This is a genomic window from Arthrobacter sp. 001422645 (genome assembly GCF_059816125.1).
Map to the genome: position 1 here is coordinate 114,594 of NZ_JCBANT010000001.1, position 57,234 is coordinate 171,827.

General features: G+C 68.7%; 49 protein-coding genes and 1 tRNA gene (2 of these 50 running past the window's edge). 19 read left to right on the forward strand and 31 right to left on the reverse strand.

Annotation, left to right across the window (positions count from 1 at the left end):
• Positions 1–149: the 3' portion of a hypothetical protein gene (locus AC6EUH_RS00510; protein WP_499737510.1), read on the forward strand. The gene continues 277 nt to the left of window position 1, outside the view; only the last 149 of its 426 coding nucleotides appear in the window; its start codon lies off the left edge, out of view; the stop codon is at positions 147–149.
• Between the two features lie 59 nt (positions 150–208).
• Here AC6EUH_RS00510 and AC6EUH_RS00515 read toward each other — a convergent pair whose 3' ends face one another.
• Entirely contained in the window at positions 209–919 is a 711-nt protein-coding gene (locus AC6EUH_RS00515) for a hypothetical protein (protein WP_499737511.1), read from the reverse strand.
• Positions 920–1,054: 135 nt separating this feature from the next.
• Positions 1,055–1,957 carry a diacylglycerol/lipid kinase family protein gene (locus tag AC6EUH_RS00520; protein WP_499737512.1) on the reverse strand — a complete coding sequence of 301 codons (903 nt, stop codon included), beginning with the start codon at positions 1,955–1,957 and terminating at the stop codon, positions 1,055–1,057.
• Positions 1,958–2,082: 125 nt separating this feature from the next.
• Between AC6EUH_RS00520 and AC6EUH_RS00525 the strand changes: the two genes are divergently transcribed.
• From AC6EUH_RS00525 to AC6EUH_RS00540, 4 genes are all read left to right on the forward strand, one after another.
• On the forward strand, positions 2,083–3,054 hold the full coding sequence (locus tag AC6EUH_RS00525; protein WP_056425784.1) for a J domain-containing protein: 972 nt from the start codon (positions 2,083–2,085) through the stop codon (positions 3,052–3,054).
• A 21-nt stretch (positions 3,055–3,075) separates the two neighbouring features.
• Complete coding sequence (locus AC6EUH_RS00530; RefSeq protein WP_056425780.1) at positions 3,076–3,543, forward strand: tRNA (cytidine(34)-2'-O)-methyltransferase; 468 nt, start codon at positions 3,076–3,078, stop codon at positions 3,541–3,543.
• 230 nt (positions 3,544–3,773) lie between these two features.
• The gene (gene sigK, locus AC6EUH_RS00535) at positions 3,774–4,379 is read left to right on the forward strand and encodes an ECF RNA polymerase sigma factor SigK (protein ID WP_056425775.1); all 606 of its coding nucleotides are present in this window, start codon (positions 3,774–3,776) and stop codon (positions 4,377–4,379) included.
• Between the two features lie 10 nt (positions 4,380–4,389).
• Positions 4,390–5,271, forward strand: a complete 882-nt coding sequence (locus tag AC6EUH_RS00540; RefSeq protein WP_499737513.1) for an anti-sigma factor — start codon at positions 4,390–4,392, stop codon at positions 5,269–5,271.
• Positions 5,272–5,359: 88 nt separating this feature from the next.
• Here the strand turns inward: AC6EUH_RS00540 and AC6EUH_RS00545 are convergent, their stop codons facing one another.
• From AC6EUH_RS00545 to AC6EUH_RS00565, 5 genes are all read right to left on the reverse strand, one after another.
• Positions 5,360–5,884: a gluconokinase gene (locus AC6EUH_RS00545; RefSeq protein WP_056425772.1), complete on the reverse strand. Its 525-nt coding sequence runs from the start codon at positions 5,882–5,884 to the stop codon at positions 5,360–5,362.
• Positions 5,885–5,957: 73 nt separating this feature from the next.
• A complete protein-coding gene (locus AC6EUH_RS00550; RefSeq protein WP_499737514.1) occupies positions 5,958–6,737 on the reverse strand; it encodes a PIG-L deacetylase family protein in 780 nt (259 codons plus the stop codon).
• A 4-nt stretch (positions 6,738–6,741) separates the two neighbouring features.
• A complete protein-coding gene (locus tag AC6EUH_RS00555) occupies positions 6,742–7,695 on the reverse strand; it encodes an electron transfer flavoprotein subunit alpha/FixB family protein (RefSeq protein ID WP_499737515.1) in 954 nt (317 codons plus the stop codon).
• Between the two features lie 14 nt (positions 7,696–7,709).
• Positions 7,710–8,522 (reverse strand): electron transfer flavoprotein subunit beta/FixA family protein, encoded by an 813-nt coding sequence (locus AC6EUH_RS00560; protein ID WP_499737516.1) that lies wholly within the window; start codon positions 8,520–8,522, stop codon positions 7,710–7,712.
• A 322-nt stretch (positions 8,523–8,844) separates the two neighbouring features.
• Complete coding sequence (locus AC6EUH_RS00565; protein ID WP_499737517.1) at positions 8,845–10,551, reverse strand: S1C family serine protease; 1,707 nt, start codon at positions 10,549–10,551, stop codon at positions 8,845–8,847.
• A gap of 308 nt (positions 10,552–10,859) precedes the next feature.
• Between AC6EUH_RS00565 and AC6EUH_RS00570 the strand changes: the two genes are divergently transcribed.
• The 3 genes from AC6EUH_RS00570 to AC6EUH_RS00580 all read left to right on the forward strand — a co-directional run bounded on the left by AC6EUH_RS00570 (position 10,860) and on the right by AC6EUH_RS00580 (position 15,306).
• Complete coding sequence (locus tag AC6EUH_RS00570) at positions 10,860–12,815, forward strand: TPM domain-containing protein (protein ID WP_499737518.1); 1,956 nt, start codon at positions 10,860–10,862, stop codon at positions 12,813–12,815.
• 141 nt (positions 12,816–12,956) lie between these two features.
• Positions 12,957–13,742, forward strand: coding sequence for a PspA/IM30 family protein (locus AC6EUH_RS00575; protein ID WP_056425754.1), 786 nt, complete (start codon positions 12,957–12,959; stop codon positions 13,740–13,742).
• A gap of 124 nt (positions 13,743–13,866) precedes the next feature.
• Entirely contained in the window at positions 13,867–15,306 is a 1,440-nt protein-coding gene (locus tag AC6EUH_RS00580; RefSeq protein ID WP_499737519.1) for a cryptochrome/photolyase family protein, read from the forward strand.
• 123 nt (positions 15,307–15,429) lie between these two features.
• Here AC6EUH_RS00580 and AC6EUH_RS00585 read toward each other — a convergent pair.
• From AC6EUH_RS00585 to AC6EUH_RS00595, 3 genes are all read right to left on the reverse strand, one after another.
• A tRNA-Met gene (locus AC6EUH_RS00585) sits at positions 15,430–15,503 on the reverse strand.
• 199 nt (positions 15,504–15,702) lie between these two features.
• The gene (locus AC6EUH_RS00590) at positions 15,703–18,699 is read right to left on the reverse strand and encodes a UPF0182 family membrane protein (protein ID WP_499737520.1); all 2,997 of its coding nucleotides are present in this window, start codon (positions 18,697–18,699) and stop codon (positions 15,703–15,705) included.
• Between the two features lie 171 nt (positions 18,700–18,870).
• Positions 18,871–20,019 (reverse strand): YlbL family protein, encoded by a 1,149-nt coding sequence (locus tag AC6EUH_RS00595; RefSeq protein ID WP_499737521.1) that lies wholly within the window; start codon positions 20,017–20,019, stop codon positions 18,871–18,873.
• Between the two features lie 236 nt (positions 20,020–20,255).
• Here AC6EUH_RS00595 and AC6EUH_RS00600 point away from each other — a divergent pair, with 236 nt between their 5' ends.
• The gene (locus tag AC6EUH_RS00600; protein ID WP_499737522.1) at positions 20,256–21,743 is read left to right on the forward strand and encodes a zinc-dependent metalloprotease; all 1,488 of its coding nucleotides are present in this window, start codon (positions 20,256–20,258) and stop codon (positions 21,741–21,743) included.
• A gap of 31 nt (positions 21,744–21,774) precedes the next feature.
• Here AC6EUH_RS00600 and AC6EUH_RS00605 read toward each other — a convergent pair whose 3' ends face one another.
• The 3 genes from AC6EUH_RS00605 to nudC all read right to left on the reverse strand — a co-directional run bounded on the left by AC6EUH_RS00605 (position 21,775) and on the right by nudC (position 25,775).
• Positions 21,775–22,416 (reverse strand): M48 metallopeptidase family protein, encoded by a 642-nt coding sequence (locus AC6EUH_RS00605; protein ID WP_499737523.1) that lies wholly within the window; start codon positions 22,414–22,416, stop codon positions 21,775–21,777.
• A complete protein-coding gene (locus AC6EUH_RS00610) occupies positions 22,416–24,557 on the reverse strand; it encodes an ATP-dependent DNA helicase UvrD2 (RefSeq protein ID WP_326951830.1) in 2,142 nt (713 codons plus the stop codon). The genes AC6EUH_RS00605 and AC6EUH_RS00610 overlap by 1 nt, the downstream gene beginning before the upstream one ends.
• 150 nt (positions 24,558–24,707) lie before the next feature.
• Positions 24,708–25,775, reverse strand: coding sequence for an NAD(+) diphosphatase (gene nudC / locus AC6EUH_RS00615; protein WP_056425737.1), 1,068 nt, complete (start codon positions 25,773–25,775; stop codon positions 24,708–24,710).
• A gap of 190 nt (positions 25,776–25,965) precedes the next feature.
• Between nudC and AC6EUH_RS00620 the strand changes: the two genes are divergently transcribed.
• Entirely contained in the window at positions 25,966–27,441 is a 1,476-nt protein-coding gene (locus AC6EUH_RS00620; RefSeq protein WP_499737524.1) for a macrolide 2'-phosphotransferase, read from the forward strand.
• Here the strand turns inward: AC6EUH_RS00620 and AC6EUH_RS00625 are convergent.
• From AC6EUH_RS00625 to AC6EUH_RS00635, 3 genes are all read right to left on the reverse strand, one after another.
• On the reverse strand, positions 27,438–30,956 hold the full coding sequence (locus tag AC6EUH_RS00625; protein WP_499737525.1) for an ATP-dependent helicase: 3,519 nt from the start codon (positions 30,954–30,956) through the stop codon (positions 27,438–27,440). The two genes, AC6EUH_RS00620 and AC6EUH_RS00625, sit on opposite strands and share 4 nt — an antisense overlap.
• Positions 30,953–34,288, reverse strand: coding sequence for an ATP-dependent helicase (locus tag AC6EUH_RS00630; RefSeq protein WP_499737791.1), 3,336 nt, complete (start codon positions 34,286–34,288; stop codon positions 30,953–30,955). Before AC6EUH_RS00630 ends, AC6EUH_RS00625 begins: the two co-directional genes overlap by 4 nt.
• Before the next feature lie 152 nt (positions 34,289–34,440).
• Positions 34,441–34,857, reverse strand: a complete 417-nt coding sequence (locus AC6EUH_RS00635; protein WP_056425729.1) for an MGMT family protein — start codon at positions 34,855–34,857, stop codon at positions 34,441–34,443.
• A 128-nt stretch (positions 34,858–34,985) separates the two neighbouring features.
• Here AC6EUH_RS00635 and AC6EUH_RS00640 point away from each other — a divergent pair, with 128 nt between their 5' ends.
• The 4 genes from AC6EUH_RS00640 to AC6EUH_RS00655 all read left to right on the forward strand — a co-directional run bounded on the left by AC6EUH_RS00640 (position 34,986) and on the right by AC6EUH_RS00655 (position 38,718).
• On the forward strand, positions 34,986–35,696 hold the full coding sequence (locus AC6EUH_RS00640) for a 3'-5' exonuclease (protein ID WP_056425725.1): 711 nt from the start codon (positions 34,986–34,988) through the stop codon (positions 35,694–35,696).
• 270 nt (positions 35,697–35,966) lie between these two features.
• On the forward strand, positions 35,967–37,043 hold the full coding sequence (locus AC6EUH_RS00645; RefSeq protein ID WP_499737526.1) for a methionine ABC transporter ATP-binding protein: 1,077 nt from the start codon (positions 35,967–35,969) through the stop codon (positions 37,041–37,043).
• Entirely contained in the window at positions 37,040–37,711 is a 672-nt protein-coding gene (locus AC6EUH_RS00650) for a methionine ABC transporter permease (RefSeq protein WP_056425718.1), read from the forward strand. Before AC6EUH_RS00645 ends, AC6EUH_RS00650 begins: the two co-directional genes overlap by 4 nt.
• Before the next feature lie 164 nt (positions 37,712–37,875).
• Entirely contained in the window at positions 37,876–38,718 is an 843-nt protein-coding gene (locus tag AC6EUH_RS00655) for a MetQ/NlpA family ABC transporter substrate-binding protein (protein ID WP_056425715.1), read from the forward strand.
• Positions 38,719–38,825: 107 nt separating this feature from the next.
• Here the strand turns inward: AC6EUH_RS00655 and hemL are convergent, their stop codons facing one another.
• The 10 genes from hemL to hemE form a co-directional block, all read right to left on the reverse strand.
• Positions 38,826–40,157, reverse strand: coding sequence for a glutamate-1-semialdehyde 2,1-aminomutase (gene hemL, locus AC6EUH_RS00660; RefSeq protein ID WP_499737527.1), 1,332 nt, complete (start codon positions 40,155–40,157; stop codon positions 38,826–38,828).
• A gap of 49 nt (positions 40,158–40,206) precedes the next feature.
• On the reverse strand, positions 40,207–41,322 hold the full coding sequence (locus tag AC6EUH_RS00665; RefSeq protein ID WP_499737528.1) for an LLM class flavin-dependent oxidoreductase: 1,116 nt from the start codon (positions 41,320–41,322) through the stop codon (positions 40,207–40,209).
• Positions 41,322–42,302: a porphobilinogen synthase gene (gene hemB, locus AC6EUH_RS00670; RefSeq protein ID WP_056425706.1), complete on the reverse strand. Its 981-nt coding sequence runs from the start codon at positions 42,300–42,302 to the stop codon at positions 41,322–41,324. Before hemB ends, AC6EUH_RS00665 begins: the two co-directional genes overlap by 1 nt.
• Positions 42,299–43,255, reverse strand: coding sequence for a uroporphyrinogen-III synthase (locus tag AC6EUH_RS00675; protein ID WP_499737529.1), 957 nt, complete (start codon positions 43,253–43,255; stop codon positions 42,299–42,301). Before AC6EUH_RS00675 ends, hemB begins: the two co-directional genes overlap by 4 nt.
• Before the next feature lie 20 nt (positions 43,256–43,275).
• Positions 43,276–44,274: a hydroxymethylbilane synthase gene (hemC, locus tag AC6EUH_RS00680; protein ID WP_499737530.1), complete on the reverse strand. Its 999-nt coding sequence runs from the start codon at positions 44,272–44,274 to the stop codon at positions 43,276–43,278.
• Positions 44,271–45,554, reverse strand: a complete 1,284-nt coding sequence (locus AC6EUH_RS00685; RefSeq protein ID WP_056425701.1) for a ferrochelatase — start codon at positions 45,552–45,554, stop codon at positions 44,271–44,273. Before AC6EUH_RS00685 ends, hemC begins: the two co-directional genes overlap by 4 nt.
• Positions 45,551–46,264 (reverse strand): hydrogen peroxide-dependent heme synthase, encoded by a 714-nt coding sequence (hemQ, locus tag AC6EUH_RS00690; RefSeq protein WP_056425698.1) that lies wholly within the window; start codon positions 46,262–46,264, stop codon positions 45,551–45,553. The genes AC6EUH_RS00685 and hemQ overlap by 4 nt, the downstream gene beginning before the upstream one ends.
• A gap of 153 nt (positions 46,265–46,417) precedes the next feature.
• Positions 46,418–47,176: a hypothetical protein gene (locus AC6EUH_RS00695; protein ID WP_499737531.1), complete on the reverse strand. Its 759-nt coding sequence runs from the start codon at positions 47,174–47,176 to the stop codon at positions 46,418–46,420.
• 107 nt (positions 47,177–47,283) lie between these two features.
• Positions 47,284–48,771, reverse strand: a complete 1,488-nt coding sequence (hemG, locus tag AC6EUH_RS00700) for a protoporphyrinogen oxidase (RefSeq protein WP_499737532.1) — start codon at positions 48,769–48,771, stop codon at positions 47,284–47,286.
• A 4-nt stretch (positions 48,772–48,775) separates the two neighbouring features.
• Positions 48,776–49,873 (reverse strand): uroporphyrinogen decarboxylase, encoded by a 1,098-nt coding sequence (hemE, locus tag AC6EUH_RS00705; RefSeq protein WP_056426624.1) that lies wholly within the window; start codon positions 49,871–49,873, stop codon positions 48,776–48,778.
• A gap of 180 nt (positions 49,874–50,053) precedes the next feature.
• Between hemE and AC6EUH_RS00710 the strand changes: the two genes are divergently transcribed.
• Positions 50,054–51,415, forward strand: coding sequence for a glutamyl-tRNA reductase (locus AC6EUH_RS00710; protein WP_056425690.1), 1,362 nt, complete (start codon positions 50,054–50,056; stop codon positions 51,413–51,415).
• 43 nt (positions 51,416–51,458) lie between these two features.
• Here the strand turns inward: AC6EUH_RS00710 and moeB are convergent, their stop codons facing one another.
• Positions 51,459–52,670 carry a molybdopterin-synthase adenylyltransferase MoeB gene (gene moeB / locus AC6EUH_RS00715; RefSeq protein ID WP_499737533.1) on the reverse strand — a complete coding sequence of 404 codons (1,212 nt, stop codon included), beginning with the start codon at positions 52,668–52,670 and terminating at the stop codon, positions 51,459–51,461.
• Positions 52,671–52,754: 84 nt separating this feature from the next.
• On the opposite strand from moeB, the gene AC6EUH_RS00720 reads away from it, so the two are divergent.
• From AC6EUH_RS00720 to AC6EUH_RS00730, 3 genes are all read left to right on the forward strand, one after another.
• The gene (locus AC6EUH_RS00720) at positions 52,755–53,420 is read left to right on the forward strand and encodes a TetR/AcrR family transcriptional regulator (protein WP_499737534.1); all 666 of its coding nucleotides are present in this window, start codon (positions 52,755–52,757) and stop codon (positions 53,418–53,420) included.
• Positions 53,421–53,481: 61 nt separating this feature from the next.
• A complete protein-coding gene (locus tag AC6EUH_RS00725) occupies positions 53,482–53,706 on the forward strand; it encodes a DUF3107 domain-containing protein (protein ID WP_056426621.1) in 225 nt (74 codons plus the stop codon).
• Positions 53,707–53,776: 70 nt separating this feature from the next.
• Positions 53,777–54,079 (forward strand): hypothetical protein, encoded by a 303-nt coding sequence (locus AC6EUH_RS00730; RefSeq protein WP_056425681.1) that lies wholly within the window; start codon positions 53,777–53,779, stop codon positions 54,077–54,079.
• Here the strand turns inward: AC6EUH_RS00730 and AC6EUH_RS00735 are convergent.
• Genes AC6EUH_RS00735 through thiO form a run of 4 tightly spaced genes read right to left on the reverse strand, consistent with a single transcriptional unit; the run spans position 54,076 to position 56,894 of the window.
• Positions 54,076–54,411, reverse strand: a complete 336-nt coding sequence (locus AC6EUH_RS00735) for a 4a-hydroxytetrahydrobiopterin dehydratase (RefSeq protein ID WP_499737535.1) — start codon at positions 54,409–54,411, stop codon at positions 54,076–54,078. The two genes, AC6EUH_RS00730 and AC6EUH_RS00735, sit on opposite strands and share 4 nt — an antisense overlap.
• Before the next feature lie 46 nt (positions 54,412–54,457).
• Positions 54,458–55,285: a thiazole synthase gene (locus AC6EUH_RS00740; protein WP_499737536.1), complete on the reverse strand. Its 828-nt coding sequence runs from the start codon at positions 55,283–55,285 to the stop codon at positions 54,458–54,460.
• Positions 55,286–55,290: 5 nt separating this feature from the next.
• Positions 55,291–55,527 (reverse strand): sulfur carrier protein ThiS, encoded by a 237-nt coding sequence (gene thiS / locus AC6EUH_RS00745; protein WP_499737537.1) that lies wholly within the window; start codon positions 55,525–55,527, stop codon positions 55,291–55,293.
• Positions 55,524–56,894, reverse strand: a complete 1,371-nt coding sequence (gene thiO, locus AC6EUH_RS00750; RefSeq protein WP_499737538.1) for a glycine oxidase ThiO — start codon at positions 56,892–56,894, stop codon at positions 55,524–55,526. The genes thiS and thiO overlap by 4 nt, the downstream gene beginning before the upstream one ends.
• A gap of 151 nt (positions 56,895–57,045) precedes the next feature.
• Here thiO and AC6EUH_RS00755 point away from each other — a divergent pair, with 151 nt between their 5' ends.
• A protein-coding gene (locus AC6EUH_RS00755; protein ID WP_056425669.1) for a thiamine phosphate synthase crosses the window boundary here: on the forward strand, positions 57,046–57,234 show its start. The gene runs 534 nt beyond the window's last position; 189 of the gene's 723 nt are visible here — the first part of the coding sequence; the start codon lies at positions 57,046–57,048; its stop codon lies beyond the right edge, outside the window.

Here is a 57,234-nt window from a genome sequence, read left to right on the forward strand (position 1 = left end):
TCGTGGCGGTGTGGCTCCTCGGAATCATCGTCAACCTGATCGTCCTGGGCGACTTCTACGACGTCGCCCTGCGGGACTTCGGACTGCTGGTCGGGGCGCTGGCGCTGAACCGGCTTTCGCCAAAGCTCTCGACCACGCGTCGGGACTGAAGGGTTCCGCCCCCGGCCCCGGGCCGGGTCGCAACCGGCAGCACTTCCCGACGGAGGACTCAGGCCGACGGCGGAACGACGGCGATCCGCGCTTCGGCGTCGGCCCGTGCCGCAGCCAGCGTCCGGGCGTCGGGGCACGAAACGGACAGGTACACAGAGGAGCCCGCTTTGCTGAACAACCGGGCGTAGATAGCGGTGGCCCTGGCGCCGGCCCGCTCCCCGCCCGTTAACACCAGCACCTCGACGCGCGGAGCGGGCTCGCCGGGCTCGCCACCCCAGCGCAGTGTCGCCGGCTTCAGATACCCGGGAAGGATGCTGGCATCCAGGTACTGGAAGAGCGCCTCGGTGGACGCCCTGTCGTTCCCGGTGACGGCGAGGGCTGACTGGTTCGTCCGTACCTTTGCCGATGCCACACAGCCGTCCTCTTTGACGTACCGGTTCGCGCCGGCCACGTTCTCCCCGCCGGGCTTCCATCCCCGCACCTCCCGCAACCCGTCGGACAGCTGGATGGGCACGCCGGCCGCCAGCGTTTCTCCGGCAGTGAAGGGCATGTCCTTCGCGGCGACGGCAGCGGCGTCATATCCGGGTGTGACGGTGGGGGTGGCGAGGGTCGGAGTCGCTGGTACCGCCTTGGGCGCTGCGGGGTCCGGAATGCCGACGCTGCAGCCGGCCAGCGCCGTCGCCACTGTGAGCGCCAGGAATGCGCGGCTCCCCCGGCGCACAGACCGCGCGCGGTGCGAACCGGCCCCTGCGGCCGCCGTCGCCGTCATCTCTGCTTCCCGCCTGCTTCCCATGCCTTGCCCCGATTCCGCTACGCCGGTTCGTTTTCCCGCCCGAGCCTCCGCACGATTCTAGACTCCCCCGGATCCGCGCCGCGGAAGGCCCGTCCGGAGTCCTGCCCGCGGCTACGCCAGAACGCGGATCGCCCCGGGAACCACTTCGATGGTGAGGGGCAGCGGGCCGATCCGCTCCCCGTCGGCGTAGGCCACCACGTTGTCGGCGGACAGCTCCACTTTGCGGACCCGCCGGATATGTACGGCCGGATGCCCGAGGTGGCCGCCGGAAAAGACCCTCGGAAAGACCTTCAGCAGGCCTGTCCGGGAGAGCGGGCCGACGATGAATAGGTCCAGGTAGCCGTCGTCGAGCACCGCGTCGGGCGTGACCTTCATTCCGCCGCCAATCGATTGCCCGTTGGCGACGGAGATCAGCATGGCGCCCTGCCGCCAGGTCCCGCCGTCGGCCGTGACGGTGTAGTTGATGGCCCGGAACGAGGCGAGTTCGCGGAGCATGGCCAGGTGGTAGCGCGCTTTGCCGCGGGGCCACCGCCAGGCGTTGGCCCGTTCATTGACGGCCGCGTCGAACCCGGCGGACACCACACCGGCGAACCAGCGGGACGTCCGGTCGGAGGACGCCCGTCCCGCGTCGATCATTCGCCCGCCGGTGGCCAGGGCGGCGAGCACGGCCGCACAGGCGCCGGGGATGTCGTGGGCCGGCACCTCCAGTGCGCGCGCCGTGTCGTTTCCGGTGCCTGTGGGGACGATCCCCAGCGGGACCGCACCGAAGGGCATGCCCGATCCGGCCAGCGCATTGACGCCGAGGTGGACCATGCCGTCACCGCCCACCATCACGAGGGCATCCACGCCGGAGGCCAGCGCCTTTTCCACGGACGCCGCCAGCGCATCGTAGCTGTCCTCACACAGGAGCAGGACGTCGGCCCCGGCGGCCCGGAAGTACGCGGCTACTTCGTTGCCGGCATGCAACCCGCGGCCAAAGGATGCCCGCGGGTTGACGGCAACGGCGATGTTCATGCGCTGAATTATGCCAGCCGTCGGGAACCTTCCGTGCCGGTACGCTCGTTCTCCCCCTAGCCGGTTAAACTGGCCAGGCCGGACGTCCAGGATGGGCTGGCACCATCGACGCAAAGGATTCTTGCTTGACGCAGGGCAACAGCTCGCATTACCAGGTCCTTCGGATCCCCGTGACGGCGACGGACAAGGAAATCAAAGTGGCCTACCGCAAGGCCGCCCGCACCGCGCACCCTGACCACGGCGGGGACCCGGCCGCTTTCCGGCGCGTCACCCTCGCCTACGAGACGCTGATCGACGCCAAGAGCCGGGCCGACTACGACCGTTCCTACGGCAGCGGCACTGACTTTTCCAGCCGCACCGCCCCGGCCGAGGAAGGTGCCCACTTCGACGCACCGGCCGCCGGCAGCCGGGCCTCCGCGCATGTCCGCCGGCCCAACACACCGCGCAACACCGCCGCGGACGCCCCGGTCTACGTCCCGTCCTTCGAGGAGGTGGCTGCCGGCGGCGGAGTGCCGCTGATCCCACGGGACCTGGCGGGCCTGCAGGTCCACGGGCTGCCCCGCAAGCGGGGCATCTTCGGCGCGGAGGCAAGGATCCAGCGGGAAATGCGCACCGTGCAGCTCATCAGCCGCCAGGTGCTCCCCGCCATCCCGGCCGCCCGGCTCATCAACGGGCTGCAGTCCCCGGCGGACAACAGCCACATCGACCACGTGGTGCTCTCCGGCTACCGCATGGCGGTCATCGGCTCCATGCTGCTGCCGCCCGGCGCCTACGCCTGGAACGGCAGTGCCCTGACCCACGGCGGACGGTCCATCGCCCCTCCCCAGCTGGCCCACGTGGTGCGCCGGATGCAGGACATCTTTCCGGAGCTCAACGTCACCGGCTGGACCGTGGTCCACAGCACCGATGGCAACCTGCACGAACCGGTGATCGACCGGCACCGCCGCCCCCCGGGCCGGGACGACGGCCACGAAACCGTCCAGGTGGTCAACGCCGCCGGGCTGGCCCGCGGACTCAAGCAGTTCCTGAGTTCCGGCCCGGCCCCCAACACTGTCATCGTCCCCGTGCTCGCCCGGCTGCTGCGCGGGATGCACTAACAGGCTCGCTAGGATGGGACGGTGTTCCGCATCCTCTTCCACTCCCCAGAAATCCCCGGCAATACGGGCAACGCGATACGGCTGGCCGCCATCACGGGCGCGGAGCTGCATCTGGTCGAGCCTTTGGGCTTCGATTTCTCCGACGCGAAGCTGCGCCGGGCCGGCCTCGACTACCACGACCTCGCCGTCGTGACCGTCCATCAGGACATCGACGCCGCCTGGGCTGCCCTCGCCCCGGATCGTGTCTTCGCCTTCACCTCCGACGGCGAGGCTTCCTACACGGACATCAGCTACCGGCCCGGCGACGTTCTGATGTTCGGCCGGGAATCCGTGGGCCTGTCCGAGGAACTCAAGCATGACCCCCATGTCACCTCCCGCGTCCGGCTGCCGATGCTGCCTTCCCTGCGGTCGCTGAATCTTGCGAACGCAGCCTCGATCGCGGTCTACGAGGCCTGGCGCCAGAACGGATTCACCGGCGCCAAGCTGTAGCTGCCGCAACTTTTCCCGGGCCCCGCCCATCCGGTTCCACCGCTGTTCCGAATCACTTGTGAAGCCCAATCACACTGATGGGCCCCGGGAGCGGGGAAGGGAGCGAGGAGCGGCAGGTGACAGCATTGCAGGCGTACAGGCGCCCCGTCCGGCGGGTTGCGGGCGGCCACACCGCGGGTGACGCCCTTCATGACCCGCGATCGGCGGCGGGCACCTTATGCTTGAAGGTGATGGACACTCCCAACGCCCCGAACCCCGAGGCCGCCGCTCCCCCGGGCACGTCAGTCGATGTGAACCGCAGGCTCGGCGGATTGCTGGAACAGATTGCCCGCGGCGACCAGGCAGCCTTCGCAGAGTTCTACGAACTCACGTCCCGGCGTGTCTTCGGCATGGCGCGGCGGGTGCTGATCGACGTCGAACTCAGCGAGGACACCACCCAGGAGGTCTTCCTCCAGGTCTGGCAGAACGCCGCCAAGTTCAATCCCGAGGCCGGGAGCCCGCTCGCGTGGCTGATGACCATCTCCCACCGCAGGGCCGTGGACAAGGTCCGCTCCTCCCAGTCGTCCACCGACCGGGAAGCGAAGTACGGCGCCAGCAGCCAGGACATAGACCATGATTCAGTCTCCGACGAGGTCGGCAGCCGACTGGAAGCCGAGGCTGTGGTCCGCTGTCTGGAGACGCTGACCGATACACAACAGGAGTCCGTGCGGCTCGCCTACTACGGCGGCCTCACCTATCGGGAAGTCGCAGAGAAACTCAATGCTGCGGTGCCCACCATCAAGTCCCGCATCCGCGACGGACTAATCCGGCTGAAGACCTGTCTGGGGGTGAGTTGAGATGACCGACATGAACGCACATAACAACGGCCGTGTCCCCTCCGGCTTTGCCGCCGATATCGCCACCGACCTTGCCGCCGGCCGCGCGGCCGACCTTGCCGAGCTGTACGCCCTGAACGCCGTGGACGACGCCGAGCGTGCCGCCATCGAGGGACACCTCGCCTCGGCTCCGCAGACCGAACGCGCCGCCTTTGACGAGCGCGTACGGCAGGCCCGGGAGACGCTGGCCACGAGCTTCACCGCCGAGGAGGAACCCCCGGCCGGACTACTGGACCGGATCATGGCATCCCTTCCCGCCCAGGCCCCGGCCGCTGTGGCCGGCACGCTCCCGGAACAGAACCCGACGGCGGTACCTCCAGTCGTGGCCCGGCCCGTCCGGGAAGCACCAGAGCTCTCCGTCACCGACGAACTCGGCGCCGCCCGCAAGCGCCGGGAGGAACGGCGCCGGCCGCAGGGCATGCGCAACTGGCTCGTCGGCGTCGCTGCCGCCGCCCTCATCGCCGTGGGCGGAGTCGGCGTCGGGGCCTACGTGGCCAACCAGAACGATCCGCTGACCCAGGTGCTGCAGGCCGGCGATGTGCGCCAGGCGACAGTCGATGTCACCGGCGGCGGCACGGCCACCGTGTCCGTCTCGCCTTCGAAGGACGCAATCGTCGTCAAGATGAACGACGTCCCGGCGCCTCCGCCCGGCAAGGTGTACCAGATGTGGCTTATTCCGAAGGACGGCTCAGCGCCGGTCTCCCAAGGCCTGATGGACGCGGAAGCGCTGTCCAAGCCGGCTGTTGTCAAGGGCATCAGCACCGCAGCAGCGCTCGGCATTACGGTGGAACCGACCGGCGGCTCGACGTCGCCGACCATGCCCACCGTGGCTGCCGCCCCCTTGGGCGCCTAAAACCGGAACCAGCGAAACCGCGGGCCCCGCACCTTCTGAAGGTGCGGGGCACGCGGTTTTTGTCTCGTTGCGGCCTGGGTCCCCGCGGTTAGTGACGGACGGCGTCGAGGTGGAGCCGGTCAATGATCTCCTGCGCTTCGTCCGCCGGTGCGGAGCTGACGCTTAGGGTAATGGCGTTCTCTTCAGGAGTGGGGGCTTCGAGCGCCTCGAACTGGGATTCGAGCAGGGCCGGGGGCATGAAGTGCCCGTGACGGGATGCCAGCCGGTCTGAGATCCGGTCCCTGCTGCCGTCGAGGAAGACGAACACCACCCCCTCGCCGCGCAGGACATCCCGGTAGCGCTTCTTCAGCGCGGAGCAGGTGACGACGCCGGGAGTGCCGGCTTCGGTGTGCTGGCGGATCCATCCGGCGATGCTTTCCAGCCAGGGCCAGCGGTCCTCGTCGGTCAGGGGCCGGCCAGCCTGCATCTTCGCCACGTTGGATGCCGGGTGCAAATCATCGCCCTCCGCGAAATCCCAGCCCAGCCGGCCGGCCAGCAGGCCCGCCACGGTTGACTTCCCGGATCCCGAGACTCCCATGATCACGAGCACGGGGCGCTGTGCAGTCTTCGTCACTGAAGCCGCCTTCCTCAATTAAATATGATTTAAACAGAGTCCAGCTTATGGGAGAGGACCGGCAGGGGCAACACTAAAAGCCGGCGATGGTCCCCGCGCCGTTGACTTCCACGACGTGGAAGGCCTCGGCACTGCGGCCCGCCGGCAGTCCGCCGCGCTCCGCGGTCCGGACCATCAGCCCGCGGACCGTACGGTCCATGGCCTCGATGTCGGGGTGTTGGCTGACATGGATATGGATGGCAGCGAGTTTGCCCTCGACGTGGTCCGTGACGTCGACGAAGTGGTTCTCGCGTTCCTCCGGCCCGGCGAAGAGCCACAGCCAGGGCAGCTTGTAGGCCTCCAGCCCTGCCTCGGCCAGCTCCGGGTACGCGAACGGGTTCTCCAGCGCCGGATACACCGCCCGGGTCACGGCCTCCCCCACCGCCAGATGGTCGGGGTGGCTCTTCTGGATCCGGTTCCAGTTCCGTTCGGGGTGCATGGAGAGCACGACGTCGGGCCGGAGTTGCCGGATCAGCCGCACGACTTCGCGGATCACCCCGTGCGAGGGTTCGAGGTAGCCGTCGCGTTCATGCAGGTAGTGGACGTCGGTGACCCCGACGACGGCGGCCGCACGGCGCTGTTCCTCGTTCCGCAGCCGGACGATCTCATCCCGTTGCGCGGGGTCGAAGCCGCCGGCGTCTCCGTCCGTCATGATGCAGTAGCTGACGTGAACGCCGGCGGCGGTCCAGGCGGCGATCGTGCCGGCGGCACCGAAGTCGACGTCGTCCGGGTGGGCAGTGAAACAAAGCACCCGCTCGACCCGGTGGTGTTCCGGATCGAACGGGCTTTGCGCCTGCGTGGCGAAGGTGTTCAAGGACTCAGCCCCGGCGCTTCTTGATTTCCTCGGTGGCCTGCGGCAGGACCTGGAAAAGATCCCCCACGATACCGAAGTCGGCGATTTCGAAAACGGGAGACTCGGCATCCTTGTTCACGGCCACGATCACCTTGGCGGTCTGCATGCCGGACTTCTGCTGGATGGCCCCGGAGATGCCCGCCGAGATGTACAGCTGGGGCGAAACGGTCTTGCCGGTCTGGCCGATCTGGGCGTCATGCCCGATCCAGCCGGCGTCCGTCGCGGCGCGGGAAGCGCCGATGGCTGCTCCGAGGGCATCGGCAAGGTCTTCCACCGGGCCGAAGTTGCCGTCGACTCCTCGCCCGCCTGCCACAACGATCCGCGCCTCGGCGAGGTCCGGGCGGCCGCTGGCGGCCTTGTCGCTGCGGGCGGTGATCCGTGCCGACGCCGCGGTGGCGGTCTCCGGCACTGCCACCGTGACCGTCGCCGGCGCCGTGCCGGTGACGGCCGGTTCCGGAGTGACGCTGTTGGACTTGACGGTCAGGACCGCGACGGGAGTGGTGGCCCTCGCCGTGGTGAGGTAGGAACCGGCCAGCACGGACTTGTGCGCGGTGCCGTCCGGATCCACGGCAACGACGTCGGTGATGACGCCGGCACCGAGCTTGATGCCCAGTCTCGCCGCGGTTTCCTTGGCCTCCGCCGAGTTCTCGGTCAGGACCACCGTGGCCTCCGCGGTCTGCACCGCGGCGGCAAGATAGGACGCTTTGGGGCCCACGAGGTAATCGTCGAGGTCCGCCGCGGAGGGCCGGTACAGCGTTTGAACGCCGTAGGCCGCCAGGGTGGCCGCGACGTCGTCGTGCAGTTCGCCGTTGAACGCGACCGCAGGCTCGCCCAGGGACCGGGCAATGGTGAGCAGCTCCAGGCTGGCCTTTTTCAGCGCCTGGCCCGGGTTGTCAATGAATACCAGTACTTTTGCCATGTCTGCGGATCCCCTTAGAGCAGCTTCTGGGCGGCCAGGAAGTCAACCAGCTTGATGCCGGCGTCGCCCTCGTCGGTGATGATGGTGCCGGCGGTGCGCGCCGGGCGTGGCTCGGCGGAATAGACGGCGGTCCAGGAACCGGAGCGTCCCACGTGCGCGGGGTCGACGCCGATGTCGGCAAGGGTCAGCGTGGTGATGGACTTCTTCTTGGCCGCCATGATGCCCTTGAAGTTCGGGTACCGGGGGTCATTGATCTGGTCCGTGACCGAGACGAGGGCCGGCAGCGTCGCCTCGATGGTGTCGGCGTGGAGGTCGCCGTCGCGGCGGGCGGTGAGTTTGGCGCCGTCGAGCTCCAGGGAGGCCGCGAAGGTGACCTGGGGCAGGTCCAGGCGCTCAGCAAGCTGGGCGGGGACCAGGGAGGTCTCGCCGTCGGTGGAGGCCATGCCGGTGAGGATGAGGTCGGCGGGGGTGTCCGCACCAAGGTGGCGGATGGCCGCGGCCAGGGCCAGCGAGGTGGCGGCGGCATCGGATCCGGCCAGTGCGTCGTCGCTGAGGTGGACGCCTTCGCTGGCGCCGATCTGGAGGGACTTCTTCACCGCGTTGACAGCACCGGCGGGACCCATGCTCAGGGCGATGACCTTGTTGCCGGCAGCCTCCCCGCCGCGGGCCTCAATCAGCTGGAGTGCGGCTTCCAGGGCGTACTCGTCAAGTTCGGACAGGATGCTCTCGGAACGGTCCGTCGTGTTGCCCTCGCCCGTGAGGTGTCGGTCGAACTGAGCGTCAGGGACGTGCTTGACCAGCACGATGATCTTCAATGTCTCTTCCACTGTGTTTGCAGCAGCCTTCCATGCGGGTGGACAGCCAGCCGGGTGGGGTCGTGGCCACGGAACGCCCGGCGTGCCGGGGTGCTCTTAGCTAACCATATCGGCGGTCCCCGGCGCGGCTTGGGTTAAGGCCTGTGTCACCGCCGGGCAGTGCACGGCATGGCGCTGTACGGCACAGCAAAGGCCCGCCAGCACGGCGAAGGCCGGGCAACACCTGATGGTGCTGCCCGGCCCCGGGCGGGATCGCTGTGTGTTGCTGCCGCCAGCTCTGCTGTTACTGCCAGCCCTGCTTTACTGCCGGTCCTGCTTTACTGCCGGTTTTGCTTTACTGCTCGGCGGCCGTGCCAAGGGTCACGTCGAGCTGCTTCTCCTCGCCGCCGCGGAGGACGGTGACCTTGACGGAGGCTCCGGCAGGCTGCTCGCGCACGGCGGCCGTCAGCTGGTTCGGATCGCTGATGGTGAGGTCCTGGAACTTCGTCACGACGTCGCCGACCTTGACGCCGGCCTTGTCCGCGGCGGAGCCGGGCTCAACGGTGGCGACCTCGGCCCCGACGCTGAAGCCGGACGCCGAAGTGCTGGCGGTCTTCTGCTTCACACTCACGCCGAACTGGCCGTGCGTGGCCTTGCCGGTGGTGATGATCTCCTGGGCGACCCGCTTGGCGTGGTTGATCGGGATGCTGAAACCGACACCGATGTTGCCGCTGCTCGACGTTTCGCCGCCGGCCGAGGCGATGGCGACATTCACGCCGATGATCTCACCCTTGGTGTTGACCAGGGCACCGCCGGAGTTGCCGGGGTTGATCGCGGCGTCCGTCTGGATCACGTTGATCGAGATGCTTCCCTGGTCAGCGGTGGTTTGGCCCTGCCCGCCGTCCGGCGGTGCGAACTGGAAGCCTTGGTCATCGCCCTGTGAGTTGTCCGCCCCTTCCTTGGGCGCGGCCGAGGAGGCAACGCTGATGGTGCGGTTCAGGGTGGACACGATGCCGTCGGTGACGGTCCCCGTGAGGCCGAGGGGCGAGCCGATCGCGACGGCGGTATCGCCGACGTTCAGCTTGCCGGAATCTCCCAGGACCGCCGGCACCAGTCCGGAGCCGTCCTTGATTTTCACTACCGCGAGGTCGGAGAGCGGATCAGTGCCCACAATCGTGGCGCTGTAGACCTTGCCATCACTCATGCGAACTTCGATGGTGGCGTTCGCGGCCGTGCCGTCCAGTGTGACGACGTGGGTGTTGGTGAGGACATGGCCTTCACCGTCGAGAATGATGCCGGAGCCCGTGCCGCCCTCGCTGCCGTTTGAGGCCTTGATGGTCACGACGCTGGGTGTCGCCTTCACCGCCGCCGCGGTGATGGCGTTTACTTCCTCCTGGTTGTTCACGATGACGGGTCCGGCGTGGCTGCTGTTGCTGGATCCGGTGGACGTGAAGGGCCGGTCGCCCATCAGCTGCGTGGTTCCTGCGACCACGCCGCCGCCGACGAGGCCAGCGGCAAGAATGCTGGCCACGAGCGTCGGGACACCGAAGGCGGCCTTGCGCTTCGGGGCGTGGGCCGGGTCGGAGGCGTACGGGGAACCGGACGGACCGCCAAAACTGCCGTGCTGTACCTGGTTGAAAGGGGGCTGGCCGTGCTGGAAGGTCCCCTGCTGGGTGCCGCCCGGGTGGGGCTGTCCAAAAGCGGAGTTGTTTGTTGCCTGGCCGTATCCCGGGGTGTGCTGCGGGTGCGGCTGGCCCGGCGTGCTGCCCTGGTGGGCGTACTCCTGCGGCGGGGCACCGAACTGCTGCGTCTCCGGCGTCGAGGGGCGGCCGTACGACGGCTGGTGCTGCGGGTAGACCGGCTGGGGCGGGTTGCCCGCGGCCCGGTCCAGCCGGAGGGTCGGATTTTCCGGGAGGCTGTCCTGGGAAGGATTGTCCTGGAACGAGTTGTCCTGGGGTGAGTCCGGCGCGGGGGCAGCCTGCGGGCGTCCGGATGCGCCCTCGTTCGGCGTGGCCGGCTCCCGGTTCTCTGGTGACGCGCCCTGCGCTGGGTTCTCAGTCATAAGACTTCCTTTCATCCGTGTCTTCATTAACTATGGACGATCTCACTGATACTAGAGCGCACGTTTGCTGAGAGGTTGCTGAACGTTAGGACACAGCGAAGTTCCGGCCTGTCCCGACCGTACTGTCACTGGTTGAGCGCTTTTCGCTGGTGGCATATTCCCGTTGGTGGACGGTCAATTGGGTGCACCATAGAATCAAATGGAATTGCCACAGCGACCTGCGGCTTTACATCTGCGTGGGGGCGCTGCTGCATTCTGTGACGACCGGTTCGGCCCGAACCGGTCGCAGAAGTGCTGAAGGGTTGCACATGCGGTCTACCTATAAACGTCTCCTCGCCGTCCTCGGCGTCGTCGGACTGCTGGCGCTTCCCGCCGCTCCGGCCCTCGCCGAGGATCCGGTGACTCTTGACCCCGTCACCAAGATTGTTGACTCCGCCGGCGTCCTCGGCGACCGGACGGGCGAGGTCGAGCAGGCCATCAAGCAACTCGGCGCCGACCACGCGATGACCTACCACGTGGTCTACGTGAAGAAATTCGAAAACCCCACCGACCGTTATGCCTGGGCTGCTGAAGTGGCGGACAAGGCAAGCCTCGGTGCCAACGCCATGCTCCTAACCGTCGCCACGGACACGCGGCAGTACCTGCTGAGCAAGCCCGCCAACAGCAAAATCACGGACGCCCAGCGCGACACCATCGTGAAAAGCGCGGTCGACCCGAACCTGCGCGACGGGGACTACGCCGGGGCCGCCATCGATAGCGCCGCAGCGATCGGTGACGCCGCCGGGGGCGGCAAGGGCACTGTCCCGTCTGAAGGTGGCGCTGGCAACGCCGTGCTCGTCGGAGTCGGAGTGGTCGCCGCCGGCGGCGCGGGAGCTTACCTCTACCTCCGCAACCGCCGGAAGAAGGCCGCCGCGGGCGCTGGCCACGGCCCGCAGGGCGCCGAGCTGGATCCGCTCGCAGGGCTCACGGTCGAGGAGTTGCGCCGCAAGAGCGGCTCCCTGCTGATCGAGGCCGACGACGCCATCAAGTCCAGCGAGCAGGAGCTGGGCTTCGCGCAGGCGCAGTACGGCGACGCCGCCGTCGGGAACTTCACGAAGGCCTTGGAGGACGCCAAGGGCCACATGTCCGAGTCTTTCAAGCTGCAGCAGCAGCTCGATGACCACATACCTGACACCGAAGAGCAGCAGCGGACCTGGCTCGGCGAGATCATCCGCCGTTCCGAGGCCGCGCTCGCCTCCCTTCAGGAGCAGAAGGCCGACTTCGATTCGCTCCGCGAGCTTGAGAAGAATGCTCCGAAGGCGCTTGCCGCGGTCAGTGCCGGCGCGAGCGAAGCGGAAGCCAAAATCGCCAGCGCCGAGCAGTCGCTCGACGACTTGCGGGCCAAGTACGCGGAAAGTGCGCTGGTGCAGGTGGGCGACAACATCAACCAGGCCAAGGAACGGCTCGCCTTCGTGCAGAACGCCTCCGTCACGGCCCAGGAGAAGCTCAGCGCCGGCGAAGGCAGCCTCGCCGCCGTCGCTGTCCGGGCTGCGGAAGAGAGCCTGCACCAGACCAACGTGCTGATCGGCGCCATCGCGAAGGTCGCCGGAACCCTTGACGAGGCTCGCAGCAGCCTTGAGTCCGCCGTCGTCGACACCGCCCAGGACCTGGCCCAGGCCAAGGCACTGGTCCAGTCCGGGGCGCACCCTGAGCTGACCGGACCGGTGGCCGCCGTGGAAGCCTCACTGGCGCGGGTCAAAGCTGAAATCCAGGGCGGGAAGATCGATCCGATCGCCACCTTGGAGCGCGTCGAGACGGCGCACCAGTCGCTGGATGCGGCCCTCTCCGGCATCCGGGACCAGCAGGATCAGGCCCGGCGTGCGCAGGCTTCGCTGCAGCAGAGCATCATGTCCGCACAGGCGCAGATCAGCGCCACTTCGGACTACATCACGGCCCGCCGCGGCGGCGTGGGCACCGAGGCCCGGACCCGGCTGGCTGAAGCCCAGCGGAACCTGGACTACGCGCTGTCCATCTCCCGCACCGATCCGGTCACCGCCCTGCAGTACGCCCAGCAGGCCCACGCGCTGGCGGCGCAGGCCGCGCAGCTGGCCCAGTCTGACGTAGACCACTTCGGCGGATATGCCAACCAGGGCTACGGGCGCGGCGGGATGTTCGGCGGCGGCGGAGGCGGCGGCCTGGGCGGTGCCATCCTTGGCGGCATCCTCATCAACTCCATCCTGCACGGCGGCTGGGGCGGGGACTTCGGCGGCGGCGGCGACTTCTAGCAAAGCCCCTGCCTGGCACGCGGGCCAAGCCCATTCAGACTAGGCGCCGGCGGGGACGCTCCCGCGGGCGGATGGAAGAAGTACATTTTCACTGTTCACCGAATTCAGTGGGAACCACTGAGCAGGACGAAAGGTATCACCATGAAGCAGTCCATTTTCGGCCGCATGGCGCAGCTGGCGAAGGCCAACATCAACTCGCTGCTGGACCAGGCGGAGGACCCGCAGAAGATGCTGGACCAGATGGTCCGGGACTACACCAACAACATCGCCGAGGCCGAGTCCGCAGTGGCGCAGACCATCGGCAACCTGCGCATGCTTCAGGACGACTACAACGAAGACGTCAAGAACGCCCAGGATTGGGGCCGCAAAGCCCTCGCCGCGTCCCGCAAGGCCGACGAGTACCGGTCCAAGGGTGACGTTACCGACGCGGAGAAGTTCGACAACCTTGCCAAAGTGGCCCTGCAGCGCCAGATGTCCGCGGAGAACGAGGCCAAGGCCGCCGAGCCGAGCATCGCCTCGCAAACCGAGGTGGTCGACAAGCTCAAGCACGGCCTGGACCAGATGAAGGGCAAGCTCAACGAGCTCACCAGCAAGCGCAACGAGCTGGTGGCACGGTCCAAGACCGCCGCGGCCCAGTCCCAGGTCCACGATGCCCTCAAGAGCATCGACTTCATGGATCCCACGTCCGAGGTGGGCCGCTTCGAAGAGAAGATCCGCCGCGAAGAAGCGAAGGTCCGCGGCCAGCAGGAACTTGCCGCGTCCAGCCTGGACGCACAGTTCAACTCGCTGGAGGACCTCGGCGAACAGACCGAGATCGAGGCACGGCTCGCCGCGCTGAAGTCCGGCGGCTCCCCCGCGGCCATTGGCGCCGGCGAGGGCCGGCCAGCCGGATCAACCGTCGACGAAGCCGACTTCGACAAGCTTTAGGCCATCCCCCGGCGCGTTTCCGCCGGACGTGAGGTGCCGGATCTGAAGAGGCCGGGCCCGGAACCGTCGACAGGCGGTGACGGGGCCCGGCCTCTGCCGTGCCTGCCACGTGTACCGTGGATCCATGTCTTCGGGAACCCAATCTTCGACCCTTGTCTGGCTTCGCGACGATCTTCGGCTGGATGACAACCCGGCCCTGAGCGAAGCGGCCTCGCTGGGACGGCCGCTGACCGTGGTTTATGTCCTCGACGAGTCCTCCCCCGGCGTGCGGCCACTTGGCGGCGCCACAAAATGGTGGCTGCACCATTCGCTGACGGACCTCGCCGCCGGGCTGGAGGCGGCGGGCTCACGCCTGCTCCTGCGCCGTGGACCGGCTGCGGGCATTATCCGGGACCTTGCCCGGGAAACGGGAGCCTCAACGCTGCTCTGGAACCGCCGCTACGGAGGTCCGGAACGCGAGGTGGACGCCGGCATCAAGTCCTGGGCCGCGGAAGAGGGCCTCACGGCTGCCAGCTTCCAGGCGAACCTGATGTTTGAGCCGTGGACCGTGCGCACCGGCGCAGGCGGGCCCTACAAGGTCTTCACGCCCTTCTGGCGGGCCTGCATGGATGCTCCGGAGCCCCGGGTCCCCTTGGACGCCCCGGACGGCCTCCCGGCCCCGGCTGTGGGCGCGGATGGCGGGCTCCCGGCCGGCGATGCCCTTGAGGGCTGGGGCCTGCTCCCCCGCCGGCCGGACTGGAGCGCCGGCCTTGCCGAAACCTGGCAGCCCGGGGAAGCCGGCGCCCGGGAGCGGTTGGAGGACTTCCTCGACGGCCCGGCAGAAAAATACGGCACCGGCCGGGACACCCCGGGGGTCGAGGGCACCAGCCGGCTCTCCGCGCATCTGCGGTTCGGCGAGATCAGCCCCTTCCGGATCTGGCATGCGCTGCGTGAACGCTACGGGCACGCGGCACCGGCCGACGTCGGGATCTTCCGCTCCGAACTCGGCTGGCGGGAGTTCTGCTGGCAGCTGCTCTACGAGAATCCGGAACTGGCCACCCGCAACTACCGTCCCGAGTTTGACCGCTTCGCCTGGCAGCCGCCTTCCGAGGCCGAACTGACAGCCTGGCAGCAGGGCCGGACCGGCTATCCCCTCGTGGACGCAGGTATGCGCCAGCTCTGGCAGACCGGTTGGATGCACAACAGGGTCCGCATGGCCGCCGCGAGCTTCCTGGTCAAGAACCTGCTGGCCGACTGGAGGCTTGGCGAGGCCTGGTTCTGGGACACGCTTGTGGACGCCGACGCCGCGAGCAACCCGGCGAACTGGCAGTGGGTGGCCGGATCCGGCGCCGACGCCTCGCCGTACTTCCGGATCTTCAACCCGGTCACCCAGAGCAAGAAGTTCGACGCCGCGGGCCGCTACCTGCGCGCATACCTCCCGGAGCTGTCCGGCCTGGACGACAAGGCGATCCACGAACCGTGGAAGGCGGACGGCGCGGCATCCGGCTATCCGGATCCGGTGGTCGGGCTGCCCGAGTCACGGGCCCGGGCGCTGGAGACCTACCAGCGGCTCAAAGACGGCTAACGGGCTGCGCCCGCCGGACAATGGCCGGGCAAGGCACCGAACCCGGGTTAGGGGACGGCGTCTGCCGGTGGCAGCAAGAAAGGCCCGGATCAACAGATCCGGGCCTTTCTTTTTCTTCTCCAGTTGCGGGGACAGGATTTGAACCTGTGACCTCTGGGTTATGAGCCCAGCGAGCTACCGAACTGCTCCACCCCGCGTCGCAAGATCAACTCTACCTGCCGGTGAACTTAGGGCCAAATCGAGGTGGCGTGATGTGCGTCTCCCGGCGCCGGGGTCCCTGGTCCTTCGCGGATTGGTAAGTGGGATGGCAAAGGTGAAGGCCGGGTTCCCGCTCCACTGGAGCGGGAACCCGGCCTTCGACCGTGACTCAGCTAGCCGTGCAGCCTAAGCCGTGCATCAGCTGCTCGGCGTCGGCGACGGGGTGGGCGCGGGAGTGGCCGCCGGAGCCGGAGCCGGCGTCGCCGCGATCTTGGCTTCGGCGTCGATGGCCCGCTGCAGTGCCGCGGAGAGCTTCTTCTGCTCCTCACCGTAGGCGGCGAAGTCGCCCTTCGCGAGGGCTTCCTGGCCGGCCCGGATGGCGGCGTTGGCGTCCGCCAGGGCCGCTTTCAGCTCCGCCTTGGCGTCGGTGCTGCCCGGAGCGGACGGGGTACCGCCCGGCGTCGTGGGCGAAGCGGGCGTCTTGCCGTTGTTGGCCGAGTCGCCGGCACTGGCCCCCGACTCACCGCCGAACAGCTGGTTCAGGGCCTCATCCAGGGTCGGGGCGAACCCGATCTTGTCACCAAACGCCACCAAGACTCGCTGCAGCGTCGGGTAGGACGTTTCGCCTGTTGAGCGCAGGTAGACAGGCTGGACGTACGCCATGCCGCCACCGACCGGCAGGGTCAGCAGGTTGCCGTTGAGCACCGCCGATGCACCCTGGCGCAGCAGGTTCAGCGCCTGGGAAACGGTGGGGTCGGAGTTGAATTTGTTCTGCGCCTGGCCGGGGCCGGGGACATTGGTCTCCGGCGGGATCTGCAGGAGCCTAAGCTGCCCGTAGCTCTCCGCCTTGACGCCCTTCTCTTTGCCTGCATCGGAGTCCGCGGCCAGGAAGCCGTAGAGCACGTTGCGGGCGTTGCCGTTGACCACCTGCGGAATGAAGGACGATGTCAGCTGGAAAGCCGGCTTGTCCTGGTCAGGCATCTTCAGGGACATGTAGTACGGGGGCTGCTTGACGTCGCCCTGGACGGTCGGATCGTTCGGGACGCTCCAGGCATCATTGTTGGTGTAGAAGTTGTCCGGCTGGGTGACGTGGTAGCGGCCCAAGAGTTCCCGCTGGACCTTGAACAGGTCCTCCGGGTAGCGGACGTGGCTCATGAGCGCTCCGGACATTTCCGAGAACGGCTTCAGGGAGGACGGGAAGATGTTCTGCCACGCCTTCAGCACCGGGTCCTGGTCGTCCCAGGCATAGAGTGTGACTTTTCCGTCGTAGGCGTCCACAGTGGCTTTGACCGAGTTGCGGATGTAGTTGACGGAGGTGTTCGGCAGCGAAGCCGTGCGGCCCGCGGTTGTCTGCGAGTCAGCGGTGGCTTCGGAAAGCTGCTCCTGCTGGGAGTACGGGTAGTACGAGCTGGTGGTGTAGCCGTCCACGATCCACTTCACGCGGCCGTCAACGACGGCCGGGTAGGCGTTGCCGTCCACGGTCAGGTAGGGGGCGACCTTTTCGACGCGTTCGCGGGGATTGCGGTCGTAGAGGATCTGGGATTCGGCGTTCACGCCGTCAGAGAGCAGCATGTCCGAGGACTGGAACTTGATGGCGTAAAGGACCTTGTTGAAGAAGTTGCCGACGTTAGGGCCGCCGTCGCCGGTGAAGGTGTACTGCGTTTCGCCGCCGCCTTCCTTGGCAGCCGGCCGGTCCTGCTCGCGGTTCGGGGCGCCGTCGGGGGCGCCGACAATCGAGTAGTCCGGCGAGTTTTCACCGAAGTAGACCCGGGGCTGGTAGCTCGAGTCATCACCCAGCACACCGGTGGACGGGATTCCGGCCTGCAGGAACTCGGGCTTGCCGTCGACGGTGAACTTGTTGCCCTTGGCCGCGACGACGCCATAACCGTGCGTGTAGACAACGTGGCGGTTCAGCCAGGACTGCTGGTTGGCGCTGAGCCCGTCCGGGTTGAGCTCGCGCACCGCAATGACGGTGTCCTGGATCTTCCCGTCAATCTCGTAGCGGTCCACGTTCAGGGCGCTGGGGAACTGGTAGTAGGGGCGGTACTGCTCCAGCTGGGAGAACGCGTCCGAGATCAGGTTGGGGTCCAGCAGCCGGATGTTGGCCGTCGTCTGCGCGTCGGGGGCCAGGGCGCCCGTGGTGGCGTTGGTGGTGGCGTTGTACACCGTCTCCTGGATCTTATCCAGGCCGTAGGCCGACCGGGTCATGTTGATATTGCGCTCGATGAACTGCTTCTCGAGCGTCTGCTCCGAGGGCCGGACCTGGAACTGCTGGATAACCCAGGGGTAAACGCCGCCGGCCAGGATCGAGGTGATAACGAGCATGGCGGTGCCGATGACGGGCAGCCGCCACTTGCCGATCACGGCAGCGACGATGAACAGCACGGCGACGAGGACTGCGGCGACGGCCAGGATGGATTTGGTGGGGATGACCGCGTTGACGTCCGTGTACAGGGCGCCGGCCCAGCGGCCGCCGCTGTTCTGCACCGAGGCGTAGCGGTCCAGCCAGAAGTTGGCGCCCAGCAGGAGCAGGAAAGCCGCACCGCACACGGCAAGATGGATCTGCGCCGCACGGCTGGTGAAGATGCCGCGTTCCATGATCCTGATACTGCCGTAAAGGTAGTGCGTCAGGATGCCCGCGATGCCGGCGATGATCGTGACGCTGATCAGGAAGCCGGTGACGAAGCCCAGGAACGGCAGGGTCATCAGGTAGAAGCTGATGTCGAGCCCGAACAGCGGATCGTTCTGACCGAAGGGTTCCTGGTTGAAGAACAGGAGCACCTTCTGCCATTGGCTGGCCGCGGCGCTTCCGGCGAACAGGCCGAAGAGGATGGGCAGGCCGATCATGACGACGCGGCGGACCGGTTCAAGCTGGACCTGGTAGCGGTTCAGGTTGTCGCGGATGTCCGAGTCCGGCGCGTACACAGGGCGTGCGTGGTAAGCGATCCGGATGGCGAAGAAGACCGCCGCGAACATCAGGGCGAACCCGGCCAGGAAAATGACGATCCGTGCCAGGTTCTCGGTCAGGAAGACTTCGAAGAAGCCCAGCTGCTGGTACCAGAGGACGTCCGTCCAGACATTGGCGAAGAAGATGAAGCCGACCACAATCAAGGCCACGACAATCAACGTCGGCGTCAGTGCGCTTCGTCGTTGCGGGGGTCTTCCGGGCGGGACAGTGCTGGCGGGACGGGACAAACTCGGTACCTCATAGCTGGTCGTCAGTTACTGGTTTTTAGTTGTATATGCGGTGCTTCGATGCCGTAGCCCAAGGACCCCGCATCGAAGCAGCCGCCGGCACCTGCCGCCAGGGCGGCGAAGCCGTCATATGTGCCACGTATGGCAGCGGATCTTAGTTCCGCGGCCAGTCTAGTTGCTGGAGCAAACCGGAAGTCCCGATGTGTCGGCCCCTGACGCGGCCAGTTCTACTGCTTTCCGAGCTTCGGCAAGGTTCTCGACCCGAACCACCTGCAGTCCGTCCGGGATATTCCCGACCACTTCGTCGCAGTTTGCGGCCGGGGCAAGGAACAGGGTGGCTCCTCCGGACCGCGCTCCGTGCATCTTCTGGCTGATGCCGCCGATCGGGCCCACGGCTCCGTCGGGGGTGATGGTTCCGGTTCCCGCGATATGCTCGCCGCCGGTCAGATCGCCGGATGTCACGGTGTCCACGATGCCCAGGGCGAACATCATTCCCGCGCTGGGCCCGCCGACTTTTTCGAGAGAGATCTTGACGTCGAAGGGGAACTTGAACTTGTACTGCAGGAGGACTCCGAGGATGAACCGTCCGGCCGGATTCTTCGACGGCGTGATGCTCGCCGTCACATTTTTGCCGGCACGCTCGACGACGACATCCACCGGGGCGCCGTTTCCGGCCGCCAGCTCAGCCTGGACGACGCTCAGCGCTGACGCCGGCTTGCCGTTGACGGACACCAACACGTCGTCTTCCTGAAGTTTCCCGGCAGAGGCGGAACCCTCCGGGATACCCGCGACCTGCATTTTCTGCTCAAACGCGATGCCCAGTTCCTTGAGGGCAGACGCCACGGCGTTCTCCTGCGAGGTGGTCATCGCGACGGCGCTTTCCTGCTGGGACTGTTCCTTCGTCACACCCGTGGGGAAAACGAGTTCCTCCGGATAAACGGCCTTGGCGCCGTTGAGCCAGGCCGTGAACGCCTCAAAGACCGTCACCGGACCGTTGGGGCCGCCGTCGACATAGACGGTGGTGAGGTCCAGGTTGCCCTCCGCCGGAAACGACTCATGGCCGGTGACACTGATCACCGGCTTGCCGTTATCCGTGCCCAGGGTATTAAAGGTCGGGCCGGGTGATTCCACGACGTACGGGACAGGCAGGGTCAACGCGGTGACACCAAGCACCAGTGCGAGCAGCCCCGACACAAACATGGCGGATGAGCGCTTGTCCCGCTTCCCACCGGAACGTGGTCCGGCGAGGCGGGCCCGTCGGCCCGGCGACCGGCCGGCTGCGGGGTCGCTGGCGGGCTGTTCGCCCTGCGTAATCGTCAATGAAGGACCTCTCCGTGCCGGCGCCCGGGGACCCTGCGGACCCACTGGTCAGCGCACCGCCTCCGCCGCTTTCGCCGCGGCTGCCGCCTGCAAATATTCCAATCTCTAACACTACGCGCTCCCCTCCCCGCCGGGCTCTTTGCCGACAGCGAACGTGGCCGGGTTTCAGCAGACAGCCCGCTGGCAGCGGGGTACCGTGAACGTGAGAAGCAGCCACACCGACGATCGGCGGGATCATGACCTCCAACCCACTTAATCCGTCCAATGGCGACGAGGAACCCAAGGATCCGCTGGCGGAAATATTGAAGAACCTGATGGGCGGCCAGGGTATGGGAAACATTGACCCTGCGGAACTGGCGAAGGCCGCGGGGCTTCCGGATGACCCGAACCTCCTCGCCCAGATGTTCTCCCAGGTGCAGGCCATGATGAGCGCCCCTTCAGAGGGTCCCGTCAACTGGCAGCTGGCGCACGAGAACGCCCGGCGCGTGGCCGCGAGCGGCTCGGACCCGTCCGTCACGGCGCAGCAGTCCCGCGAAGTGGATGAGGCCCTCAGGCTCGCCGAACTGTGGCTTGACCAGGTCACTGGCCTGCCGGCCACCGGTCTGATCGGCCGGGCCTGGTCCCGGGCCGAGTGGGTTGAAGAAACGCTCGGCACCTGGAAGCGCCTGACCGAGCCCGTGGCCAACAGCATCGCCAATGCGCTGTCCGCCGCCATGACCGAGCAGATGCCCGAAGAGATGAAGTCCATGATGGGCGGAGCCTCGTCGATGCTGCAGAACATGGGAGGCGCGATCTTCGGCATGCAGCTGGGCCAGGCCATCGGCGCGTTGTCGGCAGAGGTGGTCAGTTCCACCGATATCGGCGTCCCGCTCGCCGACCTCGAAATGGCGCTGCTGCCCTCCAACGTGGCCAAGTTCGGCGAAGGCCTCAGCCTGCCGGAGAACGACATCCGGCTGTTCCTGGCCGTCCGGGAAGCAGCGCACGCCCGGCTGTTCGTCCAGGTTCCCTGGCTGCGGGGGCACCTCCTCGGCGCGATCGAAGCGTATGCCCGCGGCATCCATATCGACACGTCGAAGATCGAGGAGCTCGCCCGCGAACTGGATCCGAGCAACCCTGAGGGCATCCAGGAGGCCTTGTCGCAGGGTGTCTTCATGCCGCAGCGCACGCCCGCCCAGGATCAGGCGCTTGAGAAGCTTGAAACCGCTCTGGCACTTGTGGAGGGCTGGGTCGATGAACTGAGCTGGGCCGCCACCGAAAAGATGCTGCCCTCGGCTGCGGCCCTGCGCGAGACGGTGCGCCGCCGCCGCGCCACCGGCGGACCGGCCGAACACGCCTTCTCCTCCCTTGTGGGACTGGAGCTGCGGCCGCGGCGGCTGCGGGAGGCCGCCGCCCTGTGGGCCTCACTCAAGGACGAACGCGGAGTTGATGGCCGCGACGCTATCTGGCAGCACCCTGATCTGCTGCCGACCGCCGAAGATCTGGAAGACCCGAAGGGGTTCAGCGAACGCCGGAAACTGGCCGAGGCCAGCGACTCCGAAGTTGACGATGCGCTGCAGAAGCTGCTGAGTGGCGGATTCGACATGCCGGAGGATGCGGAGACTGCCGGGGACGACACCGCGGAGCCTGGCGAAAAACACCAGGCTGAACAAGCGGAACACGACGAACAAGACGGCGAACCGGGAACGGATGACGCTTCCGGCGAGGGCGAAGGCCCGAAGCCCTAGCTGTTGAGCAGGAAAAGCCCCGGCCGGAACGTCAGTTCCAGCCGGGGCTTTCGCTGTCCACGTCGACGTCGTCGTCGCCCGCCGGCGTGAGGCCGCGGGACGTGGCGAAGGAAACCCCTTCGAGGAAGGCCTTGGCCCGGGCCGTGTCCGGGTAGGCCTCGAGCAGCCGCCAGAACGCGGCGTTGTGCCCGGCCACCAGCAGGTGTGCCAGCTCGTGGAGGAGCACATAGTCGATGACCCATTGCGGCATGGGCTGAAGCTTGTCGGACAGCCTGATGGTGCCGTCCGACGGCGTCGCGGACCCCCAGCGAGAGTTCTGGTTGCCCACCCAGCGGACCGAGGACGGCACGGCGCGGCCGCCGAAGTACTTGGCGGAGAGCTCGGCGGCGTGTGCCGCCAGATCGGCGTCGTTGCGCGGCCGGCGCCGTCCCGCGCCGCGGGTCCCCCGCTCCCCCTGGAGCCGAAGCTTCTCAAGCATCCGGTGCACCCATTCCCGTTCCTGGGCGCGGCTGAAGGACGCCGGAATGGCGACCACGGCCGTGCCGTTCTCCCAGAACGCAGCCACCGTCCGCCGGCGGCGGGCGGAGCGGCGGACTTCCACGGGGGCGCCGTCGGCGGTGGTCAGCGGCGTGTCCGCGGTGGTGGCGGAACGGGTGGTGCTGCCGCCGGCCATCAGAGCGTGGTGCTTTCGGCCAGGACTGCCAGGACTGCTTCGCCGTATTTCTCCAGCTTGGACGGTCCCACACCCGGCAGTTTGGCGAGTTGTTCGAGGGAGTCGGGCCGGGCTTCGGCAATGGCGGTCAGCGTGGCGTCGGTGAAGACCACAAAGGCGGGGACGTCGGCGTCGAGCGCTGCGTCCTTGCGCCATTGCCGGAGCGCGTCGAAGGTCTGCTCCTCGTAGCTGGGCGGGCACTGGTTGCAGCGGCCCACCTTGCGTTCGGCGCCGGAGGAGAGCATGGTGCCGCAGACCCGGCAGGTTGCCGGTACCGCGGCCTTGCGGCGAGGCGCCGGTCCCTTGCCGCGGGCCGAGGAGCTGGCCACCGAATCTGGGCGCAGCCCGTCCAGGAAACGCGAGGGCTTCCTGTTGGCGCGCCCGCCCGGGGTGCGCGCGGTGGACCAGGACAGGAAAAGGTGCTCCCTGGCCCGGGTAATCCCGACGTACAACAGGCGGCGTTCCTCATCGACTGACTCCGGGCTGTCTGCAAAGGAGATCGGCATGAGGCCCTCGCTGAGCCCCACGAGGAACACGGCATCCCATTCGAGGCCCTTGGCGGCGTGCAGCGATGCGAGGGTGACGCCCTGGACGGTCGGGGCGTGCTGCGCGAGGGAGCGTTCCTGGAGCTCGTTGACGAAGTCCGAGAGGCTGAACTGCCCGCCGCGGCTAATCACGAGTTCGTCGGCCAGCGCGACGAGGGCCGCGAGGGATTCCCAGCGTTCCCGGAGGGCTCCGCCGCTGTGCGGGGCGGCGTCCGTGTAGCCGAGCGAGGCGACGATGTCGCGGACCAGCTGGCCCAGCGGCTCGGGGCTGGAGGTTTCGGCGACGGCCCGGGTGGCGGCCCGCAGCTGCAGGATGGCGTCGCGGACTTCCTTTCGGGCAAAGAACCGTTCCCCGCCGCGCAGCTGGTACCCGATCCCCGCAGAGGCCAGCGCTTGTTCGTAGGCTTCGGACTGGCCGTTGGTGCGGAACAGCACGGCGATCTGGCTGGCCGGGGTGCCGGCGTCGAGGAGCTCACGCACCTTGACCGCCACGGTGGCGGCTTCGGCCTCGTCGTCGGAGCATTCGGTGAACTGCGGCACCGGGCCGGTCGGGCGCTGCGCCACGAGCTGCAGGGGTGTGGCCCAGGCGGCGTCGGCGACCGGGCCCCCGCTGCGCCGGCCGGCCAGCAGCTCGTTGGCCAGCCTCACCACCTGCGGCGTGGAGCGGTAGTCGCGGATCAGCTTCACCACGGTGGCTTCGGGGTACTGGGCTTTGAAGCCGAGCAGGTGCTTCGGCGAGGCACCGGTGAAGGAGTAAATGGTCTGGCTGGCGTCGCCGACGACGCAGAGCTCGTCGCGGCCGCCGAGCCACAGTTCCAGCAGCCGCTGCTGGAGCGGCGAAACGTCCTGGTACTCATCGACGACGAAGTGGCGGTACTGCTCGCGGACGGTGGCGGCGACCTTCGGGTCCTCCTGCAGGATACCCACGGTGATCAGCAGCACGTCCTCGAAGTCGATGACGTTCCGGTCGGTCTTGACGTCCTCGTAGGACTGGAACACCCGGGCGACGGCGGTCAGGTCGAAGCCGCCCGGGGTGCCGCGGCCCTGGGCCTTTTCCAGGTAGTTGGCGGGCGTCAGCATGGAAACCTTGGCCCATTCGATTTCGGACGCCAGATCCCGGATCGAGGCGCGGTCCGTGCTCAGGCGCAGGCGCCGGGCAGCTTCGGCGATCATCTGTGCCTTGTGGTCCAGGAGGTTGGGCAGGACTCCCCCGACGGCCTGGGGCCAGAAGAACTGGAGCTGACGCAGTGCGGCGGCGTGGAACGTGCGCGCCTGGACATTGCCGACGCCGAGGTCGCGGAGCCGGCTGCGCATTTCGGCCGCGGCCCGTGCGGTGAACGTGACGGCCAGGAGCCGTTGCGGGCTGTAGACACCGGAGTGCACCCCGTAGGCGATCCGGTGCGTGATGGCCCGTGTCTTGCCAGTGCCGGCGCCGGCAAGGACGCACATGGGTCCCTGCAGGGTGCTGGCAACTTCGCGCTGTTCGGCGTCGAGGCCGCCGAGGATGCGCTCTTCGAGGGAGCGGTTGTCCGGAGCCAAGGGCTCCGTGTCCGGCACACCCCCGCCGGAGGTGCCGGGCGGGAAATCGCTGGACTGGAAGATATCTGTGTTCACTGTTGCTGCTCAGCCGTTCGAGGGTTTCCGGTGGAGGCGCCGCGGTGGTGGACCCGGGGGCCGGAGGTGCCGTTGTCTGGTGTCACGATCGCTTCACGGGTTGTCCGGGCGGTCGTGGATGACGCCGCCGTACCAGTGCTCAATCAGGGACCGCGCAATAGACAGTCTGCTGGAGATGACGATTTCGCCGCTGAGCACCGCCTCCTGCAGTTCGCTCCGGCTGAACCAGCGTGCCCGGGTGACTTCGACGCCGTCGGGCGTGGCATCGGTGTCCGCGGTGGTGGCCGTGAAGCCGAGCATCAGGGAGGCCGGAAAGGGCCACGACTGGGAACCGAGGTACTGGCAGGCGGTGACGCGCACGCCGACTTCCTCGCCGATTTCCCGGACCACGGCTTGTTCCAGCGACTCCCCCGGTTCGACGAAGCCGGCGAGGGTGGAATAATTCCGGGCGTCGAGCGGGCCGCCGCCGCCGAGCAACAGCCGGCCGTCGGCACCGACGACCGTGACAATGATGGCGGGATCGGTGCGGGGGTAATGCTCGGAGCCGTCCGAGGGGCAGCGGCGGACCCATCCTCCGGCCTCCGGCACGGTGGCTGTCCCGCAGCGCGGACAGTGGGTGTGGGTGGCGTGCCAGTTGGCGATGGCGCTGGCTTCAACAAAGATGGCGGTATCCGTGGGGTTCAGCGTGGCAGCGACATCACGGAAGCCCGCCCACTGCGCGCCATCGGGGATGCCGGCGATGTGGGCTTCGAATTCCTCGGCTTGGACCTCGAACTGCTGCGGCAGAAGGAACAGGACCAGTTCGGTGCCCGCCGCCAGGTCCGAGCCGGGCATGGCTGAGCCCAGGTAGATCAGCTGTTCCGGTGCATAGGGAGTGTCCTGCAGGTGCCGGGCCAGTTCGGCGGCGTCCAGCAGGACCAGGCTGCTGCCGTTGATCAGGGCCTGGCGGCCGGACAGCACCATGGCCCGCGCGGCGCCCGAGTGCAGGAGCTCCTCGAGCATCCCGGGCCTGAGACGGGCGGAGGAGCCGCGGTCAATCAGCGCCGGGCGCACCGGAAGGACCGTGTCCAGGAGATGGTTGGCGGCCGGGCCTGCGGCCGGGGAGACTGACGTGCCCGACGGGGCCTGACTGTTGGGTGCCGGTGACTCCGCAAGACTCATGTACCCACCGTACTGACTCGCGCTGACAAATGACATTTTTCCCCGGCGTATGTGGGCATCCGCACGCGCGCGGGCACCCTCGTCCCGGGCCCCTGCGGCGGGCACCGCCCGGGGCGCAATTTATTCCCGATCTTTCAGACTCGCCGTGGTGCATCGCAGTCTTGGGCGCCGCTCAATCTACCGTGGAAGAGTGAGAAGAAAACCAATCGAACTGGCAGCTGTGGCAACCGCGGCAGTCCCCGGACTGACCCCGACCGCCGTTAGCTCTGCGCCCGACGATCCGGCAGACTTCGACTCGGCCCTCCTCCTGGACTCCGAGGGCAAGCGCTGGCGAGTCCGCTCGCCGCGCCACGCCGAGGCCAGCGCCCGGCTGGAAACGGAATTCCTGGTGCTGCGGGCGTTCGTCCCCGGTATCCGGGCCGAGCTCCCGTTCCTCATGCCCACCGTTGCGGGCACCGTACGGCAGGGACCGCTGAGCACGTTTGTGTACTCCCACCTGGCCGGCTCCACCCGGTCCGTCGAGGACCTCGGCGCCGCATCCCCCGCCGTTGCCCGCGAGATCGGCGCGGCCCTCGCCGCCATCCACGACTTGCCCCACTCGCTGGTGAGCAACGCCGATCTGCCCAGCTACACGCCCAACGAGTTCCGCCAGCGCCGCCTCAACGAACTGGATCAGGCCGCGACCACCGGCAAGATTCCGCCGTTGCTGCTCCGCCGCTGGGAACACGCGCTTGAGGACGTCTCCCTGTGGCGTTTCAACCCCTGTGTGGTCCATGGGGATCTCCACGAGGACAACCTGCTGGTCGACGGCGACCGTGTCACGGCCGTGACCGGCTGGACCGATCTGCGTATCGGCGACCCTGCCGACGACATGGCCTGGCTCGTTGCGTCCAACGACCAGGACTTTGTGGATGCCGTGCTGGGGCACTACACCTCCTCCCGGCGCGACGTGCCCGACGCCCACCTACTGCGGCGTGCGGCGCTCTCGGCCGAATTCGCCCTGGCGCAGTACCTCGTCAAGGGCCTCGCCGCCGGGAACCAGGAGATGATCGACGAAGCCGAATCCATGCTCACCGTGCTCGCCGAGGACGTCGCGGAACACGGCGGGCAGCCAATCAGCGTGGAACCTCTCCCCCAGCCTGCGCCTGCCCCGGATCTTGGCGGGACCCCGTCCCGGGACAACGAACCACACAGTGCGCCGGATAAGGCACCGGACAGTACGCCGGTCCCGGCCGTCAGCAAGGTCACTCTGCTGGCCCCGGATGCGGTCTCCGGACTTGCCGCAGTTCCCACCAGCAGCGCGATGCCTGCCGTGCAGGTGACGCCGATCCCCGTCATCGAACCGGCAGCCGCCGACGGCGCCTCCAACGACGGCGCCTCCAACGACGGTCCTTCCAGGGACAGTGCCGAGGAGACCTCGACCCAATCCATCGCCGTTGTCCAGGAAAACAGTGCAGTCCAGGCGAGCAGCGCTGTTCCGGAAAACAGTGCAGTTCAGGAAGACAGCCCTGCCCCAGCAGACGGCCCAGTCCAAGCAGACAGCGCACTCCAAGCAGACGGCGCAGTCCATGCCGAGGCAGCGTCCTCGGCGGACGGCACGGCCCCGACGGACGCTGAGGACACCTCGACCACCGCTCTCACGGTGGTCGAGGCGAAGTCCCGCTAGCCCTTTCCCAGGGCCGCGGCCACGATCTGCTCGAGCCGCTCCGCTGAGCCCAAGTCGTGCGGCCGGACCACCTGGTTGTCAGCCACGTAGTAGAACGCCGCCCGGACCTGATCGATGGGGACGTCCTTCAACCGGGCCCAGGCCAGCCGGTAGACGGCCAGCTGGACCGCCTTGGTCTTCAGCTGGGCCGCCGACGGACGGCGGCCGGTCTTCCAGTCCACCAGGTCCCAGCCGCCGTCGGCATCGCGGAAGACGGCGTCGATCCGGCCGCGGACCACCACGTCACCGATCCGGGTCTCCACCGGCACCTCGACGTGGGCCGGCGCACGGTTGGCCCACTCGGACTGCCGGAAGGTCTCCACCATGGTGTCCAGGCCGTAGGTTTCGTCAATGTAGTCGTCGGAGCCCGCCGCGTCGCCGAGGTCCAGCATGCCGGCGGCGCCGAAGTACTCCTCCACCCAGGCGTGGAAGGCCGTCCCCTTCCGGGCGGACATCCCCGGTTCCCGCGGCACCGGACGCCGCAGCCGGGCAACAACGGAGCCGGCGTCGTCCTCGAGGTCCACCAGGGTGGACGCGGAAATGTGGCCCGGCAGGTGCACATCCTGTACCAGGGTCCGGCGCGAGCGGCGTTCCAGAAGGGTCGCGGCTTCGAGCGCCCAGCCGCCGGCCGGCCCGCGCAGCGGGTGGCGCCGTCCAGGCTCCGTGCCGCCCGCACTGGCAACGGCGTCCAGCAGCACCCCGGAGTCCAAGGAGTCCAGCACCCGGTCCGCCGCGGACTGCATCGCTGCCCGCCGGCCCGGAACCAGCCGCATCCGCGCGCCCGTGCGCGGATCGGTGGGCCCTTCGAGCGGGTCATACGGCCACCCCGCAACCTCCAGTTCCGATGTCAGCGGGCTCTCCGCCGGCAGCGATTCCTCGCTGACGGACAGCGGGTGGATCGAAGCGGTGGCGTCGGCGGCGAGCACTTCGAGTTCGGCCAGGAAAGGCGACATGCCCGCCATTCCGGCCCGGGAACCCACCCAGGCGGCGCTGGAAACCCAGAGCACGTGTTTGGCCCGGGTGTAGGCCACGTACGCCAGCCGCCGTTCCTCGGCCTCGCCGTGGACCTGCACGGCGGACTTGAATTCCTTCTCGGCGTCAAGCCAGCCTTTCTGGTCCGGGTGTTCAACGTCCCACTGCGGCAGGTCCGCGCGGTCCCCGCGCAGCGGCCAGGGCAACGCGGCGCTGCCGCTGCTCCAGCGCGAATCCCGGCTGCTGGGGAAGGCCCCGGCGTTGAGCCCGGGCACAAAAACAACATCCCATTCCAGGCCCTTGGAGGCGTGGACGGTCAGCAGCTGCACCGCTTCGTGGTTGACTTCCGGCGCGGCGGCGTCGAGGCCGTTCTCTTCGGCGGCCGCGGCCTCCAGCCAGGCCAGGAAGGCGAGCACATCGACGCGCTGGGACGTGTACAGGAACCCGGCGGCGGCGTCCTGGAAGGCGTCCAGGTTGCGGCGGGCCTGGTGGATGCTGATCCCGGGCCGTGCGGCCACTTCGATGTCAAGGAGCATGGCCCGCTCCACCTCGCCCAGGAGCGTTGTAAGGTCGTCTCCCATGTAGCCGCGCAGCTGCCGGAGCTCCGCCGAGAGCCGGTGGAGCCGTTCCAGCGCCTCGGGGCTGAGCTGGCGGCCGTGCGCGGACGTCCAGCCCTCGCGCGGGAGCCAGTCGAGGGCCTCGACGAGGCTGGCGGCGTCCGTGAGGTCGCCCTCGATCACGGGAGCCTCGGCCCCGCCGTCGTCGGCATCGTCATCCATGGTTCCCGGCCGGCCGCGGCGCCGGGCGAGGAAGCTGGACCAGTCCCGCAGGGCCATCAGGTCCGCGGCGCCAAGCCGCCAGCGCGCCCCGGCGAGCAGGCGCATCAGCGAATCCGAGCGGCCCGGATCGGCCAGCACCCGGAGGGTCGCGACGAGGTCGACTATCTCCGGGGTGTCCAGGAGCCCGCCGAGGCCGACGATCTCATACGGAATCCCGCGCACCTCGAATTCCCGCCGGATGCATTCCATCTGGGCGCGCCGGCGGCACAGCACCGCCATGGCGGGAGGCTCAGGCTCCGCCGCCGACCCGTCAAAGTCAGTCACCCGGAACTTCAACACGTCGCCCGCTATCGCAGCGGCTTCGTCCTCGTCGGTGCCAAAGCGCCCCATCACCACACGGCCCTGGACCGCGGCCGGGCTGGGTTGCAGCGGCGGAACCTCGACGCTCCCGGCCGTGTCCCGCTCGCCGGCCGGTCCCGTTTGGGCTGCGGCCTGGCTGAGGGGTGCGGAGATGGCGTTGGCGGCGGCAAGGATGTTCCGGCCGTTGCGCCACGCCGTGGTGAGGTACGACGTCGGCGCCACGGCGAAGCGGGCAGTGTTGCCGGCGTCGGCATCGCCGTCTCCGGCGGTGCCCAGATCGGGCAGCCGGACCGGGAACTCGCGGACGAAATGGAAGAGCTGGCCGGCGGAGGCGCCGCGGAACCCGTAGATGGACTGGTTCGGATCCCCGACGGCAGTGACGGCGTGACCGTCGCCGAACAGCCGGGAGAAGAGGACCAGCTGGGCGTGCGAGGTGTCCTGGAACTCGTCCAGCAGCACCACCTTGTACTTCTGGCGTTCGGTTTCCGAGGCCACCGGGATCTCGTTGGCGACGCGGGCGGCGAGGGCCACGAGGTCGCCGAAGTCCAGGGCGCCGCGGGCGCGTTTGGCGTCCGTGTAGCGCCCCACCATGTCCGCGACGCTGGCCCGGGTGCGCAACATTCCGCTGAGCTCGGCCGCGGCCTGGCTGGGGTTCTTCTTGGCCGTGGCGACGTAGGGCAGCGACTCGAACTCGGCCACCCGGTCCAGCAGCCAGCCGCGGACCCCGGACGGGTCCTGGAGATGTTCAGCGCACTCGCCGGCGAGCTGGATGACGGCCTTGACCAGGGTGGACTTGGCGGAGCGGAAGTGTTCGTATTCGCCGTCGAACGCTTCCACAACCTCGCTCGCGAGCTGGAAGGACTGCGCGCCGCCGAGCAGCACGACGTCCCGTTCCACGCCGAGCCGGAGGCCATAGTCGGACACGATCCCGCTGGCGTAGGAGTGGTACGTGGAGACCTTGGGTTCGAGTGCGTCGGTGCTGAGCAGCCCGGCGGGGAACACCTGGTTCTGGGTGTCGGCCGCGGCAATGCGCTGCAGCGCGGCCAGCTTGGCGCGGATACGGGTGGCCAGTTCCCCGGCGGCTTTCCGGGTGAAGGTCACACCAAGCACTTCCTCCGGCCGGACCCAGCCGTTGGCGACGAGCCACACCACGCGGTCAGCCATGGTGGCCGTCTTGCCTGAGCCGGCGCCGGCAATGACCAGCCGGGGCGACAGGGGCGAGGAAATAATGTGCGATTGTTCGGCTGTGGGGCTGTTCTTCTCCCCCAGCATGGCGGAGAGCTCCTCGGGGGTGAACCGCGCAGCCGGAAGGGCTGCGGGCACAGCGGCGGACACACCGCCGGGAAGAGTCGGTTCGGCGCTCATTCGGTGACCTGCTTTCCCCGCACGCACAGCGGACAGACTTCGGGAAGGCGGCAGCCGTGGCCCCCGTGGCCGCCCTTGGACGGATCGTGGCGGGCCTCGAACGTGTTCCCGGACATGACCCGGGCGGCGTCGCCGACCATGTCCAGGGCCCAGTTCTCCGCCGGGTCCAGCGGCGGCTGGGCCTGGATGCCCGGGCTCTTGGTGGTGGTGCCGAGCTGGGCCAGGACAGCACCGCCGGGCAGCGGTGGCGGTCCGTCATCGGGCCCGGCAAAGCCGCCGGCCAGCACGGCCGCCTGGTAGGCGCCCAGCTGCGGGTGCCGGTCGAGATCGGCTTTACCCGGCTGCCGCTTACCGGTCTTGAGGTCCACGACCACCAGCCGGCCCTCGGCGTCGATCTCCAGCCGGTCGACCTGGCCCCGCAGCACCGCCGGACGGGGCGGCCAGGACCCGTTGTCGGAGTCAGCTCCGGTGTCAGCGCCGCTGTTTCCGGCCGGGACAACGTCGGGAAGTTTCACTTCGAAGTCCTGTTCGACGCCCACCAGGGACCGGCCCTCGCTGCGCATCACCAGCACGTACTGGGCGAGCTTCCGGACCATGGTTTCGGCGCGCTGGAAGTCCAGCTTGCCTTCCCAGTTGTCCTTCATCCCGAGAGCGGGCCAGCGGCGGACCAGCTCGGCCACGTATTCGGATCCGGAGGCATCCGGCAGGTCCTGCGCGATGGCGTGGACCAGCGTGCCCAGGCTGCGGGCGAAGTCGGTGGCTGCCTCTCCGCCTGCAGCCTGGACAAACCAGTCCAGCGGCGATTTCTGCACGGTTTCCACTTTCGACGGCGAGACGTAGACGGTGCCGCCCGGAGGGACGACGGGATCCTCGGTGGACAGCGGCGCAAGGCCCCACCAACTCGCGGGGTGCGCGCCGGGCACGGGCGGTTCGGCGGCGGCCAAGGCTCCGAGCACGGTGCTGGCTTCCACGGCCTCGGGGGTTCCGGCGTCGAGCTGGGCGTACTGGCGGAGCTCGGCGACAAGTGCGCGCAGGGTGAGCGGACGCTCCACCGGCGTGAACCCGCGCCGGTCCCGGCCAGGGCCCAGCGGCGACACGTAGTCCAGGAATGAGGAGGGCTGTTCGTCCTCCGAGGACACGGCGGTGCAGATCAGCACCTGCTGTGCCCGTGATACGGCGGTGGAGAAGCTGCGCAGTTCGTCATAGCGGATTTCGCGCAGCCGGCTGAGGGGATCCAGCTGCAGGGCGTAGTCCACGCCGTGCTCGACGGCGTCGGCGTACAGCGTGCTGCCGAGCAGTTCGCCGCGGAGCCTGGTGTTGGGCCACACGCCTTCCTGCAGGCCCGGGACGATGACCACGGGCCACTCCCGGCCGGCGGCGCTGGCCGGTGTCATGAGCTCCACGGCGTCCTCCAGCTGGGCGCGTGCAGCCAGGGTGTCCATCGGGAGTTCCTGGCTGAGCAGGTACTCGAGGAACTGTTCCGGCCCGGAACCGGGCAGCTGGTCCACGAAGCGCTCGGCGGTGTGGAAGAGCGCCATCATGGCATCGAGGTCCCGGTCCGCCCGGGCCCCGGCCGCTCCCCCGGCGAGCGCGGCCTCGGTCCAGCGTGCGGCGAGGCCGGTGGAGTTCCAAAGCGCCCACAGTACCGTTTCGGCGTTGCCGCCGGGAGCCTGGGCCGCGTCCCGGCCGGCGTGGATCATCCGGGCAATCCGGCGCGCGGAGTGCCCCTCGATGCCCAGGCTTGCCAGCGCGCCCGGTTCCAGCAGCGCCTCGACGAGGAGTACGTCGCTGGTCCGGCCTCCGCCGCCCAAAAGCTCCTCGCGGCGCAGGGACTGGCGCAGGCGCCGCAGCTCGATCGCGGTGGCTCCGCCGATCCGCGAGGTCAGCAGCGTCACGGCGGCCTCGGGACTCAACACGTCAGGGTCCAGGGCCACGGCATAGGCATCCAGCAGGGGCCGGACGGCGACCTCGTCCCGGACGGCGGATTCAGCCACGGGGATCCGGACGGGGATGCCCTGGCCGGCGAGGTAACGCTGCAGCTGGCTGAGCTGGCTGCCGTTGCGCACGATCACGGCGATGTCCCCGAGATCGCGGCCGTCGTTGAGCTGGGCCTCCAGGATCCGCTGTGCCACATAGCGCAGTTCGTGCACGGGAGACGGCAGCAGGTGCGCCTCCACCGTGCCGCCCGCTGCGCCGTTGGCGGTGCTGTTGGCACGGCCCGCGACACCAGGCTGCGCAGGCTGCGGTGCAGGTTGCGCTTCAGGCAGTTGCGCAGGCTGCAGTGCAGCCGGCTGTTCGAGCCGCCGCGCCGACTGCCCGCCGGCGCGGCGGGAGATCCGTCCGGCCACGGAGAGCCAGGCGTCCGCGACTGCCGGGGTGTGGCGGTGCGCGGTCCAGAGCGGCCGTTCGAGGACGCCGCCGCCGGCGGGGGCGAGCAGCCGGGGAAGTTCGGCGACGAGGTCCGGGCGGGCGCCGCGGAAGCCCTGGACCACGGTGTCCGGCGATGAGGTGATGAGGACATCCTTGCCCGCGGCGATATCCGCGAGCAGCTCGAACACGGCGGGGTTGGCTTCCTGCATGTCGTCCACCAGGACCAGTTGGAGCCTGTCGCGTTCGGCGGCCAGGAAGTCCGGTTCGTCCTGGAAGATCTGCCGGGCCGCGGTGATGATGCCGGCCGGGTCAAAGGATTCGGGCATGCGCAGGTCCAGCACGTCGCGGTACTCGGCATACAGTGCCGCGGCAGCGACCCAGTCCGGCCGGTTGCAGCGGCGGGCGAGGACCACGAGGTCCCCGGCGGTCCGCCCGGATTCGATGATCCGGTCAAAGAGCTGGCGGACTTCCTGCCGGAAACCGCGGGTCTGCAGGGCCGCGCCGAGGTCCTCCGGCCACGGCAGTTCAAGTCCGGGCTGTGTGTGCCCTTCGAGCAGTTCCTTGATGATCAGGTCCTGCTCGGGGCCGGACAGGAGTTTGGGCGGGCGCGGCAGCGGCAGGATGCCTTCGGCTTTGGCGCGCCGGATCAGGTCGAAGGCGTACGACGCCCAGGTGCGGGCCGGCGTCGTGCTCAGGCTGCGGTCCAACCGCGCGGTGAAGCGGTCCCGGAGCGAGTCGGCGGCGAGTCGTCCGGGGGCGAGGATGAGCATCCGCTCCGGATCGAGTCCGTCGCGCTGCGCGCGGCGGACGGCGGCTTCCACGAGCACTGTCGATTTCCCGGTCCCCGGCGCTCCAGGGATGAGGACGGGACCGGAGCCGTGCGGGACGTCGACGGCGGCGAGCTGGTCCGCCGACAGTGCGGGAACGGCGCTGTGCAGCTTCCGGGGCGGCAGCAGCCGCAGCGCGGAACCGGAGGTGCCGGAGGTGCCAGGACGGGCAGCCCGCGGTCCGCCCTGTGCAGGCGAGCTGGGCGTGGACTGAGACGGTGCGGGCTGAGCTGGTGCGGGCTTTTCTGGTACGGCCGGGACGGAGTCAGGGTTCTGGCTGGGGATGCTCACACAGTCATTTCATCATCGGGGGCCGACAGTTTATGTAAGGAGCGCTCCAGCCGCTCGGCAACCGCGTCGATCCGGTCGAACTCACCGTCGCTCGGTGCCCAGCGGGCGGCCATCAGGTCCACCCGCCAGCGCCCCTCGCCCGTGCGGAGGTATTCGGTGTAGCTCCCCAGCAGCGGAGTTTCTTCCACAAGGTACTGGGCAAGGGCCTCGCGCTCGTGTCCCGGGGGCGCGTCTCCGCTGGCCTTCAGGACCCGCCACCAGGGCACGGAGCTGCCGTGGTGGCTCATGACGGAACCGACCTGCCGGGGACCGCCGGAGCCGAGGAGTTCGGCGACGTCTCCGTACGCCACCGCCGAGCCTGCGGGGATCAGGGCCACCACGTCCAGGACCGCCTCCACATACTCCATCCGCATGACACAAGCCTAGCGTCCGGAGGACGCTGGGCGGCCGGCTGCGGCCCCGCCGCCGCCCGGTTCGGCCGCTGCGGATGCGGGCGGGGTGGCGGCGCATTAGCGTCGGTGGCAGCAGGTAGCGTTGAAGCATGAGCACCTGGAACACCCTCCCCCGCGCAGCCTTCGACCTTGAAACCACCGGCCGGAACTCCCGCGCCGCCCGGATCGTCACGGCGTCCATCACCGTCGTGGACTCCGACGGCGGGATCGTCAAGGAGCACGAATGGCTCGCCGATCCGGGGGTCGAAATCCCGACGGAGGCCAGTGACATCCATGGCGTCACCACCGAGCGGGCCCGCAGCGAAGGCCGCCCCGCCGCGGACGTGACCAGGGAGGTCGCCGCGGTTCTCCAGGAGCTTTTCGACACCGGTGTGCCGGTCATCGCCTTCAATGCCAGCTACGACTTCACCGTGCTCGCCGCCGAATCGGCCCGCTACGGCGTGCCGCAGCTGACCCGCTTCCCCGTGCTGGATCCGTACATCATGAACAAGCAGGTGGACCGCTACCGCAAGGGCAAGCGCACTCTCACGGCACTGTGCGAGGAATACGGGGTGGACCTGGACAATGCCCACACCTCGGCCGCCGACGCCCTGGCCACCCTGCGTATGCTGGACGCCATGGCCGGGAAGTTCCCCAAGCTGCGGATGCCGGCCAGCCATCTGCACCAGCTCCAGATCGAATGGGCCTCCGCCCAGGCCTCCGATTTCCAGAGCTACCTGCGCAAGACCAAACCCGCCGCCGTCATTGAAGGCGACTGGCCCGTGCTGCCGCCCGAGGACGCGAGCCGCGGAGACTTCTAACGGGGACTGCCGCCGCACAAGGGGTTGGGATGGAGATCACAGTCCGCCCCGGCACCGCCCTGACCTGAAACTCCCGGCGGGGATTCCGCGGACCGGAGAACCATGGCCGCGCCGCCCGGGCGGCCGGAGGATATCTCGAATTTTCAGCATCGATCGTCCCTTTGTGACGAACTAAATGCGCAGGTGGATGCCAAATGGCACCCCTGACATAATTTAGTTCAGAACCTGGCGTGTGTTATGCCGCGCCCAACCCCAACCGCCAAGGGATAGATGATCACAGTTACCGACCTTCGCAAGGTCTACCAGCAGGGCAAGAAAGAAGTGGTGGCCCTCGACGGCGTCACTCTTTCGGTACCAAAAGGGTCCATTCACGGCATCATCGGCCATTCGGGTGCCGGTAAGTCGACCCTTGTGCGCTGCCTGACCCTGCTGGACCGTCCCACCTCCGGTTCCGTCAGCATTGACGGAACCGAGCTCAGCTCCGTCAAGGACTCGGAGATCCGTGCGGCGCGGCGGCGTATCGGCATGGTCTTCCAGCACGCGAACCTGATGGACTCCCGGACCGCGGCCGGCAACGTCGCGCATCCGCTGGAACTTGTGAAAACACCGAAGGACCAAATCCGGAACCGGGTCGCGGAGCTCCTGAAGCTCGTGGGACTCGAAGGGTTTGAGAACGCCTACCCGTCGCAGCTTTCCGGCGGCCAGCGCCAGCGTGTCGGCATCGCCCGGGCCCTGGCCTCGGATCCGGACGTGCTCCTGTGTGACGAGCCCACCTCTGCCCTGGACCCGGCCACCACGGACGAAATCCTGGACCTGATCCAGGACCTCACCAAGCGCCTGCAACTCACCGTGCTGATCATCACGCACGAAATGAACGTCGTGAAGCGGGTCTGCGAATCCGTGTCATTGCTCTCCGGCGGCCGCATCATCGAACACGGCGCCCTGCGGGACGTCGCGGCCGATCTGGACAGCAAGCTGGCCAAGGCGCTGCTGCCGCTGCCGCCGTCCGAGTCCCTGCCGGGTGCCCTGCAGCGCGGGCCGGTGCTGGAGATTCTCTTCTCCGGCGACAGCGCCAAGGAACCCGTCCTCACCGGGGTCGCCCGGCATTTCGACATTGACATCAACGTCCTGGCCGGCAGCGTCGAGACCCTCGGCGGCCAGCAGTTCGGCCACCTGCGTGTTCAGCTGGCGGAAACCGCGGACGCGGACGCCGTGCTGGCCTACCTGCACGAGCGTGGCATCGGCGCAAAGCGTGCGGCCTCCGCCGCAGCCCAGGACCCCGACAACGCCGGCTCCGCCCTTCCGGCTTCTGTCCTCGCCACCGGGGACCAGGGAGGTATCTCATGAACGACATCTTCAGTAATCCCGTGCTGGCCAAAGCCCTGCCCGAAGCCATAATCGAAACACTTCAGATGGTGGGGATTTCGTCTTTCTTCACCGTGCTGATCGGCCTGCCGCTGGGCGTGTTCCTGCACGTCTCCGCCCCGGGCGGGCTGCGCCCGATGCCGGTCACCAACCGGATCCTCAGCGATGTGATCGTCAACATCACCCGTTCCATCCCCTTCGCCATCCTGATGGTGGCGCTCATTCCGTTGGCCCGCGCCTTGACCGGCACCAGCCTCGGCCCGGTCGCCGCCTCCGTGTCTCTCTCGATCGGCACCATCCCGTTCTTCGCCCGGCTGGTGGAAAACTGCCTGCGCGATGTGCACCACGGCAAGATCGACGCCGCCCAGGTGATGGGGTCCACGAAGATGCAGGTCATCAACAAGGTGATGCTGCGCGAATCACTTCCCGCCCTCGTCGCGGCGGCCACCACCACGGTGGTCACCCTCGTGGGGTTCTCCGCGATGGCAGGTCTGGTCGGCGGCGGCGGCCTCGGCAAGCTCGCCTACAACTACGGCTTCCAGCGCTTCGACGTCACGGTCATGCTCGTCACCATCGTGCTGATCATCGTCCTGGTCCAGGTCATCCAGCTGGTGGGCGAGCGGATCTCCCGCCGCCTCGACCACCGCTGACGCCTCCTGGTTCCAGCGGCCACTGACACCGGCAGCCCGGCCCTACCCCAACCGGCCTGCCGCTCCCAGCACCACCACTCCTGCAGCGGGTAGCCGCCCTCTGCATCTGCGCGGACCACGGCGCCGACGTCGTGAATCCAGCTATTTCGAAAGGAACGCATCCAATGCGTAAGTCACTCACCCTCCTGGCCACCGGCATTGTCACTGCCCTGGCGCTGACGGCTTGCGGTGGTTCGTCCACCCCCAGCGCCCAGGTCACTGCCCTGGATCCGGCCAAGCCTTCCACGCTCTCGGTCGGCGCCAGCCCCGTGCCGCAGGCGAAGATCCTCGAGTTCATCAACCAGGACCTTGCCCCCAAGGCCGGCCTGAAGCTGGACATCAAGGAAATCGAGGATTACCAGACGCCCAACACCGCACTGAGCGACGGCTCCCTGGACGCCAACTACTACCAGCACCTTCCCTGGTACGAAGATCAGGTCAAGACCAAGGGCTACAAGTTCGGGCACGGCGAAGGCGTTCACATCGAGCCCTACGCCGCGTTCTCCGAGAAGGTCAAGGACATCCAGGACATCCAGGACGGCGCCAAGGTGGCCATCACGAATGACCCGTCCAACCAGGTCCGCGCCCTCAAGGTCCTCCAGGTCGCCGGTTTGGTCAAGGACATCAAGGATGACACCTCCGTGATCACGCTGAGCGACGAGCAGAACCCGAAGAAGCTCAAGTTCTCGGAGAACCAGCCGGAACTGCTGATCAACGACCTCAAGGACCCGTCCGTTGACCTCGCCCTGATCAACGGCAACTTCATCCTCAAGGCCGGCCTGAGCACCAAGGACGCCCTCGCGGTGGAGTCCGTGGAGAACAACCCCTACGCGAACTTCCTGGCCTGGCGCGAGGACTCCAAGGACGATGTGCGCATCAAGAAGCTGGACGAGCTCCTGCACTCCCCCGAGGTCAAGGCCTTCATCGAGAAGGAATGGCCCAACGGTGATGTGACCGTGGCTTTCTAGCCCCGGTGGATTGACCGCTTAACTACTCAGGGCACCCGCCGCGGCGGGTGCCCTGAGTAGTTAACGACGACGCCGGAACGGGCGCGTAGCTTCTGCCGCCTCGGCAGCTAGGCCGTCGCGGAGGCCGCGGCTTTGGCGGCGGCGGGCAACGCGTCGAAGATCCGGTTCATCGCCGCGTCGTCGTGGGCGGCGGACAGGAACCAGGCTTCGAAGACCGACGGTGGCAGGTACACCCCGGAGTCCAGCATGGAGTGGAAGAACGGCGCGTAGCGGAAGACTTCCTGGCCCTGGGCGTCGTCGTAGTTGTGCACGCCGCGGGCCGAGGTGCCGAACGCCACGGAGAACAGGTTCCCCGCCCGCTGGATGGAGTGGTCCACCCCGGCCGCCTCCAGTGCCGTAGACAGGGCCGCGGAGAGCTCCAGCGAGCGGGCATCCACGAACGAATACACCTCGGGGGTGGCGTGGGTCAGGGTCGCGACGCCGGCGGCCATCGCCACCGGGTTGCCGGACAGCGTGCCGGCCTGGTACACCGGGCCCAGCGGAGCGAGGTAGTCCATGACCTCCGCGCGGCCGGCGAGGGCCGCCGTCGGCATGCCGCCGCCAATCACCTTGCCGAAGGTCAGCAGGTCCGGCGCCCACGGGTCGGCCGCGCCGGCCGCCCCGCCGGTGAGGCCCCAGTAGCCGGAATAGCCCGTCCGGAAACCCGTGAGGACCTCGTCAAGGATCAGCAGGGCACCGTGCTCCCGGGTAATGCGGGACAGGCCCGCGTTGAAGCCCTCGCCCGGGGTGACGACACCCATGTTGGCCGGGGCCGCCTCGGTGATGACGGCGGCGATGTTGTCGCCGTGCTTGGCGAAGGCGGCCTCGACGGCGGCGAGGTCGTTGTAGGGCAGAACGAGGGTTTCGGCGGCGGTGGCGGCCGTGACGCCGGCCGAGCCCGGCAGCGCCAGGGTGGCCAATCCGGATCCCGCTGCGGCGAGGAGCCCGTCCAGGTGGCCGTGGTAGCAGCCTGCAAACTTGATGATGAGGTTCCGGCCGGTGAAGCCGCGGGCCAGCCGGACGGCGGTCATGGTGGCCTCGGTGCCGGTGGAGACCATCCGGACGCGTTCGGCTGCGGGGACGCGCTCCTGGACGATTGCCGCGAGGTTGGCCTCATCCGGGGTGGATGCCCCGAAGGACAGTCCGCGGTCGACGGCGGCATGGACGGCGGCGAGGACCGCGGGGTGGGCATGTCCCAGCAGCGCCGGGCCCCAGGAGCAGACCAGGTCGACGTACTCGGCGCCGTCGGCGTCGGTCAGGTACGGACCCTTGGCGGAGACCATAAAACGCGGTGTCCCGCCGACGGAGCCGAACGCGCGGACCGGGGAGTTGACGCCGCCCGGCATCAGCTGGCGGGCGCGGTCGAAGAGTTCCTCGTTGCGAGGATGGCTGGAAGTCATGGTTCCTATTCTTTCAGGTTCAGTTCAGGCCAGTTCAGTCCAGGCCGGTTCAGTTCAGTTCGGTGGTGGGCGCCGCGGCCAGCAGGCTGGCCACGCGGGGCGCCACTTCGGTGCCAAACAGTTCGATCGAGCGCATCATGGCCGGGTGCGGCAGGGTGCCGTTGCTGTATTTGAGGTCAAAGCGATCCACGCCCAGGTTCTTCTTCAGCAGTGCAATTTTTGCGGCCACGGTCTCCGGCGATCCGACATAGAGGGCTCCTTCGGGGGTGCACATGGCATCAAACTCGGCCCGGTTGCCTGGGCCCCAGCCCCGCTCCGCGCCAATTCGGTTACGCATCGCGATCCAGTGCGGGAAGAACTCCTCCCGTGCTTCCTCGTCGGTAGCGGCGATGTGGCCGGGCGAATGCGTGGCCATCTGCTGCATCGGTTGCCCGTATTTGACCATGGCCTCGCGGTAGAGGTTCGCCAGCGGCGCGAACGACCGCGGCTGGCCGCCAATGATGGCGAAGATGATCGGATAGCCGTATTCTGCGCAGCGCAGCACGGATTCGGGGGTGCCGCCGACGCCGATCCAGGTGGGCAGCAGGTGGTGTTCCAGAGGCGGATAGACGCTGAGGCCGTTGATGGCCGGGCGGGTGCGCCCTTCCCAGTGGATGGGCTGCTGGGCGCGGGCCTTGTCAAAGAGTTCCAGTTTCTCCTCGAACAGGACCTCGTAGTCCGCCAGGTCGAGGCCGAACAGCGGGAAGGACTCGATGAAGGAACCGCGGCCCAGCATGACCTCGGCGCGGCCGTTGGAGATGGCATCGACGGTGGAGAACCGCTGGAAAACCCGGATGGGGTCATCAGAGCTCAGGACCGTGACGGCCGAGCCGAGCCGGATGTGTTTGGTGCGGGCAGCCGCCGCGGCGAGGAAGACTTCCGGGGCCGAGACGGCGAAGTCACGGCGGTGGTGCTCCCCCACGGCGAAGGCGTGCAGGCCGACCTCGTCCGCGAGCTCGGCCTGTTCCAGGAGCTGCCGCAGGACCTGGGCGTGCGGGACGGGGTGCCCGTCGGGGAAGACGCCGACGTCACCGAAGGTGTTCAGTCCCAGGAGGATGCGTCCCGGGCCCACGGGGGCTGTGGGGTTCGCGCCGGATGCCGGGTCAGGGGCTGTTGCAGCGCTCATCAGGACTCCTTCAGCCAGCCGGCGAGTTCGCTGGCCCAGTAGGTCAGGACCATGTTGGCCCCGGCCCGTTTGATGCCCAGCACGGATTCGGTGATTGCGGCCCGCCGGTCGATCCAGCCGTTGGCGGCGGCGGCCTCGATCATCGAGTACTCACCGGAGATCTGATACGCGGCGACCGGGACGGGGCTCATGGCGGCGACGTCGGCCAGGATATCGAGGTAGCTCATGGCGGGTTTCACCATGACCATGTCGGCGCCTTCGGCCAGGTCCAGGTCCACCTCGAGGATGGCTTCCCGGCGGTTGGCGGCGTCCATCTGGTAAGTGCGGCGGTCGCCGGTCAGCTGCGAGTCGACGGCCTCGCGGAACGGGCCGTAGAACGCCGAGGCATACTTCGCGGCGTAGGCGACCACGGCGGTGGTGGCGTGCCCGGCTTCCTCGAGGGCCTGCCGGATGACGGCAACCTGGCCGTCCATCATGCCGGACGGGCCCAGGACGTGGGCGCCGGCGTCGGCCTGCGCGACGGCCATCTGGCCGTAGATCTCCAGCGTAGCGTCGTTGTCCACGTAGCCGTTGGCGTCGAGGACGCCGCAGTGGCCGTGGTCGGTGAATTCGTCGAGGCACACATCGCTCATGATCACGAGCTCGTCGCCAACTTCGGCGCGGACGTCCCGGATGGCTTTGTTCAGCACACCGTCAGGGTCCAGGGAGGCGGTGCCGCGCGCATCCCGGACGGCGGGGATGCCAAAGAGCATGATGCCGCCGACGCCGAGCTGCACGGCGTCGGCCGCGGCGCGCTTCAGCGTGTCCGTGGTGTGCTGCTGCACGCCGGGCATCGAGGCGATGGGATGCGGCTCGGTCAGGCCTTCGCGGATGAACGCGGGCAGGATGAGTTCCGAGGCCGACAGGCGGTGTTCGGCCGTCAGCCGCCGCATGGCGGGGGTGGTGCGGAGCCGGCGGGGGCGGTGGGTCGGGAAGCTCATATGGTGTCCTTTGCTGGGGGCTCGGCGACTGGCTGACGGGGTGGGGACGGCTGGCTGGCCAGCGCCCGGATGACGGCGGCCACCAGGCCGGAGGCGGTAGGTTCTTCGGCCGTGGAGGCGACGCTGAGGCCGAGTGACTGCGCCTCGGCGGCGGTGGAACGTCCGATTGCGACGAAGCGGCAGCCGCCCAGCGGGGCGAGGTCCTCGTGGATGCGCCGGGCTGCACTCGGGGAAGCGGCGACGACGGCGTCCAGCCGGCCGGCGCCGATTTCGGCTTTGGCCTGGCCCGGCGTGAGAACGGCGGCCGTGTTGTCCCCTTGCGCTGGGGACTCCTGCGGCGCTGCCGGGTGGCACGCGGCCAGGCTGCGGCCCGGGTCGGCCGGATAATCCACAGTGCGGTACGCAGTCACGGCCTGGACGAAGGCACCCCGGGCCTCCAGCCCGCGGCGGAGCCGGGGGTCGGCGATGTCCGCCTGGGGCAGCAGCACGCTGCCCTGGTGCTCGGGCCAGATGTCGATGAGCCCCGCGCCGGACTGCTGCCCGGTCGGGGCGAGGTCGACGGCGACTCCGCGGGATTCCAGGAAACGGCGGGTCGCGGGTCCGATCGTGGCGACGAGGAGGCTGCCGGGAAGCCAGCCGCTGAGGGTGGTGCCCCGCTCGGCGGCCTTGGCCTCCAGCGCCTGCACGGTGGTCACGCTGCTGACCACCAGCCAGGTATAGGCACCGGCGCCGAGGGCGTCGAAGGCCACATCCAGGGAGTGCTGGTCGCTGGCGAGCTCGAAATCGATGAGCGGCAGCAGCAGGGGTTCGGCGCCGACGTCGCGCAGGGCTGTGACCAGCTCCGCCGCACGGTCCGGGCTGCGGGCCACAAGGACCCGGGCGCCGGCCGGAGCCGTCACGTTCCGGGCACGGTCGTCTCGGGCCTCGGAGTTTCGGGCACTGTGCCGTCCCATGAACTGATGTATTCCGCGGTTCAGGAAGCGGCCAGGTCCGCGATGTCGGCGGCGCCCCGGGCCAGCAGGACTTCGGCGAGCTCTATCCCCAGCAGGGTTGCCCCCACTTCGGTGAGTCCGTCCGTGGCCTTTTTGTCCCGGACAGTGGCTGTTCCGTCGACGGCACAGACCACGGCCTCGAGGTGCAGCAGGCTGCCGCGGCGGTAGGCGTAGGCGCCCACCGGGGCGGCGCAGCCGGCCTCCAGCCGGGCCAGGAGCGCCCGCTCCGCGGTGACGGCGAGCCGGGTGTCGGGATCATCGAGGGCGGCGAGGGCCTGCGCCAGCACACCCTGTGAGCCTTCGGTGGATCCCGCCTTGCGGGGCGCATCGGCGGAACGGCACTCGATCGCGAGCGAACCCTGCCCGGCGGCGGGCAGCATAACGTCGGTTTCCAGGTACTCGCTGACCGCGTCGAGCCGGCCGATCCGGTGCAGTCCGGCAGCGGCGAGCACCACGGCGTCGAGATCGCAGCTCTTGCCCTCCACCACGGCGTCGGTGGTGTTGCCCGGCAGCCCGGGGACGCGGCCGAGCCGGGTGTCCACGTTGCCGCGGATGTCACGGATGTCCAGGTCCGGGCGGGCGGCCCGCAGCTGGGCTGCGCGCCGCGGGGAACCCGTGCCCACCGTGGCGCCGTCGGGCAGGTCGGCAAGCTTGAGTCCGTCGCGGGCGCAGAGCACGTCCCGCACGTCGACGCGCTTGGGCGTCGCTGCCAGCGTCAGTCCAAGCGCCGGACCGGTGGGCAGGTCCTTGAGCGAGTGGACGGCCACGTCGCACACGTCCTGCAGCAGGGCATCGCGCAAGGCAGCGACAAAAACGCCGGTGCCGCCCATCTGGGACAGCGAACCGGTGAGGACGTCGCCGTCGGTGCGGATGTGGACCAGCTCGACCGGGAAGCCGCCGACGGCGGCCAGCTGGTCGGCGGTCTGCTGGGTCTGGGTCAGTGCCAGTTTGCTGGCGCGGGTTCCGATCCGGACGGTCACAGTGCGTCCTGACCTGCCGCCGGAGCGGACGTGCCGGCAGCGGTGGCGGCCGCCGGGTAGGGATCGTGGCCCGTCCCGACGGTGGTGTCGGCTCCGGCGATGGTGGGCTTTTCGCCGCGGAAGTTGGCGCAACATCCCGGGCGGCAGACGTCGTACCAAGGACCGAGTCCGGTCAGGTGCGGACGGTCAGCGATGTTGTTGGCGGCGGTCCGCTCGCAGATCAGGTCCACGATGCCGCCGACGAACTTCCGGTGCGTCCCGGGGGTGGGGACCCGGCTCGCGGCAAGGCCCAGGTTGGCGCAGGTTTCCAGGGCCTCGGTGTCGAGGTCCCAGACAACTTCCATGTGGTCGCTGACGAAACCGAGCGGCACGATCACGATGCCCTTGACGCCCTGGCCCGCGAGTTCCTCGATGGCGTCGTTGATGTCCGGTTCCAGCCACGGCACGTGCGGGGCGCCGGAGCGGGACTGGTACACGAGGGACCAGGGGGCGGTGTCGCCGGTCTCGGCCTCCACCCGCCGGATGACCTCGGTGCCGGTGGCGAGGTGCTGGGCGACGTAGGCGGAGTCTTCCGCGAACTGGCGGGGCTCGCCCTCGGAGCGGCCGGCGGCTTCGGCGTCGCGGGTCGGGATGGAGTGCGTCGCGAACAGGATGTGCACCGGCGCCTTCGGGGTGCCGTCCGCGGCCAGCTTGGCGCGGACGTCGGCGAGGCCGGCGGCGGTGCCTTCGATGAACGGCTCCACGAAGCCGGGGTGGTCGAAGTACTGGCGGACCTTGTCGACCTCGAGTTTTCCGTCCAGGCCGGTCTCGGTCAGCGCGATGCCGATGTCCTCGCGGTACTGGCGGCAGCTGGAGTAGCAGGAGTAGGCGCTGGTAGTGATCATCAGGACCTTGCGGTGCCCGGCGTCGTAGATGTCCTGAAGGGTCTGCGGGATGTACGGGGCCCAGTTGCGGTTTCCCCAGAACACCGGCAGCGCGATCCCGCGGGCGGCCAGCTCTGCCTCGATGCCGGCCTTCAGCTCCCGGTTCTGCTGGTTGATCGGGCTGATGCCGCCGTTGGCGCGGTAGTGGTGCGAAACCTCTTCGAGCCGCTCATCCGGGATGCCGCGGCCCCGGGTGACGTTGCGCAGGAACGGAATGACGTCGTCCTGGCCTTCGGGCCCGCCGAAGGAGGCGAGGAGCACGGCGTCATAGTCCTTGGCGGCCATCCGGCCGGCTTCGGTCACCTCGTTGACAGCCGTGACGGCTGTGGCACTTCCCTGGGGATCGAGCGGGCTCATGACAGGACCTCGGCAATCTCGGCGGCGCTCACCCGGCGGCCGGTGTAGAAGGGGATTTCCTCGCGGACGTGGTGGCGGGCTTCGGTGGCGCGCAGGTGGCGCATCAGGTCCACGAGGTCCACAAGGTCGGGGGCCTCCAGGCCGAGGATCCATTCCCAGTCGCCGAGGGCGAACGAGGACACCGTGTTGGAGATGACCTGGGGGAAATCCCGGCCCAGGAGTCCGTGGTCGCGGAGCATCGCCCCGCGCTCGGCGTCGGGCAGCAAGTACCACTCGTAGGAGCGCACGAAGGGGTACACGCAGAGCCACTCTGCCGGTTCGACGCCTCGGGAGAAAGCGGGGGTGTGGTTCTTGGCGAACTCGGCCTCCCGGTGCACGCCCATGGCGGACCAGGCGAGCTCTGTGCCGGTGAACAGCTTGCTGCGGCGGATGTCCCGGACGGCCCGCTGAAGGGCCTCGGGCTGCGGGCCGTGCAGCCAGATCATGATGTCCGCATCTGCGCGCATCGCCGATACGTCGTAGCTGCCGCGGTGGACCACGCCAGCCTCGGCCAGCCGCGCAATAAGAGCGTCGAACTCTTCGGCGGCATCGCCGCTGCGAAGGACGTCGGCGGAGCGCTTGAAAACGGTCCAGAGCGTGAAGAACTGCTCGGCTGATTCTTCGCTTGCTGATTCAGTTTTAGTGACAGTTTCGGCAGAAGTGTGGCTCATGGTTACCAGTCTGCCCCTTCGCCTTGGCTAAGTCGAAATAAAGCACTTCTACAGCGTGTAGAAGTGCTTCATTTCACATTGGTTCGCATCAATTCACGTTCATGTGATGTTGGGCTCAGGATCCAGCCCGTCAGGCAGGGACTTTTCCGGCGCTCAGACGCGGCGCATCCGCAGGACCACGGCACCGGCGACGACGGACAGTGCCACGAGTCCGATACCCAGGCCCAGCAAGGGGGACGGTCCGCCGGACTGACGCGTTGAGGTGGCCTCCATCGACGTGCTGCCCGAGCGCGGGTCAGCCGACGCCGTGGCGGAGCCACCCGTGGCCGTCGGCGACGCGGCGGCGGTAGACGGCGTTGCGGGGGCTGTGTTCGACGGCGCCGACCCGGCCGGGGATCCGGCCGGGTCTTCGGCGGCCGGGACTTCTGCGGCCGGCGCTTCGTTGACGGGCACTTCAGCGACGGGGTCCGCCGGAGCGGACTGCGCTGGCGGCTGGCCGGGGGCGGGCACCGCTGGCTGGGGTGCCGCGGGAGTGGTGGGCTGGGGTGCCGCAGGCGTGCTGGGCTGCGGAGTGAGAGTCGGAGTGGGAGCAGGAGATTGCCTCGGCGGGCGGCTCGGCTCCGGCTCGTCAGGGTCCTCCGAGGGCGAGGGCTGCGGGGAGGACGGCGAGGGCGTGGGGTCCTCTGAGTGGTCGAGCAGGCCATCCAAGACACCGTCGAGGTCGATGGACAGCAGGTCCGAACCGGCCGTAACCGAGGCAGAGACGCCCGTGGCGGCCTGTGCGGCGGGCGCGCCCGCGGACAGGGCCAGTACCACTCCCAGGGCTGCAGCTGCCGTCCCGCGGCGGAGTCCTGCAGGACGATCGGCCGGCGATTTTTGGACGTGGGAGACGTGGGACCTGTGCGTAACCATGGTCATCGAGCCTAGCCGCCGGAAGACGCGGGGAAAAATTTGCTGTTCCCCCGCTTTCCGGGTATCCAGAGCCCTGATTGGCGCCCGGTCCGGGCTCCCCGCGCCCGTCAGGACAGCAGCTGCCGGACCTGTTTCGGGGTGTCGGCGACGATCGCCGCGAGGCCGTTGCCGGACAGCCAGCCGCCCACCAGGGCCAGGGTGCCGTCCGCCGCGCAGATGCTCCGGACCTCCGCGACACGGCCCCTGTGGCCGAGGGAGGCGAAGGGCAGGGCCCCGCCCCAGCGTACGACGTCCCAGTCCACGATGTCGCGGGCCGTGACCGGAACGGACAGCAGGGTGGAAGCGTCCTTCAGGGCAGCTTCGAACAGCCCCGCGTCGGTGCGCGGCTCCGGGTGTGCCTGGACGCCATGCCGGGCGTCTCCGCGCCCGTAGGACAGCCGGACAACGTGGGTGCCGGGGCCGGCCTGATCGGCGAGCCAGCCCCATTTGGCGGTGGCGTGCGTGAGGGCCTTGGCCTGGATTCCCGGGCTCTGCGGCGCCACCAGGACCCCGGTGCCCCGCGGTCTGGCGTCGAGCTGAGGCAGGTCCACCACCAGGGTGACCAGGCTGACATCGGGCCCTGGCTCGGGACGCCGGCTGGCAAGGTCCGGCAGGGCGTCCGTGAGCAGCTCGACGGCGGCCGGGCCTTCCACGGCGACGACCAGCAGCCCGACGTCGTGGGCCGTGCCGCCGGCGGAGATCCGCCAGCCGTCCGCGGTGCGCATCACGGCGTCTGCCCGCGTCCCGCCGAGCAGTGTCACGTCTTCGCTGCGCAACTCGGCGAGCAGCGCGGAGATGAGGGTGTGCATCCCGCCGCGCAGTCCTGCGACGGCGGACCCCGCCTTCTGCAGTCCGGCGGACGGCGTTGGGGCAATGGCCCCTCCGCTGCGCTGGGTGCCGTTGCGTTGGGCGGCGACGGCGGCGGCGAGGGACCCGCGGGCCTTGATCCCGGCGCGGAGGCCCGGTGCCACCATGTCGATGTCGAGCACGTCCGGGTCCGCGGAGTGGACGCCGCCGACGACGGGTGCCACGAGCCGTTCCAGCACGCGCCGACCCATGCGGGCGCGCACCAGCGCCGAGACGCTGGTGGCCTCCGCTTTGGTGCCCAGCGAGGCGGGCAGCAGCTTGTCGAACGAGGCCCGGAGCGACCCCGCCAGGCCGAGGGAGCGGCGGACTTCCGGGTCCCAGGGATTGGCCGGAATGCCGAGAACCCCGGTGCGGGGCAGTTCACGCGGGCCGTCGGGCAATTGGACCCAGGCGCCGCCGGGGTTCGGCGCGACGATGCTCTCCGCGAGGCCCAGTTCGGCGGCGAGGTCCGCCACGGCGGAGGACCGGGTGGCGAAGGATTCCGCGCCGCTGTCCAGGGTCAAACCCGCCACCACATGGCTCCCGACGCAGCCACCCCACACATCGGAGGCCTCCAGGACCGTGGTCCGTACGCCGGCGCGGGCCAGCGTCCGCGCCGCGAGCAGGCCGGAGATACCGCCGCCCACCACCACGGCGGTCTGCACTGTTTCGACCGGCGTCCCGGCTGCGGCGCTCCCGGCTGCCTCCATGCCCCTACTCCGGGGAGATCGAGTGGATAAGCTCCACAACGCGCGTCAGCACGTCGGGGTCGGTGTCCGGCGGGACCCCGTGGCCGAGGTTCAGCACGTGTCCCGGAGCCGCGGCGCCGGCGGCAATCACGTCCCGGACGTGCGCTTCGAGGACCTCCCACGGCGCGGACAGCAGGGCCGGGTCGATGTTGCCCTGCAGCGGGACCGTGCCGCCCAGCCGGCGGTTGGCTTCGTCCAGCGGCAGCCGGTAGTCCACCCCGACGACGTCGACGCCGACGTCGCGCATTGCGACGAGCAATTCCGAGGTGCCGGTGCCGAAGTGGATCAGCGGGGCGCCGAGGTCCCGGACGTGGTCCAGGGCGCGGGTTGAGGCCGGAGCGACGAAACGCTGGTAGTCGGCGAGGCCGAGGGAGCCCGCCCAGGAGTCGAAGAGCTGGCCGGCGGAGGCGCCGGCTTCCAGCTGGGCGCGGAGGAACATGCCGGAGGCGTCGGCGGCCCAGTTTGCCAGCGCCGTCCAGGTCTCGGGGTCGGCGTGCATCATGGTGCGCGGGCCGAGGTGGTCGCGGGACGGCTTACCTTCCACCATGTACGCCGCGAGTGTGAACGGCGCGCCGGCGAAGCCGATCAGCGGAGTGTTGCCGAGCTGGGCCACAGTGCGCCGGACGGCTTCGCGGATGGGCTCGAGGGCTTCCCATGTCAGCTGGGGCAGGGCGGCGACATCAGCCGCGGTGCGGACCGGCTTCTCCAGCACGGGGCCGACGCCGGGGACGATGTCCACGCCGACTCCGGCCAGCTTGAGCGGGATGACGATGTCGGAAAAGAAGATGGCGGCGTCGACGTCGTGTCGGCGCACCGGCTGCAGGGTGATCTCGGAGGCAAGCTCGGGACGCAGGCAGGAATCCAGCATCGCGACCCCCTCGCGCACCTTGAGGTATTCGGGCAACGAACGCCCGGCCTGGCGCATGAACCATACGGGACGGCGGGACGGCTTGCCGCCGCGGTAGGCGGTGATCAGCGGGGAATCCGCGGTGCGGCCGTCCATCAGCGGGTGCCCGGCGTCAAGGCCGGAGATTTCGGGGGTTGCCGCAGTGCTAGGAGTCATGCCTTCGATTGTGCCGAAAATCAGGCCCAAAAGATAACGACAGCCTGTCACCGGCCCGGGCACCGGCCCGGCCGCGGCGGGGCGACGCCGGGGCGGTGGCGGGAATCACACCCCGGCGTGTGCGGTTACACGCCGGGCAGTTGTTCTACGCGGGTACGAAAAAGCTATGATTGTCCTGCTGTGGTTCTTTTTTCATTGGTGGCGACCCACGCCGACATCGACCTCGAGACCGTTGCTCAACTGAGCACCGGCGCTTCAGAGCTCGCCACATCCGCCCTCGCCGGATCGCCGGCCGTGGCGGGTGCCATTGTCCTTGCCACGTGCAACCGCTTCGAAATCTACGGGGAAGCACACCGCACCGAAGATGTAGACAACGCCCGGGCGGCCCTCATCGCCCAGCTGAGCGGTTCCACCGGACTCAACGAACAAGTCGTCGCGCGGTCCTTCAATACGCGCACGGGTGCGGACGTCACCCGGCACCTGTTCTCGGTCAGCTCGGGGCTTGACTCCGCCGTCGTCGGAGAACGCGAGATCGCCGGCCAGGTGCGCCGGGCCCTTATTACGGCCCAGCACGAGGGCACGGCCAGTTCCGGCCTCGTCCGGCTGTTCCAGGCGGCGTCCAAGACTGCCAAGGACGTCGGCGCCCAGACCGCTTTGGGCGCGCGCGGCCTGTCCGTCGTGTCTGTGGCCCTGGACCTCGCCACCGAGCTCTCCGAGGACCCCGACTGGTCCGCCAAGAAAGTCGTGGTCTTCGGCACCGGAGCCTACGCGGGCGCCACCATGTCGCTGCTGCGCGAACGCGGCTGCACGGACGTCTCCGTCTACTCCTCCTCCGGCCGCGCCGCCGGCTTCGTCGCCACCCGCGGCGGGACCGCGCTGGACGGCGAAACGCTTCCGGCCGCGGTCGCCGCCGCCGATGTCATGATCGGCTGCAGCGGTGCGGACACCCGCGTCGAGGCCGCGGAACTGGCCAAGGTCCGGGCGGGCTCGCCCCAGCCCCTGATCGCCATCGACCTCGCCCTCACCCACGACTTTGATCCTGCCGTCGGCGGACTCGACGGCGTCGAACTGCTCACGCTGGAATCCGTCCGCCTGGCCGCCCCGCAGGAACAGGCCGAATCGCTGGCCCAGGCCAACAGCATCGTGGCCGGTGCGGCCAGCGCCTTCGAGCAGGACCGCGAGGCCCGCTCGGTGGACTCGGCCATCGTCGCCCTCCGCCGGCACACCATGAACGTGCTGGACACGGAAATGGAAAAGGTCCGGGCCCGCCACGGCTGCACCGCCGCGGCCGAGGAAGTTGAGTTCGCGCTCCGCCGGATGGTCAAGCAGCTCTTGCACGTCCCCACGGTCCGGGCCCGTGAGCTCGCCGCCAACGGCCAGCAGGAAGACTACGTCGCCGCCCTGGAAGCGCTGTACGGCATTACGGTCGAACCGGCCGCGGAGCGTGCCACCGGCGCCGAGTGCCCCGTAGTCCACGATGCTGGTGTCCAGGGTGCCGGTGTTCCCGATGCCGGGCATGACACCCGCCGGCACTCTGCCTGAGCTGCTCGCCGCTCCCCCGCCCGGCTTAAGGTCAGGCTAACGGTCAGTAGACCGGCTTGTCCGGCTCCACATCCCGCACCCAGGCCAGGATTCCCCCGTCAAGGTGGCTGACGCGCTCATAGCCCGCAGCCCGGGCGGCGGCGAGGACGGCCGCGGACCGGGTCCCGGCCTTGCAGTGGAAGACGATGTCCGTGTCCTGCGGCAGCTCGTGCCACGCCTCGCCGGCGAGGATCCGGCCCTGCGGGATCAGGACGGCCCCGTCGATCCGGACGATCTCGTACTCCCCTGTTTCCCGCACATCGACCAGCTGGAAGTCCTTGAGACCGGCCGTGCGGGAGGCCAGCATCGTGGCCAGCTGCGTTGCCGTCACGGTATGCTCCGTGCCTGCGTCCGCGGCCGGGGTGATGCCGCAGAAGGCCTCATAGTCCGTCAATTCCGTGATCCGCTCCGCCTCGGGGTCCCGGGAGACCTTGATTTCGCGCCAGCTCCCGCCGAGTGCGTCGAACAGTGCCACCCGGCCCAGCAGGGAACGCCCGACGCCGGTGATCAGCTTGACGGCCTCCGTCACCATCAGCGAGCCCACGGCAGCGCAGAGCATCCCGAACACGCCGCCTTCACCGCAGGACGGAACGGAACCCGCGGGCGGCGCTTCCGGGTACAGATCACGGTACGTGGGGCCGTGCTGTTCCCAGAAGACGCTGACCTGCCCGTCGAACCGGAAGATCGAGCCCCAGACGTAGGGCTTGCCGAGGATCGCGGCGGCGTCGTTCACCAGATACCGCGTCGCGAAGTTGTCGGCGCCGTCGAGGATAAGGTCGTAGCCGGCGAACAGTTCCAGGGCGTTGCCGGCGTCGAGGCGGACGTTGTGCAGCCGGACCTCCACCAAGGGGTTCAGGGCGGCAATGGCGTCACGGGCGGACTCAATCTTGGGCCGGCCCACATCCGTGATGCCGTGGATCACCTGGCGCTGGAGATTGCTCAGGTCCACGGTGTCGTCGTCGACGATTCCCAGGGTGCCGACTCCGGCGGCGGCCAGGTACAACAGTGCGGGAGAGCCGAGGCCGCCGGCGCCGATGACGAGGACCTTGGCGTTTTTCAGGCGGCGCTGCCCGATTGCCCCGATTTCCGGGATGATGAGGTGCCGGGAGTAGCGTTCGACTTCTTCCGGACTCAAGCCGTCCGCGGGCTCCACCAGCGGTCCGGGCGCGGTTTCCGGGGTTGCGGGGGTTGCGGTGGGGGTGAACTTGGAAGCCATACTTCAATCTATGCCCGAAGATACCGCCAGGTCATATTACCGCCACGTAAAGTGGACGTAACAGCAAGGGAAAGAAGGCCGACAGTGGTTCATGAGGCACCGGTTGAGCGGAGTCACGCAGGAAAGTCGCCGGACGCGCCGGCACGAAGCGGACAGCGATCGGCGCGGTTGCCCCGTGATGAACGCCGGGCGCAGCTGCTCGCGGCCGCCCAGGAAGTCTTCGTCGCCAACGGCTACCACGGTGCCGCGATGGACGAAATCGCCGAAACCGCCCACGTCAGCAAGCCCGTGCTCTACCAGCACTTCCCGTCCAAACGCGACCTGTACCTGGCCCTGCTGGACAGCCAGCTGAGCAAGCTGACCGGGCTGCTGCTGGGGGCGCTCAACTCCACCACGGACAACGACGAGCGCGTCCAGGCGGTCATGCGGGCCTACTTCCGCTTCATCGCCAGCGACGACCAGGCCCACCGCCTGGTGTTTGAGTCGGACCTGGTCAACGACCCCCATGTCAGCGCCCGGCTGGAAACGTTCAACAAAACCTTCGCCGACGCCGTTGCCCGGGTCATCGCCGAGGACACGAAGCTGCCCGAGCTGGAGGCCCAACTGCTGGGCCGCGGGCTCGCCGGACTGGCGCATGTCAGCGCCCGCTACTGGCTGGAAACCGACGGCAATCTTGACCTCGATGTGGCCAGCGATCTGATCTACCGTTTAGCTTGGCGCGGAATCTCACGCTTCCCCAAGGAAACCTAGACTACAAATAGAGTTGACGCTTTGATATTTGTTGGACTTTGATTGGCTGGGAGGCCTCGCTGTGGAAGTAAAGATCGGCATTCAGAACATCGGCCGCGAAATTGTGCTGGAGTCGGCCCAGGACGCCGACGCCGTGGCCAAGGTGGTCGGCGAAGCCATCACCAAGGGCACTGAGCTGCGCCTGACGGACGAAAAGGGTCGCCAGATCATCGTTCCCGCGAACGTCCTGGGTTATGTTGAAATCGGCGCCGAAGAGGTACGTCGCGTCGGTTTCGGCGCCCTCTAAGAACCACCGCGCCCGCCCGCGGGGCAGCTTCGCTGCTGGCCCCGTCCCCAGATCCGCAAGGAGTCCGAACATGCTTTCCCTGATTGTGGTTGCCCTGGTGACCGTGGCCGCGGGCTTTGTGGTCTGGGCCAACGACAAGAGGCACGCCAAGTACGGCATTGCGGTCCCCGCAGGGGTATCGCTCACCGCCGGGATGGTGAGCTGGATCGTCTTCGTCGCCGCCGGCCTGGGCTACCAGCCCGGGCTGACCTGGATTCCGTGGGTGCTGCCCATGGTGCTGGGCGCAGTTGCCGCCGTGGCGGCCGTGCTGTACCTGGGCAAGACGCGCACCGCGCGCGACACTGCCCGGCTCACCGCCATCCTGCGCTACTAGCCGGCGACTAGGCCGGGCTCGGCGGTGGCGCCGAGCCCGGCTGCTGCCGCGCCGGCGGCAGTTGCCGCGGCGACGTCCCGCCGTGTGACTTTGTCTCCGGCGTCGTGGGAGCTGTAGCGAAGGAACACCCTTCTGAAGCGCCAGTCCAGATCCGGGTGGTGGTTTTGTGCTTCGGCCAGGCTCCCGACGGCGGCGATCAGCTCGAGCGCCGCGGCGGCCGTCGGCGCTTTGTAGACCGTGACGAGGCCCCCGAGCCGGTGTCTCCAGTCCGGCAGCTCCGCCAGGGCGGCGTCGATCTGACTCTCGGTGAGGACGTCCTCGGTTGCCGTCATGGCAGGCTCCCTTTGCTCAGTAGGACAGGTGCTGCGCCGGACCGGCCTACAGGAATTCGGCCCGGCCCTCCATGGCCGAGGAAGCCAGCGCGTGCTCCCGGCGCGGGATCCTCCCGGCCCTTTTTGCCAGCCTACCGGCGATCACCGCGTGCTTGAAGGCTTCCCCCATCAAAACGGGGTTCTGCGCCCGGGTCACGGCCGTCGCCAGCAGCACGGCGTCGCAGCCAAGCTCCATGGCCAGTGCGGCGTCGGAGGCGGTGCCGATTCCGGCGTCGAGGACCACGGGCACCGAGGCCCGCGAGACGATCAATTCGATGTTGTGCGGATTCAGGATGCCCAGGCCGGTGCCGATCGGCGCGCCCAGCGGCATCACCACGGCGGCGCCGAGGTTCTCCAGCCGCAGGGCAAGTACGGGGTCGTCGTTGGTGTATGCAAAAACCTTGAACCCGCGGCCCACGAGCTGCTCGGTGGCCTCCACAAGTTCGACGGCGTCCGGCAGCAGGGTGTGCTCGTCCGCGATGACTTCCAGCTTCACCCAGTCCGTTTCGAGGGCTTCGCGGGCCAGCTCGGCGGTCAGTACCGCGTCCCGGGCCGTGAAACAGCCCGCCGTGTTGGGCAGCACCCGGATGTTGTGGTCCAGCAGCAGCTGAAACAGCGATCCCGCCTCCGCGGGCGAGTAGCGGCGCATCGCGACGGTGGTCAGTTCGGTACCCGAGGCCAGCAGCGCGGCCCCCAGGCCGTCCAGGCTCGGCGCTCCGCCGGTGCCCATGATGAGCCGCGACCCCAGCTGCACGCCGTCGACCGTGAACGGATCCGCGGCGGCAAGCGAGACTCCAGGCGCCGCCGCGAGGGTGGTTTCCCCGGTTTCCTCCATGTTTTTCATCCTCCCTGTACCGCCGTGACCAGTTCGATGTCGTCGCCGTCGGCGAGCGCGGTCCCGTGCCACTGGCTGCGGGGCACCACCTCGGCGTTGCGGGCCACAGCAACCCCGAGTTTCCGGCCGTCCGCGGCCTGGCCGTTCGGGGCCAGCGTCCGGCCGGTGACACCGCTGACGAGGGTGCTCACCGACGCGCCGTCGGGCAGCGTGTGCCCGCTTCCGTTCAGTGTGATATTCATACCGTTTCCTTGCTGTGCTCAGGGGTGTGGTGGGTGCTGGTGGGTGCTGTGTCCCGCGGTCCGGCGGCGAACCTGTCCGGCCGGAAACGGGACCAGCGGGGGTCTTGGGTGCCGTCCAGCAGCTGCCGGCAGATTTCCGCAGCTGCGGGCGTGAGCAGGATTCCATGGCGGAAGAACCCGGTCGCGATGATCAGCCCCGCGGTGTCCCCCTGCCCTCCCGGACCGGCCACCCGGCCCAGCAGCGGCGCGTTGTCCGGGGTCCCGGGGCGTGCCCGGGCGGTGGCCTCGAGCAGTTCGAGTTCGGCGACGGCGGGGAGCAGCTGCATGGCGTCGCGCAGCAGCTGGTACACACCGCCGGCAGACACTGCGGCACAGGCCGGGACTCCGCCGGACGGAACACCCGCCCGCCTGCTTTCGCCGGGGGCGTCCTCCCGCTGCGTGGCACCGATGACCACCGTGCCGTCCTGCCGGGGCACGATGTAGACCGGTACCCCGCGGACCAGTCCCCGCACGGTGGAGGTCAGCAGCGGGCGCAGTTTCTCCGGCACCCGGAGCCGGAGGATATCGCCGTGGACCGGCCGCAGCGGCAACCGGAGTCCGGCCGGAAGGCCCGCGAGCGCGTTCGCCCCCAGGCCGTTGGCGACAATGGTTTCGGTGGCCCGGACGGAGCCGCCGCCGGTGAGGGTGGCGCCGGCCACCCGCCCGTCCCGCCAGACCAGTCCCTCAGCACGCCGGCCGATGGCTTGGCAGCCACTGTCCGCAGCGAGCAGTTCCCGGATGCGGGCGAGCAGGCGGCGCGGGTCCACCTGGTGGTCGGCGGGAATGTCGAAAGCGCAGGAGATGCCCGGGCTCAGGAGCGGTTCGCGCACGCGCGCTTCCCGGACGGTCAGCGGCTCCACGACCAGGCCGGACGCCTGCTGGACTGTGCGCAGGTCCGCGAGCGCCCGGCGGTCGGCGGCGTCGGCCCCCACGGCGAGCGTCGGCGTCGTGAGGTATCCGGTGCTGGTGGCGGCGCCGGTGACCGTCCCGGTGTCCCCCGCTCCGCCCTCAAGTCCGGCGGCAAAAGCCGGCCAGAGGCGGGAGGACTCGAGCATCAGCTCCAGGAGGGCTTCTTCCTGGTAGTGCAGTTCGCTCACGGGGGCGAGCATGCCGGCGGCAGCCCAGCTGGCTCCGCTTCCGGGGGCGTCATCGATCAGGGCAACAGAACGGCCCGAGCGTCGTGCTGCCCAAGCGATCCCGTGGCCGACCACGCCGCCGCCGATCACGGCAACGTCGTAACATTTTCGGGTTTCCGCGTCATCAGCGACGGCGGCAGCCGTCGTGGCTTCACGGCCCGCGGCCGTGCCCGGGGCGGATGTGGTGCCCATGGAGGAGTCCTTCCCTACGCCGGTACTAACCGGATCAGGTCAAGCGGTCGGCTCTGACGCCCTCTCAGCCTGCCGGTGCCGGACGCTGGTGGCGTGATCGGCGGCGGGCTCCCGCGGTATTGGCCCAGTTTAGAGGAACTAGGCTGGAGGCATGAGCCAGGATGCCGTCCCCACCGCTGCCCGCCTGTACCTTTGCACCGATGCCAGACAGGACCGCGGCGACTTTGCGGACTTCGTCGACGCGGCATTTGCCGGCGGCGTCGACATCATCCAGCTGCGCGACAAGTCACTGGAGGCGGCGGAGGAGCTGGAGCTCCTCGAGGTCCTGCACCGGGCGGCC

Coding starts and splice junctions, on each gene's coding strand:
- AC6EUH_RS00515 (WP_499737511.1), bottom strand. CDS start 919: ATGACGGCGACGGCGGCCGCAGGGGCCGGTTCGCACCGCGCGCGGTCT.
- AC6EUH_RS00520 (WP_499737512.1), bottom strand. CDS start 1,957: ATGAACATCGCCGTTGCCGTCAACCCGCGGGCATCCTTTGGCCGCGGG.
- sigK (WP_056425775.1), top strand. CDS start 3,774: ATGGACACTCCCAACGCCCCGAACCCCGAGGCCGCCGCTCCCCCGGGC.
- AC6EUH_RS00540 (WP_499737513.1), top strand. CDS start 4,390: ATGAACGCACATAACAACGGCCGTGTCCCCTCCGGCTTTGCCGCCGAT.
- AC6EUH_RS00555 (WP_499737515.1), bottom strand. CDS start 7,695: ATGGCAAAAGTACTGGTATTCATTGACAACCCGGGCCAGGCGCTGAAA.
- AC6EUH_RS00565 (WP_499737517.1), bottom strand. CDS start 10,551: ATGACTGAGAACCCAGCGCAGGGCGCGTCACCAGAGAACCGGGAGCCG.
- AC6EUH_RS00570 (WP_499737518.1), top strand. CDS start 10,860: ATGCGGTCTACCTATAAACGTCTCCTCGCCGTCCTCGGCGTCGTCGGA.
- AC6EUH_RS00575 (WP_056425754.1), top strand. CDS start 12,957: ATGAAGCAGTCCATTTTCGGCCGCATGGCGCAGCTGGCGAAGGCCAAC.
- AC6EUH_RS00580 (WP_499737519.1), top strand. CDS start 13,867: ATGTCTTCGGGAACCCAATCTTCGACCCTTGTCTGGCTTCGCGACGAT.
- AC6EUH_RS00600 (WP_499737522.1), top strand. CDS start 20,256: ATGACCTCCAACCCACTTAATCCGTCCAATGGCGACGAGGAACCCAAG.
- AC6EUH_RS00605 (WP_499737523.1), bottom strand. CDS start 22,416: ATGGCCGGCGGCAGCACCACCCGTTCCGCCACCACCGCGGACACGCCG.
- nudC (WP_056425737.1), bottom strand. CDS start 25,775: ATGAGTCTTGCGGAGTCACCGGCACCCAACAGTCAGGCCCCGTCGGGC.
- AC6EUH_RS00625 (WP_499737525.1), bottom strand. CDS start 30,956: ATGAGCGCCGAACCGACTCTTCCCGGCGGTGTGTCCGCCGCTGTGCCC.
- AC6EUH_RS00635 (WP_056425729.1), bottom strand. CDS start 34,857: ATGCGGATGGAGTATGTGGAGGCGGTCCTGGACGTGGTGGCCCTGATC.
- AC6EUH_RS00640 (WP_056425725.1), top strand. CDS start 34,986: ATGAGCACCTGGAACACCCTCCCCCGCGCAGCCTTCGACCTTGAAACC.
- AC6EUH_RS00645 (WP_499737526.1), top strand. CDS start 35,967: ATGATCACAGTTACCGACCTTCGCAAGGTCTACCAGCAGGGCAAGAAA.
- AC6EUH_RS00650 (WP_056425718.1), top strand. CDS start 37,040: ATGAACGACATCTTCAGTAATCCCGTGCTGGCCAAAGCCCTGCCCGAA.
- AC6EUH_RS00655 (WP_056425715.1), top strand. CDS start 37,876: ATGCGTAAGTCACTCACCCTCCTGGCCACCGGCATTGTCACTGCCCTG.
- hemL (WP_499737527.1), bottom strand. CDS start 40,157: ATGACTTCCAGCCATCCTCGCAACGAGGAACTCTTCGACCGCGCCCGC.
- AC6EUH_RS00665 (WP_499737528.1), bottom strand. CDS start 41,322: ATGAGCGCTGCAACAGCCCCTGACCCGGCATCCGGCGCGAACCCCACA.
- hemB (WP_056425706.1), bottom strand. CDS start 42,302: ATGAGCTTCCCGACCCACCGCCCCCGCCGGCTCCGCACCACCCCCGCC.
- AC6EUH_RS00675 (WP_499737529.1), bottom strand. CDS start 43,255: ATGGGACGGCACAGTGCCCGAAACTCCGAGGCCCGAGACGACCGTGCC.
- AC6EUH_RS00685 (WP_056425701.1), bottom strand. CDS start 45,554: ATGAGCCCGCTCGATCCCCAGGGAAGTGCCACAGCCGTCACGGCTGTC.
- hemQ (WP_056425698.1), bottom strand. CDS start 46,264: ATGAGCCACACTTCTGCCGAAACTGTCACTAAAACTGAATCAGCAAGC.
- AC6EUH_RS00695 (WP_499737531.1), bottom strand. CDS start 47,176: ATGGTTACGCACAGGTCCCACGTCTCCCACGTCCAAAAATCGCCGGCC.
- hemG (WP_499737532.1), bottom strand. CDS start 48,771: ATGGAGGCAGCCGGGAGCGCCGCAGCCGGGACGCCGGTCGAAACAGTG.
- hemE (WP_056426624.1), bottom strand. CDS start 49,873: ATGACTCCTAGCACTGCGGCAACCCCCGAAATCTCCGGCCTTGACGCC.
- moeB (WP_499737533.1), bottom strand. CDS start 52,670: ATGGCTTCCAAGTTCACCCCCACCGCAACCCCCGCAACCCCGGAAACC.
- AC6EUH_RS00730 (WP_056425681.1), top strand. CDS start 53,777: ATGCTTTCCCTGATTGTGGTTGCCCTGGTGACCGTGGCCGCGGGCTTT.
- AC6EUH_RS00735 (WP_499737535.1), bottom strand. CDS start 54,411: ATGACGGCAACCGAGGACGTCCTCACCGAGAGTCAGATCGACGCCGCC.
- AC6EUH_RS00740 (WP_499737536.1), bottom strand. CDS start 55,285: ATGGAGGAAACCGGGGAAACCACCCTCGCGGCGGCGCCTGGAGTCTCG.
- thiS (WP_499737537.1), bottom strand. CDS start 55,527: ATGAATATCACACTGAACGGAAGCGGGCACACGCTGCCCGACGGCGCG.
- thiO (WP_499737538.1), bottom strand. CDS start 56,894: ATGGGCACCACATCCGCCCCGGGCACGGCCGCGGGCCGTGAAGCCACG.